General features: G+C 67.3%; 48 protein-coding genes (1 of these 48 running past the window's edge). 20 read left to right on the forward strand and 28 right to left on the reverse strand.

What is annotated here, in order from left to right:
• From AB4Y67_RS06775 to AB4Y67_RS06840, 14 genes are all read right to left on the reverse strand, one after another.
• Positions 1-854: D-galactonate dehydratase family protein (locus tag AB4Y67_RS06775; protein WP_441405021.1), on the reverse strand; the 854-nt coding region annotated here is incomplete at its 3' end.
• Between the two features lie 35 nt (positions 855-889).
• Entirely contained in the window at positions 890-2,335 is a 1,446-nt protein-coding gene (gene uidB, locus AB4Y67_RS06780; RefSeq protein ID WP_441405022.1) for a glucuronide transporter, read from the reverse strand.
• A 56-nt stretch (positions 2,336-2,391) separates the two neighbouring features.
• Positions 2,392-4,212 carry a beta-glucuronidase gene (uidA, locus tag AB4Y67_RS06785; protein ID WP_441405023.1) on the reverse strand — a complete coding sequence of 607 codons (1,821 nt, stop codon included), beginning with the start codon at positions 4,210-4,212 and terminating at the stop codon, positions 2,392-2,394.
• Between the two features lie 210 nt (positions 4,213-4,422).
• Positions 4,423-5,841, reverse strand: a complete 1,419-nt coding sequence (locus AB4Y67_RS06790; RefSeq protein WP_441405024.1) for a mannitol dehydrogenase family protein — start codon at positions 5,839-5,841, stop codon at positions 4,423-4,425.
• On the reverse strand, positions 5,838-7,244 hold the full coding sequence (gene uxaC / locus AB4Y67_RS06795) for a glucuronate isomerase (protein ID WP_441405025.1): 1,407 nt from the start codon (positions 7,242-7,244) through the stop codon (positions 5,838-5,840). The genes AB4Y67_RS06790 and uxaC overlap by 4 nt, the downstream gene beginning before the upstream one ends.
• A gap of 195 nt (positions 7,245-7,439) precedes the next feature.
• The gene (locus AB4Y67_RS06800; protein WP_441405026.1) at positions 7,440-8,534 is read right to left on the reverse strand and encodes a LacI family DNA-binding transcriptional regulator; all 1,095 of its coding nucleotides are present in this window, start codon (positions 8,532-8,534) and stop codon (positions 7,440-7,442) included.
• Positions 8,535-8,687: 153 nt separating this feature from the next.
• A complete protein-coding gene (locus tag AB4Y67_RS06805; protein ID WP_441405027.1) occupies positions 8,688-9,854 on the reverse strand; it encodes a Gfo/Idh/MocA family protein in 1,167 nt (388 codons plus the stop codon).
• Between the two features lie 30 nt (positions 9,855-9,884).
• Positions 9,885-10,745, reverse strand: coding sequence for a sugar phosphate isomerase/epimerase family protein (locus AB4Y67_RS06810; RefSeq protein ID WP_441405028.1), 861 nt, complete (start codon positions 10,743-10,745; stop codon positions 9,885-9,887).
• Positions 10,746-10,823: 78 nt separating this feature from the next.
• On the reverse strand, positions 10,824-11,699 hold the full coding sequence (locus tag AB4Y67_RS06815) for an ATP-binding cassette domain-containing protein (protein ID WP_441405029.1): 876 nt from the start codon (positions 11,697-11,699) through the stop codon (positions 10,824-10,826).
• Positions 11,696-13,564, reverse strand: a complete 1,869-nt coding sequence (locus AB4Y67_RS06820) for a dipeptide/oligopeptide/nickel ABC transporter permease/ATP-binding protein (RefSeq protein ID WP_441405030.1) — start codon at positions 13,562-13,564, stop codon at positions 11,696-11,698. Before AB4Y67_RS06820 ends, AB4Y67_RS06815 begins: the two co-directional genes overlap by 4 nt.
• Positions 13,561-14,502: an ABC transporter permease gene (locus tag AB4Y67_RS06825; protein ID WP_441405031.1), complete on the reverse strand. Its 942-nt coding sequence runs from the start codon at positions 14,500-14,502 to the stop codon at positions 13,561-13,563. The genes AB4Y67_RS06820 and AB4Y67_RS06825 overlap by 4 nt, the downstream gene beginning before the upstream one ends.
• A gap of 109 nt (positions 14,503-14,611) precedes the next feature.
• Complete coding sequence (locus tag AB4Y67_RS06830) at positions 14,612-16,150, reverse strand: ABC transporter substrate-binding protein (RefSeq protein WP_441405032.1); 1,539 nt, start codon at positions 16,148-16,150, stop codon at positions 14,612-14,614.
• Between the two features lie 305 nt (positions 16,151-16,455).
• Complete coding sequence (locus tag AB4Y67_RS06835; protein ID WP_441405033.1) at positions 16,456-17,469, reverse strand: Gfo/Idh/MocA family protein; 1,014 nt, start codon at positions 17,467-17,469, stop codon at positions 16,456-16,458.
• Positions 17,466-18,314 (reverse strand): sugar phosphate isomerase/epimerase family protein, encoded by an 849-nt coding sequence (locus AB4Y67_RS06840; RefSeq protein ID WP_441405034.1) that lies wholly within the window; start codon positions 18,312-18,314, stop codon positions 17,466-17,468. The genes AB4Y67_RS06835 and AB4Y67_RS06840 overlap by 4 nt, the downstream gene beginning before the upstream one ends.
• Positions 18,315-18,522: 208 nt before the next feature.
• On the opposite strand from AB4Y67_RS06840, the gene AB4Y67_RS06845 reads away from it, so the two are divergent.
• Positions 18,523-19,581, forward strand: coding sequence for a LacI family DNA-binding transcriptional regulator (locus tag AB4Y67_RS06845; RefSeq protein WP_441405035.1), 1,059 nt, complete (start codon positions 18,523-18,525; stop codon positions 19,579-19,581).
• A gap of 241 nt (positions 19,582-19,822) precedes the next feature.
• Positions 19,823-20,644 (forward strand): ammonia-dependent NAD(+) synthetase, encoded by an 822-nt coding sequence (nadE, locus tag AB4Y67_RS06850; protein WP_441405036.1) that lies wholly within the window; start codon positions 19,823-19,825, stop codon positions 20,642-20,644.
• 169 nt (positions 20,645-20,813) lie between these two features.
• Here the strand turns inward: nadE and AB4Y67_RS06855 are convergent, their stop codons facing one another.
• Complete coding sequence (locus AB4Y67_RS06855) at positions 20,814-21,587, reverse strand: IclR family transcriptional regulator (protein WP_441405037.1); 774 nt, start codon at positions 21,585-21,587, stop codon at positions 20,814-20,816.
• Positions 21,588-21,788: 201 nt separating this feature from the next.
• Here AB4Y67_RS06855 and AB4Y67_RS06860 point away from each other — a divergent pair, with 201 nt between their 5' ends.
• Genes AB4Y67_RS06860 through AB4Y67_RS06870 form a run of 3 tightly spaced genes read left to right on the forward strand, consistent with a single transcriptional unit; the run spans position 21,789 to position 24,433 of the window.
• Positions 21,789-22,523: a CoA transferase subunit A gene (locus tag AB4Y67_RS06860; protein WP_441405038.1), complete on the forward strand. Its 735-nt coding sequence runs from the start codon at positions 21,789-21,791 to the stop codon at positions 22,521-22,523.
• A gap of 42 nt (positions 22,524-22,565) precedes the next feature.
• Positions 22,566-23,252 carry a CoA transferase subunit B gene (locus AB4Y67_RS06865; RefSeq protein WP_441405039.1) on the forward strand — a complete coding sequence of 229 codons (687 nt, stop codon included), beginning with the start codon at positions 22,566-22,568 and terminating at the stop codon, positions 23,250-23,252.
• The gene (locus AB4Y67_RS06870; protein ID WP_441405040.1) at positions 23,249-24,433 is read left to right on the forward strand and encodes an acetyl-CoA acetyltransferase; all 1,185 of its coding nucleotides are present in this window, start codon (positions 23,249-23,251) and stop codon (positions 24,431-24,433) included. The genes AB4Y67_RS06865 and AB4Y67_RS06870 overlap by 4 nt, the downstream gene beginning before the upstream one ends.
• A gap of 115 nt (positions 24,434-24,548) precedes the next feature.
• On the opposite strand, the gene AB4Y67_RS06875 is transcribed toward AB4Y67_RS06870, so the two are convergent.
• Positions 24,549-25,085 carry an ankyrin repeat domain-containing protein gene (locus AB4Y67_RS06875; RefSeq protein ID WP_441405041.1) on the reverse strand — a complete coding sequence of 179 codons (537 nt, stop codon included), beginning with the start codon at positions 25,083-25,085 and terminating at the stop codon, positions 24,549-24,551.
• 415 nt (positions 25,086-25,500) lie between these two features.
• Between AB4Y67_RS06875 and AB4Y67_RS06880 the strand changes: the two genes are divergently transcribed.
• From AB4Y67_RS06880 to AB4Y67_RS06910, 7 genes are all read left to right on the forward strand, one after another.
• A complete protein-coding gene (locus AB4Y67_RS06880; RefSeq protein ID WP_441405042.1) occupies positions 25,501-25,842 on the forward strand; it encodes an iron chaperone in 342 nt (113 codons plus the stop codon).
• A gap of 39 nt (positions 25,843-25,881) precedes the next feature.
• On the forward strand, positions 25,882-26,937 hold the full coding sequence (locus AB4Y67_RS06885) for a zinc-dependent alcohol dehydrogenase family protein (RefSeq protein WP_441405043.1): 1,056 nt from the start codon (positions 25,882-25,884) through the stop codon (positions 26,935-26,937).
• A gap of 155 nt (positions 26,938-27,092) precedes the next feature.
• Positions 27,093-27,410 carry a hypothetical protein gene (locus AB4Y67_RS06890; protein ID WP_441405044.1) on the forward strand — a complete coding sequence of 106 codons (318 nt, stop codon included), beginning with the start codon at positions 27,093-27,095 and terminating at the stop codon, positions 27,408-27,410.
• Between the two features lie 8 nt (positions 27,411-27,418).
• Positions 27,419-30,118: a PEP/pyruvate-binding domain-containing protein gene (locus AB4Y67_RS06895; RefSeq protein ID WP_441405045.1), complete on the forward strand. Its 2,700-nt coding sequence runs from the start codon at positions 27,419-27,421 to the stop codon at positions 30,116-30,118.
• Between the two features lie 97 nt (positions 30,119-30,215).
• Positions 30,216-31,394, forward strand: a complete 1,179-nt coding sequence (locus AB4Y67_RS06900; protein ID WP_441405046.1) for an alpha/beta hydrolase — start codon at positions 30,216-30,218, stop codon at positions 31,392-31,394.
• Between the two features lie 50 nt (positions 31,395-31,444).
• On the forward strand, positions 31,445-32,383 hold the full coding sequence (locus tag AB4Y67_RS06905) for an alpha/beta fold hydrolase (protein WP_441405047.1): 939 nt from the start codon (positions 31,445-31,447) through the stop codon (positions 32,381-32,383).
• Between the two features lie 220 nt (positions 32,384-32,603).
• A complete protein-coding gene (locus tag AB4Y67_RS06910) occupies positions 32,604-32,807 on the forward strand; it encodes a cold-shock protein (protein ID WP_013599688.1) in 204 nt (67 codons plus the stop codon).
• A 103-nt stretch (positions 32,808-32,910) separates the two neighbouring features.
• Here the strand turns inward: AB4Y67_RS06910 and AB4Y67_RS06915 are convergent, their stop codons facing one another.
• On the reverse strand, positions 32,911-34,887 hold the full coding sequence (locus tag AB4Y67_RS06915; RefSeq protein WP_441405048.1) for an amino acid transporter: 1,977 nt from the start codon (positions 34,885-34,887) through the stop codon (positions 32,911-32,913).
• A 168-nt stretch (positions 34,888-35,055) separates the two neighbouring features.
• Here AB4Y67_RS06915 and AB4Y67_RS06920 point away from each other — a divergent pair, with 168 nt between their 5' ends.
• Together AB4Y67_RS06920 and AB4Y67_RS06925 are read left to right on the forward strand one after the other, a co-directional pair.
• Complete coding sequence (locus tag AB4Y67_RS06920; protein WP_441405049.1) at positions 35,056-37,767, forward strand: DUF4118 domain-containing protein; 2,712 nt, start codon at positions 35,056-35,058, stop codon at positions 37,765-37,767.
• Positions 37,764-38,438, forward strand: a complete 675-nt coding sequence (locus tag AB4Y67_RS06925) for a response regulator (protein ID WP_441405050.1) — start codon at positions 37,764-37,766, stop codon at positions 38,436-38,438. The genes AB4Y67_RS06920 and AB4Y67_RS06925 overlap by 4 nt, the downstream gene beginning before the upstream one ends.
• 25 nt (positions 38,439-38,463) lie before the next feature.
• On the opposite strand, the gene AB4Y67_RS06930 is transcribed toward AB4Y67_RS06925, so the two are convergent.
• The gene (locus AB4Y67_RS06930; RefSeq protein ID WP_441405147.1) at positions 38,464-39,597 is read right to left on the reverse strand and encodes an acyl-CoA dehydrogenase family protein; all 1,134 of its coding nucleotides are present in this window, start codon (positions 39,595-39,597) and stop codon (positions 38,464-38,466) included.
• Positions 39,598-39,883: 286 nt separating this feature from the next.
• Here AB4Y67_RS06930 and AB4Y67_RS06935 point away from each other — a divergent pair, with 286 nt between their 5' ends.
• The 4 genes from AB4Y67_RS06935 to AB4Y67_RS06950 all read left to right on the forward strand — a co-directional run bounded on the left by AB4Y67_RS06935 (position 39,884) and on the right by AB4Y67_RS06950 (position 46,244).
• Positions 39,884-41,626 carry an AMP-binding protein gene (locus tag AB4Y67_RS06935; RefSeq protein WP_441405051.1) on the forward strand — a complete coding sequence of 581 codons (1,743 nt, stop codon included), beginning with the start codon at positions 39,884-39,886 and terminating at the stop codon, positions 41,624-41,626.
• 36 nt (positions 41,627-41,662) lie between these two features.
• Entirely contained in the window at positions 41,663-42,169 is a 507-nt protein-coding gene (locus AB4Y67_RS06940) for a MarR family winged helix-turn-helix transcriptional regulator (protein WP_441405052.1), read from the forward strand.
• Between the two features lie 235 nt (positions 42,170-42,404).
• Complete coding sequence (locus AB4Y67_RS06945) at positions 42,405-42,833, forward strand: DUF1761 domain-containing protein (RefSeq protein WP_441405148.1); 429 nt, start codon at positions 42,405-42,407, stop codon at positions 42,831-42,833.
• A 234-nt stretch (positions 42,834-43,067) separates the two neighbouring features.
• Positions 43,068-46,244 (forward strand): bifunctional cytochrome P450/NADPH--P450 reductase, encoded by a 3,177-nt coding sequence (locus tag AB4Y67_RS06950; protein WP_441405053.1) that lies wholly within the window; start codon positions 43,068-43,070, stop codon positions 46,242-46,244.
• Positions 46,245-46,258: 14 nt separating this feature from the next.
• Here the strand turns inward: AB4Y67_RS06950 and AB4Y67_RS06955 are convergent, their stop codons facing one another.
• From AB4Y67_RS06955 to AB4Y67_RS06970, 4 genes are read right to left on the reverse strand one after another with little or no spacing between them, the layout of a single operon-like run.
• The gene (locus tag AB4Y67_RS06955) at positions 46,259-47,038 is read right to left on the reverse strand and encodes an enoyl-CoA hydratase (RefSeq protein WP_441405054.1); all 780 of its coding nucleotides are present in this window, start codon (positions 47,036-47,038) and stop codon (positions 46,259-46,261) included.
• A 37-nt stretch (positions 47,039-47,075) separates the two neighbouring features.
• Positions 47,076-48,062 (reverse strand): 3-hydroxyisobutyrate dehydrogenase, encoded by a 987-nt coding sequence (mmsB, locus tag AB4Y67_RS06960; RefSeq protein ID WP_441405055.1) that lies wholly within the window; start codon positions 48,060-48,062, stop codon positions 47,076-47,078.
• Positions 48,055-49,140, reverse strand: coding sequence for an enoyl-CoA hydratase/isomerase family protein (locus tag AB4Y67_RS06965; protein WP_441405056.1), 1,086 nt, complete (start codon positions 49,138-49,140; stop codon positions 48,055-48,057). Before AB4Y67_RS06965 ends, mmsB begins: the two co-directional genes overlap by 8 nt.
• Positions 49,140-50,639, reverse strand: a complete 1,500-nt coding sequence (locus tag AB4Y67_RS06970; RefSeq protein WP_441405057.1) for a CoA-acylating methylmalonate-semialdehyde dehydrogenase — start codon at positions 50,637-50,639, stop codon at positions 49,140-49,142. Before AB4Y67_RS06970 ends, AB4Y67_RS06965 begins: the two co-directional genes overlap by 1 nt.
• Before the next feature lie 167 nt (positions 50,640-50,806).
• On the opposite strand from AB4Y67_RS06970, the gene AB4Y67_RS06975 reads away from it, so the two are divergent.
• Entirely contained in the window at positions 50,807-51,613 is an 807-nt protein-coding gene (locus tag AB4Y67_RS06975; RefSeq protein WP_441405058.1) for an exodeoxyribonuclease III, read from the forward strand.
• A gap of 28 nt (positions 51,614-51,641) precedes the next feature.
• A complete protein-coding gene (locus AB4Y67_RS06980) occupies positions 51,642-52,565 on the forward strand; it encodes a hypothetical protein (protein WP_441405059.1) in 924 nt (307 codons plus the stop codon).
• A 19-nt stretch (positions 52,566-52,584) separates the two neighbouring features.
• On the opposite strand, the gene AB4Y67_RS06985 is transcribed toward AB4Y67_RS06980, so the two are convergent.
• The 6 genes from AB4Y67_RS06985 to AB4Y67_RS07010 all read right to left on the reverse strand — a co-directional run.
• Positions 52,585-53,706 (reverse strand): LacI family DNA-binding transcriptional regulator, encoded by a 1,122-nt coding sequence (locus AB4Y67_RS06985; RefSeq protein WP_441405060.1) that lies wholly within the window; start codon positions 53,704-53,706, stop codon positions 52,585-52,587.
• Positions 53,707-53,798: 92 nt separating this feature from the next.
• Positions 53,799-54,053, reverse strand: a complete 255-nt coding sequence (locus tag AB4Y67_RS06990; RefSeq protein ID WP_441405061.1) for a hypothetical protein — start codon at positions 54,051-54,053, stop codon at positions 53,799-53,801.
• A gap of 10 nt (positions 54,054-54,063) precedes the next feature.
• Complete coding sequence (locus AB4Y67_RS06995) at positions 54,064-54,951, reverse strand: carbohydrate ABC transporter permease (protein WP_441405062.1); 888 nt, start codon at positions 54,949-54,951, stop codon at positions 54,064-54,066.
• Positions 54,948-55,985: a carbohydrate ABC transporter permease gene (locus AB4Y67_RS07000; protein ID WP_441405063.1), complete on the reverse strand. Its 1,038-nt coding sequence runs from the start codon at positions 55,983-55,985 to the stop codon at positions 54,948-54,950. The genes AB4Y67_RS06995 and AB4Y67_RS07000 overlap by 4 nt, the downstream gene beginning before the upstream one ends.
• Positions 55,986-55,992: 7 nt before the next feature.
• Positions 55,993-57,270 (reverse strand): ABC transporter substrate-binding protein, encoded by a 1,278-nt coding sequence (locus AB4Y67_RS07005; protein ID WP_441405064.1) that lies wholly within the window; start codon positions 57,268-57,270, stop codon positions 55,993-55,995.
• A 246-nt stretch (positions 57,271-57,516) separates the two neighbouring features.
• On the reverse strand, positions 57,517-57,671 hold the end of the coding sequence (locus tag AB4Y67_RS07010; protein WP_441405065.1) for a hypothetical protein. The gene runs 457 nt beyond the window's last position; only the last 155 of its 612 coding nucleotides appear in the window; its start codon lies beyond the right edge, outside the window — the gene reads right to left on this strand; the stop codon is at positions 57,517-57,519.

Below are 57,671 nucleotides of genomic sequence, written 5' to 3' on the forward strand. Positions count from 1 at the left end.
AGCTGTTCCTTGATCAGGGTCTGGTAGTCCCAGACGGTGTTGAAAATTTCACCGATCGCCAGCGGCGTGGTGGTGTGCTGCCGGACCAGCCGCAGGCCTTCCTGGTTCTCGGCCGGGGTGCAGTCCTCGAGCCAGAACAGGTCATAGGGTTCCAGCGCCTTGCCCAGCTTCGCGGCCTGGATCGGCGTCATCCGGTGGTGCCCGTCGTGCAGCAACGGGATTTCCGGGCCGAACTCGTTCCGGACCGCCTCGAACACCGAGGGCAGGTGCCGCAGGTAGGCCCGGGTGTCCCAGTCCTCCTCCTGCGGGAACGCCCCGCGCCCGGCGGGCTCGTAGTCGTAGCGTTCCCCGGAGGCCTGCGCCTGCGCCGCGACCCCGTACACGGCCTTGATCCCGGGCACCGCGGTCTGGATCCGGATCGACTTGTACCCGAGTTCCAGGTGCTCCCGGACCGAATCGAAGAGCGAGGGCAGGTCCGCGCCCGAGGCGTGCCCGTACGCGCGCAGCCCGTTCCGCGACGCCCCGCCGAGCAGCTGGTACACCGGCATCCCGGCGACCTTGCCCTTGATGTCCCACAACGCCATGTCCACCGCCGCGATCGCGGCCATCGTCACCGGACCCCGGCGCCAGTACGAGGACCGGTACAGGAACTGCCACGTGTCCTCGATCCGGTGCGGATCCTTCCCGATCAGCAACTGCGCAACATGTTCCTTCAGGTACGCCGCGACCGCGAGCTCACGCCCGTTCAGCGTCGCATCCCCGATCCCCGTCACACCATCCTCCGTGGTGATCCGCAAGGTCACGAAGTTCCGGGAAGGGCTGGTCACAAAGACTTCAGCAGCAATGATTTTCATGGTCTGAATGGCTCTTTCAGTCGTAGCTGGTGGGGTTAGTTGGTGGTGGACGTCAGCGGTTTGGCGGCCGGTTCGACGTCGGATGTTCCGCCGGCAGCGCCGTCTGACACGCCGTCGGACGCGCCGTCGACGGTCTCGGTGCCGCTTTCGCGGCGGGACCGGATGTCCGCGATGATCTCCGCGTGCCTGTCATCCGTGAGCCTGTACTTGGACATCAAGGCCACGGCCACGATGGTCAGCACGGCCGGAATGGCGCCGGCGGCGACCTGGATTCCGAACACGGCTTCCGCGGTCTGCACGGCGCCGGACTTGTAGCCGCCCAGGGCCAGTGCGTACGCGGCGAGTGCTCCGCCCACGGCCTGGCCGGTTTTGCGGGTGAAGGAGAAGAGCGCGTACGTGATCCCCTCGGTGCGCACACCGGTTTTCCATTCGCCGTATTCCACGGTGTCGGCTTCCAGCGCCCACACCACGATGTTCACGGCCAGGACACCGACGAGGCTCACGACGAGGCCGGTGAATCCGATCCAGACCTGGCTGGCCGGGGCGAGGAAGACGATGATTCCGCCGACCACCGTCACCAGGGAGGAGTAGATGTACACGCGCTTCTTGCCGAGGTTCCGGACCAGCCGGGGCATGAACCCGGCCAGCACGAAGGTGAGGACCAGCTGCGTGATGGACAGGACCGGGTAAAGGTCCAGGCGGCCCAGGACGTCGCGCAGGTAGAACAGCTGGACCGAGGTCAGGGCGAGGTAACCCGAGAGGAAGAAGAAGGAGCTCAGGCAGAGCATCAATAGGGGTTTGTTGCCTTTGAGCGTGTCCATGCTTTGTTTGAACGTGACGTTCGGGACAGCCCGGTGCACCCGCTCCTTGGCAGTCAGGACGGTGAAGAAGTAGAGGGCAGCACCGATCACCACGAAGGCCAGGGTGATGGTGGTGAAGGTTGCCTGGAGGTCGGCGCCGGGCTTAATGAGCGGTGCCACGAAGATGCCGAGGGCGGAACCCACCAGCAGCGCGCCGATCATGCGGGCGGAGCCCAGCTTTGCCCGCTCGCCCGGATCCTGGGTCATGGCGCCGGCCAGGGATCCGTAGGGGATGTTGACGAGGCTGTAGGCCAGGCCAAGGGCGGCGTACGTGACGTATGCGTAGAGGAGGGTGCCGGACTCGCCGAGCTCCGGGATGGAGAAGGTTGCCACGCTGAGCAGGAGCAGCGGGATGGACCCGAACATGATGAACGGCCGGAACTTGCCAAAGCGTTTGCTGAACGTCCGGTCCACCACCCGGCCGGCGAAGACGTCGGCGAAGGCGTCGAAGATCCTGACCGTGAGCAGCAGGGTGCCGGCGGCGGCGGCGGAGATCCCGGCCACGTCCGTGTAGTACACCAGCAGGAACATGGTGGCGGTGGTGAAGGCGAGGTTGTTGGCGGCGTCGCCGGCGCCATAGCCGACAATGCTTAACTTGCTGAGCTTTTCGGGCTTCTTCATGTGTGGGCTCCTTTACCCGGGGCCGCCCCTGGGGCCGGCAAAAATGGTGAAAACGCTTAGGGGGTGACGCTCTTCGTGCTGCCGTACTTGGTCCCGGCAAGCGCGGTCCAGCGCTGGCGCAGGGCGAACGCGGCGGGCTTGGGCCGACGGTCGCGGGTGAAGACGCCCTTCTTGTTGCCGTCCACGCGCATGATGCCGTTGGACGTCTGGAAGTCGGCGAAGTTCCAGACCTGCTCGCCCACCATGGCGTCCACGCGGTCAAAGACACGGTGGTACATGGCCAGGAAGGCGGCCTGGTATTCCTCGCTCCAGGGCTGTTCGTAGATGGAGTGGAACCCGGGCATGGTGTCCGGGCCGTACTCGGTCATGATCATGGGCTTGCCGTACTTGGCTTCCCATTCCCGGAGTTCCTTCTCCAGGACGGCCTCCGCCGTTTCGAGGTCCCCGTTGTTCAGGTACCAGCCGTAGTAGCGGTTGAGCATGATGACGTCGAAGAGGTCGCCCAGCAGTTCCTTGTCCGGGGTGTCGAACATGACATTGACGTAGCCCACGGGGCGGGTGGGGTCCAGCTCGCGGGTGAGTTCCACCAGCGGCTGGAAGTACTCGCGGGCACCTTCCTCGGAACCGTTGGGTTCGTTGGCGATGGACCAGATCACCACGGACGGGTGGTTCTTGTCCCGGGCCACGAGCTCGGAGATGGCCTGGCGGTGGTTGGCGGCGGTGTTCGCGTCCACTCCGCCCTCTTCATAGGTCTTCTTGGCGATGCCGCCGAAGACGGCGCCGAAGCCCAGGTGAAGCCCCACCGCCGCGGTTTCGTCGATTACCACGATCCCGTGACGGTCCGCGAACTCCATGACCTCCTCGGCGTACGGGTAGTGCGAGGTCCGGAAGGAGTTTGCGCCCACCCAGTCCAGGAGTTGGAAATCGTTGACCATCTGGGCGTTGCTGTGGCCCTTGCCGACCGTGACGTGGTCCTCGTGCATACCGAAGCCGGTGAAGTAGAAAGGCTCCCCGTTGATGAGGAATTCCTTGCCGCTGATTTCTACGGTACGGACGCCGACGGGCAGCGTGTACGTGTCCAGCAGCGTGCCGCCGTCGTGGATTTCGGCGGTCAGGCTGTACAGGTAGGCGGCGCCGGGCTTCCAGAGCACGACGTCGTCGATCACCAGCGTGCCGTTGGCGCCGTCCGCGCGGGCGACTTCGACGCCGTCGGCATTGTTGAGCGAGACGGTCACCGTTTCGCCGCCCGTGCCGCCCGCGGTGGCGATGGTGTAGCCGACGCTGCCGGTGGTCCCGTCGAAGCCGGTCACAACGGTGACGTCATCCACGGTCACCGCGGGCGTGCTGAAGAGCCAGAGGCTGCGGTGCAGGCCGGCGTAGTTGTAGAAATCGTGCAGGTAGCTCTGCTGACGGCGGCCGTCCTCGGTGACGGTGATGCTGCCCGGGGGGATGGTGGCCTGGGTGAGTTCGTTGTTGACGGCGACGGTGAGGCGGAACGCCTGGCCGGGGGCGACGTGGTCGGTGATGTCGGCGCTGAACGGCATGTAGCCGCCGGTGTGCTGGGCGACGAGGACATCGTCCACCCACACCATTCCCTCGTGCGTGGCGGAGTCGAGGCGGACGTGGATCCGCTCCCCTGCCCAGCCGCGGGGAACGCGCACGTCGCGCTGGTACCAGACGTAGCCGACGTGGTCACGGATGGCCTTGTCCGGGAAGACATCGTTGTAGCTGGCGGGAACTCCCATTTCCAGTGTTGATTCGAGCGGCGCATTGAACCATTCATCCCGGTGGCCAGCCCGCTCGAAGTCCACCTTGAACCGGTACAGGCCATCGAGGTTGATAATTTCGCGGGTTTCGTTGGCCTGTGGCTTGAGCATTTGGGAGGTCCTATCGCGTCTTTGCGGGCAGTGCCGGGGAGGTTTTTGGGGGCCGGCGGTGTGGCCGGGTTTTTTGCTCCTGTTGTAATCCTAATCACTTGGCAATCACATGGCAAGCGGTTGCCATAATTTTGTTGAAAAGTTCCGCCAAACGCTGCTGCCCGGCTCCCCGGGATCGGGAGCCGGGCAGCGGCGCTTGCACGGAGGGCGTTACGGGGAGACAGCCCGCTCCCCGAACGTTCCGCACAGGTCTTCAACCAGTTCCACGACCGGTCCGTCCGCGGCAAGGGACGGATCCACCAGGGCCAGCAAGGCGCGGATCCGCTCGGTGCCGGTGAGCCGGTTGGCTGCGGCCACCTCGCCGGCCAGCGGGTCGGAGAGTTCGTCCGCGGTGGTGGTGTGGTCCATCCAGGCGGCGATCATGCGGGCCGCGGCGGCCCCGGTCCTGCCCTGGGCGCGTTCGGCCCGCAGCACCGGCACGGCGCGCATGCGGAGTTTGGTGCTGCCATCCATGGCGATCTGGGCCAGGTGGTGGGCGATCCGGGCGTTGGAGAAGCGGTCCAGCAGGGCGGCGCGGTAGGCGGGGATTCCGAGTTCGCCGGCCGGGAGGTTGGCTTCAGCCTCGTCCCAGAAGCGTTCGACGGCGTCCCGGCACAGCGGATCCGCCAGGGCCTCGGCCACGGTGGTGTGGCCGCGGAGCTGCCCGGCGTAGGCCAGGAGGGAGTGGGCGCCGTTGAGGAGCCAGAGCTTGCGGTTTTCGTACGGTTCGATGTCCGCGACGAAGACGGCCCCGGCGTCTTCCCAACGGGGCCGTCCGGCGGGGAAATCGCCGCTGAGGACCCAGTTGGAGAACGGTTCGGCCACTACCGGGGAGCTGTCGCGGTAGCCGCAGGCAGCCTGGACGGCTTCGACGTCCGCCCCGGTGGTGCGCGGGGTGATCCGGTCCACGGAGGTGCTGACGAAGCTGGCGTTCGCCTCGATCCAGGACGCGAGCCCGGCGTCCCAGGCCCCGGCCATGCCCACGACGGCGTTGTGGGCGACGGTGCCGTTGTTGGACAGGTTGTCGCAGCAGACGACGGCGAGTGGCCCCGCCCCGGCGGCCCGGCGGGCGGCGAGGGCCAGCACCAGCCGGCCCAGCGGCGTCGTCGGGTACCCGCCCCCGGACGCCAGCAGCGCAAGGTCGGCGGCGACGTCGGCGGCACCCGTGTCCAGGCTGCCGTCGGCGCGGAGGCGGTAGGCCGCCTCCGTGATGGTCAGGGTGATCACGGCGGTAGCCGGGGCGGCGACCAGCGCGGTGAGCCGTCCGACGTCGGCCCCGTCCACTGCCTCCACGATGCTGCTGACGGTCGCGAACGAGTCCCCCGCGTCGCCCCGCTCCACCACGGTGTACAGGCCGTCCTGCTCGGCGAGGGCCAGGGCGGCGTCCGGGCGGCGTCCGGTGAAGGCGGCGATGCCCCAGTCCGCGGCGTCGCCCGCCTGGTGGGTGTACCAGGCCTGGTGCGAGCGGTGGAAGGCGCCCAGGCCCAGGTGGACGATCCGCACCGGGGCCTTCGCGGAGGGGCGGAGGGCGCGGTTGAGCCGGGGAAATTCCACGGCGGATTCCGCTTTTGCCTGCAGTTCGATGCTCACAGTTTGAAGACCCTTCGGGGGGAGCCGTCGACGAGGTCGACGATGATTTCGTGGGCGCGGTCCTCGCTGACCCGGTGTTCGGCGACGAGGCGGGCCAGGAAGGAGGCCTCGATCCGGCGGGACGCATCGTGCCGGGCCGGAATGGAGCAGAACGCGCGGGTGTCGTCGATGAAGCCCGAGGAGCGCGAGAAGCCGGCGGTCTCGGTGACGGCGGAGCGGAAGCGCAGCATGGCGTCGGGGGCGTCGAGGAACCACCACGGCGCACCGAGGTAGACCGACGGGTAGAACCCGGCCAGCGGTGCGAGTTCACGGGAGAACACGGTCTCGTCCAGGGTGAACAGCACCAGGTGGAAGTCCTTCGCGGTGCCGAAGTCCTGCAGCACCGGGCGGATGGCCTCGGTGTAGTTGATCGCGAACGGGATGTCGTGGCCCGTGTCCGCGCCGAAGTTGGCGAACGTGGGCTCATGGTGGTTGCGGTAGGACCCCGGGTGGATGGTCATGACCAGGCCGTCCTCCACGGACATCCGGGCCATCTGGTACATCATGTGGGCTTCGAAGTCGTCGCGGTCCTTCGCGGTGGCGCGGCCCGCGCGGGCGCGGTCAAACAGTTTCGCCGCGTCTCCGGCGTCGAGCTTGAGGGTTGCCGGGGTGCGGACGCCGTGGTCGGCGGAGACCGCTCCGTGGTCCACGAAATAACGACGCCGGTTCTCCAGTGCGGTGAGGTAGCCGGCATAGCCGGTGGTGCCGTCGGCCGCTGCCGCGATCAGCCGGTCGACATTCGCGGACCAGTCGGGGTGCGCGATGTTCAGGTACGCGTCCGGGCGGAAGGTCGGCAGGACGCGGCCATGGAAGGTGGGGTCCTGGGCGATCGCCTTGTGGCTGGCCAGGCTGTCCAGGGGGTCGTCCGTGGTGGCGAGGACTTCGATGTTGAAGTCCTTGAAGAGCTGGCGGGGACGGAACCCGGGCTCGAGCAGGCGGGCAGAAATCGCGTCGTAGCTGGCATCGGCCGTCTCGGCGCTGATCTCTTCCCGGAGCCCGAAGACGCTCTCAAACTGGGTGCGGAGCCAGTAGCCGGAGGCGGTGCCGTCCAGCAACGGCCAGGCCTTGCAGAACTCCTGCCAGACGGTGCGGGAGTCCGGTTCGGCTGTCTTGGAGCCACGCAGCCGGTCCAGCGGAACGCCGCTGGCGTGGATCAGCCGGGTGACGTAGTGGTCCGGGCTGACCAGCAGCGCTGCCGGGTCCGGGAAGGGGGTGTTGTGCTCGATGACGGCGGCGTCAACGTGCCCGTGCGGGGAAATGATGGGGAGGTCCTCGACCCGGCCCAGGAGCTCGCGCGCAATGCTGCGCGTTCCGGGATCCGCGGGCAGGAGCCGGTCTGGGTTGGCGGCAATCGACTGTGACATAGCTCAATGGTCCGGCCTGCAACAGCACCTTGTCAACCGGTTGCCATAAATTRCCAACACATTTGTCGGTGCGTTTTTCGCGCCCCGGACGGATTTTCGCGCCGGAACCGGACATCCGCTACCAGGATCCCGGTAGCGGATGTCCCAGGATGCAGCAGAAAGCGGAACGGGCCGCGGATCTCGACGCGGCAGCGCTTACTGGCCGGCAGGCAGGAGCCGTCCGCTCGAGCCCCGCAGCACCAGTTCCGTTTCGACGCGCAGGGTGGCGGCGGGCTCCCCCGCGCCGTGCAGGAGATCGCCCTGCAGAGGATCTCTGTGCAGGAGATCGAGCAGCAGCGTGGTGGCGCCCGAGCCGCACTCCCCGAGCGGGGAGCGCACCGTGGTCAGCGGGGGTGTGGTGAAGTCGGCCCCGAAGATGTCGTCGAAGYCCACAATGCTGATCTGGTCCGGGACCACCATGCCGGCGGCCTGGAGTTCCTGCATGAGCCCGATGGCCAGGAGGTCGTTGTAGGTCAGCACCGCCGTGGCCCCGCTGGCCCGGACGTCGCGCGCCACCTGCCGGCCGCCGTCGACCGTGGGTTTGCTGGATTCCAGCCGCACGGCGTCCAGCCGGGACCAGTCGCAGGCGGCCTGCACGCCCTCCCAGCGGCGGGCGGACATCCAGGACTGCAGCGGCCCGGCCACGAAGGCAACCTTCTGGTGCCCGTTCGCGGCCAGGCTGCGGACCGCCTCGCTGATGCCTTTGTTCACGTCGGGGACCACGCACGGCACGCCGTCGACCTCGCGGTTGATGACCACCACGGGTTTGTCGCGGGCGAGGGCCCGGATGTTGTCGTCGTCCATGCGCGGGCTGGCCAAGATGAGGCCGTCCACGGTGGCCATCATCCGCCGGGCGGCGGTCAGTTCGGTGGCCGCGGATTCCGCGGATTCGGCGAGCACCAGGGTGTAGTCCCGGGCCGTGGCCGTGGTTTCCGCCCCGCGGATGATGTCGAAGAACGTGGGGTTGGTGATGTCCGCGACGATCAGGCCGAAGGTGTTGGTCCGGCCGGTGGGCAGTGCCCGGGCGAACGGGTTGACCTGGTAGTTCAGCTCGGCCGCCGCATCCTCGATGAGTTTCTGCGTCTTGGCGCTGACCCGGCCCGGCTTGCTGAGCGCCCGGGACACCGTGGACGGATTGACGCCGGCGACCTTGGCGATGTCGTAGATGGTGGCGTTGGACTTACCGTCGCGGCCGTGCTTCTTGGCCGGAGCCTTGGTGGCGTCGGCGTCCGGCGTCTTGGGTTCAGTCACGGCTCCATCGTAGTGCTGCACGGCAACAAACAGCGGGACGGTTGCCAAACCATCTCTCACATTCCGCCCCTTTTACGCCAACGGTCCCTCACTCTCCTCAGGAAAGTGAGAGACCGTTCGCCTCACGCCGCCGAAATGTGCGGGAGCGCTGGGCTACGAGCGTTCGGGGAACTTGCCCTCGTCGGCGATCCGCTTGTTCAGCTCGGCCAGGAACACGTCCTCGTCGAAGTCCAGGCCCATTTCCTTGCCGGTCCAGCTGGAGAGGTGGATGGCGTTGGCGAGGCGGACACCGTTGATTCCGTCCGATCCCGGTGCGAGCAGCGGGGTGCCGTCCAGGATGTTGGCGGCGAAGTTCTCCAGGACGCCGGCGTGCTGGCCGCCCCAGACGGATTCGAACTCGATGACCTCGGTGCTGTAGTACTCCTCCGGGTTCAGTTCGCCCATAAAGAGCTTCCGGACATCGTCCATGCCCATGCCGTCGCTGAGTTCCCGCTCGGGCTTCTGCAGGCGGGTCACGGTGGCGGTCTTGGAATTTTCGACGACGATCTTGCCCTGGTCGCCCAGGATCTCGAAGCGGTCCGTGCCCGTCAGATCGTGCGTGGCCGTGACGAACACGCCCGTGGCGCCGTCGCCGTAGTCCACCACCGCCGTGACCTCGTCTTCGACGGCGATGTCCCGGCGGAAGCCGTAGGCCACCTTCGCGTACACCGACTTGGGAACACCGCAGATCCACTGCCACAGGTCCAGCTGGTGCGGGGCCTGGTTGACCAGGACACCGCCGCCTTCGCCGCCCCATGTGGCGCGCCATTCGCTGGAGTTGTAGTACCCCTGCGGCCGCCACCAGGTGGTGATGATCCAGTTGGTGCGGCGGATGCTGCCGATCTCCCCCGCATCCACGATCTCCTTCAGCCGCTGGTACAGCGGGTTGTTGCGCTGGTTGAACATAATGGCGAAGGAGAGCTCCGGCTTGGAGGCGGCAAACTCGTTGAGTTCCTTGACCTGCTTGGTGTACACGCCGGCCGGCTTCTCGACGAGGGCGTGGATGTTGCGCTTGAGGGTTTCGATGCCCATTTCGGGGTGCAGGAAGTGCGGCACGCACGTGACGACCGCGTCGACGTCGCAGCTTTCGAGCATGGTGATGTAGTCGTCGTAGAAGGGCGCGTCGGGGTACTGGGACGCCGCCAGTTCCTTCTTGGCGGGATCGACGTCGCAGACGGCCCCGATCTCCATGTTGGGGACCATTCCGTCCTGGATAAACTTGGCGTAGGCGCCGCCCTGCTGGCCCAGACCGATGATGCCGAGGCGTACTTTCTTGCTCATGTGGTGATTCTCCGTGGTTATTGGGGTGGTCTAGAAAAGGTTCGAGTGGCCCATGGCCACGAGGTTGTCGTACGAGGTCTGCAGGGCGTCCCAGACGGTCCGGCCGTAGAGCTCGTCCTGCTCCACGAGCAGGTACTGGGCGCCGGCCGCCTGGGCGGCCGGGATGATGGCGGGGAAGTCCAGGTTGCCCTCGCCTACTTCGGCGAACTGGACCACGTTCTTGAACTCGGCCATGAAGCCCATGAAGTCCCCGGTTTCCAGGAGGCTCAGGGCGGACTCCGGCAATTCGCCGATCCGGTAGTCCTTCAGGTGGACCATGGCGGTCCGGCCGGCATACTTTTCCAGGGTGCGGACCGGGTCCAGGCCGCCGCGCTGGACCCAGTGGACGTCGATTTCCATGCCCATGGCCGGGGAGTTCGCCGCGATGATGTCCAGCATGTAGGTGCCGTCAAACTTCGCGAACTCAATGTGGTGGTTGTGGTAATACAGGCCGAGGCCCTGCTCCTGCAGGCGCTCGGCATAATCGTTGGCCTGCTTGGCGAAATCGACCACCGCGTTGATCGACTTCATGGCCGGGAAGGGCAGCATGCCGATCCGCAGGAGCTTCGCGTCCAGGCGCTTCGCGTCGTCGACGATCTTGTCGAAGTGGTCCTTGAGCGAGTCGCCGGGCATGCCCTTGGGGGTCTCCATCGCGACGGACAACGCCGCGATGTCCATGCCCAGCTCACTGCGGGAACGGTCCAGCTCCGCCACATTCGCCGCGGTCATGGGGATCTGGGAAACCTCGACGGCGTTGTAGCCGATCGCGTTGACCTTCCGGAGCGTCTCAAACGCMCCGAGGTCCTTGAAGCTGTCCCGCAGCATCATGGCTTGCACACCAATTTTGGCCATTCCGGTTCCTCCGTTCGGCCGGCTCCGCAAGGGAGCCGGCGTGTCGCATCTGTTGGTTGCTGGTTGCTGGCGGGACCCTCAGACGAGGGCTCCCGCCTGCTCGTGCTGCTGCCGCTGGAGTTCCAGCAGCCGGTGCCTGTCGGCCCGGCGCTGTTCCTGGCGGTCCGGATCCGGGACCGGCGAGGCCAGCAGCAGCCGCTGAGTGTAAGGGTGTTCGGGGTCCCGGGTGACGACGCCGGCCGGGCCCTGTTCGACGATCTCGCCGTGGTACATCACGGCCACGCGGTGGCTGATGTGCCGGACGACGTCGAGGTCGTGGGAGACAAATAGGTAGGACACCCCGGTGTCCTTCTGGATCTGCAGGAACAGGTCCAGCACCCGGGCCTGGGTGGACAGGTCCAGTGCGCTCACGGGCTCGTCGCAGACGATCAGTTTCGGTGCCAGCGCCAGCGCACGGGCGATCGCCACCCGCTGGCGTTGCCCGCCGCTGAATTCGCGCGGCAGCCGGTGGATCGCGTCGGACGGAAGGCCCACCTGGTCCAGCAGTTCCTTCACCCTCTTTTTGGCCGCCGCGGGATCCAGGCCCTGCACACCGAGGGGTTCGGCGAGGATGTCGCCGATTTCCAGTGCCGGGTTCAGCGAGGTGTACGGGTCCTGGAAGACGACCTGCAGGTCCCGGCTCAGGGTCCGGCGGTCCTTGCGGCTGGCGTGGCTGATGTCCTTGCCGTTGAACGTGATCCGGCCCGCGGTGACCGGCGCGAGGCCCAGCACGGCACGGCCCAGGGTGGTTTTGCCGGACCCGGACTCCCCCACCAGGCCGAGGGTTTCGCCGCGGCCGATGGTGATGTTGATGTCCGTCAGCGCGCGGAAGGGTTTGGCCCGGAAGCCTTTGCCGGGGTATTCGACCACCAGCTGGTCCACGGTGAGCAGTGGCGCGTTTTCGGTGGCGCTCATGCGACGTGCTCCTTCTGCGGGGTGGAAACGAGCGTGGTCATGGGTTCCTTGCCTTCCAGCATCGACGCCAGCAGGGTCTGTGTGTAGGGTTCGCGCGGGTTGCGGAGGATCTCGCGGACGGGCCCTTCCTCCACGAGCCGGCCGTTCTGCATGACAGCCACCCGGTCGCAGAGGTCCGCCACCACGCCGAAGTTGTGGGTCACCAGGATGACGCCGATGTTCAGGCGCTGCTGGAGTTCGCGGAGCAGGTCCAGCACGTCGGCCTGCACCGTGACGTCCAGGGCGGTGGTGGGCTCGTCGGCGATCACCAGGTCCGGTTCGCAGCTGATGGCACCGGCGATCAGCACGCGCTGGGCCATGCCGCCGGAAACTTCGTGCGGGTAGGCGTTGAAGGTCCGTTCCGGGTTGACGATGCCGACGTCGGTGAGCAGCTTCAGCGCCCGCTTCCGGGCCTCGGCTTTGGAGATTCGAAGGACGCGCACCATGGGCGTCACCAGCTGGTAGCCGATGGTGAAGGCGGGATCCAGGTTGCTCATGGGCTCCTGCGGAATGTAGGAAATCCGCTTGCCGCGCAGTTTGGTCAGGCGCTCCTGGCTGACGCGGTCCTCGCCCGGGGCAACCGTGTAGCCGCCGTCGAACTGGATGGAGCCGGCCACAATCCGGGCGTTGTCCGGGAGCAGGCCCAGGATGGAGAACGCGGTCTGGGACTTGCCCGAGCCGGATTCACCCACGATGCCCAGGATCTCGCCACGGTCCACGTGGAAGGACACGTCGTCCACCACCTTCTTGATCGACCCGTCCGCCTGCGGGTAGCCGACGCCGAGATTAGTCACCTTGACCAGATGGTGTTCGGTGCCGGCGTCGACGGCGGCCACGGTCTTGCGCGACGGGCGCGCGGCGGCGGGGGCCGGCGTCGTGCCCGTTGTGCCTTTATTGGCGGCAGCGGCCGCGCGCTTCTTGCGGTGCTTGATCTTTTCGCCGTCTTCCAGGGCATCGCGGATGGCGTTGCCCAGCAGGACGAGGGCGCCGATGGTGAGGGCCATGGCAAAGGCGGGCCAGAAGAGCAGCGTCGGCGTGAGGTAGACGTTCTTGAATCCTTCGCTGAGCATCACCCCCCAGGTTGCCTTCGCGGGGTCGCCCAGGCCCAGGAATTCGAGCCCGGACTGTATCGCGATGGCCACGCCGGCGATCGCAGCGGTCTGGATGATGATGGGGGCGCGGACCACGGAGAAGATGTGGCGCGTGATAATTCTCAGGTCGGAGAGGCCGGACACTCGGGCGGCATCCACGTAGAGCTCGTTGCGGACCGATTGCACCGCCGAGCGCGTGAGGCGGAAGTAGGAGGGGCTGATCAGGACGCCGAAGGCGATCATGGCGATCCACACCGACGGTCCGAAGGCCGCGCGGATGGTCAGCAGCACGATCAGGCCCGGGAGGCTCATCAGGATGCTGACGACCCAGTTGGACACCGCCTCGAACTTGCCGGCGTAATAACCGGCCACCAGGCCCGCGGGCAGGCCGATCGCGATCGCGACGGCGGCGCACAGCAGTGCGGACAGGAGTGTCAGCTGTGCCCCGTACAGCAGCCGGCTCCAGACGTCGCGCCCGGAACTGTCCGTGCCCAGGATGTTCACCGAATCCGGGCCGGCGAGGGTCTTGGAGATGTTGGCGAAGTTCTCGTCGAACGGGGCCAGCACATCGGCGAACACGGCCATGAGTGCCAGCACCAGCAGGATCGCCATGGCAACGATCCCGAGCGGGTTCTTGAAAAGCCTTTTGAGGACCGTGGAGCGGACCACGGTTCCGGTCTGGCCCGTCGTTCCGGGCAGTGGCGTCAGGGCTGAGGTTTCGACGGACTCGGTCACGAGGCACGCACCTTCGGGTTGAGCCAGCCGTTGAGCAGGTCAACAATCAGGTTGACCAAAATGACAACGGCGACGGTGTACATAACAACGCCCATGACCACCGGCTGGTCGCTCTGGCTGGTGGCGGCGACAGCCAGCGGCCCCATGCCGGGCAGGGCAAAGATTTGCTCGATGATGACCACGCCGCCGAGCATGCCGATGAGCTGCAGGCTGAGCACGGTGAGCCCCGCCGGAGCGGCGCTGCGCAGGACATGCCGGAACAGGACTTCGCGCTCCTTGATGCCGCGGCTGCGCAGGGTGCGGACGTAGTCGCGTTCGAGCTGCTTGATGACGGCACTGCGGATCTGCTGCGCGCCGCCGGTGACTCCGTTGATGAGCAGGGCGATCACCGGAAGCGTCAGGGAAAGGACCCAGGCAGAGGCGGGTTCGCCCGGGGAAATGGTGCTGGTGGCGGGGAAGAGCCCCAGCTGGATGGCCAGGACGGTGACCAGGATGATGCCGATCACGAATCCGGGGACGGAGTCGCCGATGATGGCGCCGATCTGGACCACCCTGTCGACCCAGCCGCGCTTCACTGCTGCGGCGACGCCCAGGAGTGTCGCGATGATGGCGATCAGGATCATGGCGGCGGCCACCATGGTCATGGTGACGGGAATGCGCGTGGCGAGCGCGCCGGCCACGGGTTCGGACGTGAACCAGGATGCTCCCAGGTCACCCTGCAGGGCGCCCGTGAGCCAGCTCAGGTAGCGCGTGATGATGGGCTGGTCGAGGCCCAGCTCTGCTTCCTTCACGGCCAGCTGCTCCGGCGTGGCCTGGTCGCCCAGGATGTTCCGTGCAATGCTGCCGCTCGATACGTAAAGCAGGGAAAAGACGAGGATCGAGACGGCGAACAGGACGACGAGTCCGCTGCCGAGGCGTTTGAGGATGAATGTGATCATTGCTGACTCCATTGAACTGGCATGGATTGACTGCCTGGTCCGGCAGCCCGCCAGTGGTGACGGGCTGCCGGACCGGCGCCGGTTTGTTGTGTGGCGACGTGCGCCGGTGTTACTTGGCGGGCGCGTAGTTGTAGAGGGACGGAACGGCCTGCTGGACCTGCGGCGTCACGGTGATCTTCGAGTTGTAGTAGTACATCTGGTTCACACGGAACAGCGGGGCAAACCATGCCTGCTCCACCACGTACTTGTTGACTTCCTGCGCCAGCTTGCCGGCATCCTTGCCGCCGTTCTGCACGGCGTCGATCTTGGCCTGGAGTTCGGGCGTGGTGTTCTTGAACGGGTTGTACAGGGCCTTGGTGGAGACGATCTGGTTGATGGCCACCCACGGTTCGCCCTGGAAGAGGCTGAAGTACATGGTGGTGAACTTCTGGGCGGCCACTTCGCTGGTGAAGGTGTTCGTGATCGCGGCGCCGACCTCGAGGGTGATCCCGATGTCAGCGAGCTGCTGCTTGACCACCGCGAGCTGGGTTTCGAAGCCGGGGACGGCCGGGACGGCCAGGGTGACGCCGCTCTCGTAGCCGGCTTCCTTCAGCAACTGCTTGGCCTTGGCCGGATCGTACGTGTAGTGGTTCTCCAGCTCTTCGGTCCAGGCCCCGCTGGCCTTGCCGAACGGCTGCGACGTCGGCGTGCCCTGGCCCAGCATGACCTGGTCCAGGATGGTCTTGCGGTCAAAGGCGTAGTTGATGGCCTGGCGGACCTTGACGTTCCCCAGCGGGGTGTTCTTGGCGCCGTCGCGGTCCAGCAGCAGCAGCCCCTGCCAGTCCACCTCATTGGTGACGAGCTTCATCTTGGCGCCCTCGGCCTGCTTGCCGGTCTTCGGGTCCAGCAGCGTGGCGTCCACCTGTCCCGAGACCAGGGCATTGGTCCTGGCGGTCGCGTCAACGAGGATCTTGAAGGTGACTTTCTCGAACTTCTGGTTGTCTTTGTTCCAGTAGTCCTTGCGGGCCGTGAAAACGGACTGTGAGTCTTTGACCGTGGCGGCTTTGTCCATGACGTACGGGCCGCTGCCCACGGGCTCGGTCTTGATGCCTTCGGTGCCCAGGGCCTTCGGGCTGCCCATGAGGCCGGCGGCCTGGCTGAGGTAGAACTCCAATGAGGGATCCGGTGCCGTCAGGTTGAGCTCAATGGTGTCGGCATCCACCACCTTAACGTCGGAAACCGCGGTGAGCTGGGCCATCTGCGGGCCGTTGGCCTTCTTGAAGTGATCCAGGTTCGCTTTGGCCGCTTCGGCGTCGAACGTGGCGCCGTCGCTGAAGGTCACGCCCTTGCGGAGATCAACGGTGAGCACGGTGTTCGTCGCGTTGTACTTCCACGCGGTGGCCAGCATGGGGCTGAGCTTGCCGTCCGGTTCCCGCAGGAGCAGGGAATCGTAGGCCGCCTGGTACGGCTGCAGGAAGTGGCCGACGTGCGCCTGGGCAGGGTCCCACGAGCGGATTTCCTGAACAGCACCCAGGGTCAGCGTGGTTGTCTTCGGACCGGCCGGGTTGTTCCCGGAGGCGGCGCCTGACGCGCCACCGCCGCAGGCAGTCAGCGCCAGGGATGCGCTGAGGATGAGGGCAGCTGCTGCTGCTTTGGGACCTAACTTCATTGTTGGCTCCTATGAGTCGTGAAACTGTGGGCGGGTTTCCCCGTTCAAGCGGTGTGGCGTGGGCCACACCGCTCTCGTGAGAATCACAGTACGCAGAGTTGCCTTTCTTGGCAACCGATTGTCATAAATTCTCGAAAATGTCTTTACGCCCGAAAAGTACAGCTGGAAAGCAGGGAGAGATTCGGCCCCAGATCGCGGCAATCGCTTGTTTGAACGCACACAATGGGGCCTGCCCGAAGCGGACGCCGGAGGGCGCCCCGGAATGCCTATCCGGAAGACGCCCCGCGGGGACGACCCGACGGGCCTCAGCTGACGGCGTCGAGAGACCCGGGGTAGCTCTGCCGGTAGATTTCCTTGACGATGCGCAGCGACTTTTCGGCCTCCGCCGGGCTGATCCAGAACGGCTCCGCATCGTGCAGCCGGCCGTAGAAGTCAGCGATCAGCAGTTCATGCGAGACACCCCAGTAGGACCGGCCGCCGGAGCCGCTACTGCGCTCTGGAATGACATCCACGCGCCCGTCTTGATGGGCGATGGTCAGGTCGCCGCGCAGGCTCAGCACGGCCTTTTCGGTGACAACCTCGAGTGTTACCGGCGCGTTGGTGGCGTTGGCCAGGGTGGCATAGAACGCGCTCCTGGCGCCGTTGGCATGTTCGGCGACGAATTCGGTGGTGTCTTCCACCTCGATGGTGYTGCCCAGGAAACGCGTGGAGGCGTTGCCACTGACCGCGACGACGTCGCCCACCAGCCATTGGAGCAGGTCCACGGTGTGGATGGCCTGGTTCATCATCAGCCCGCCCCCGCCGCCGGCCCAGGTCCCCCGCCACGGCCGGTCCTGGTAGTACTCGGCGGAGCGCTGCCACATGACCGTTGCCGACGCCCCCGCCACGGCCCCCAGTTCGCCGGAGGACAGCAGTGCGGCCAGGGCCTGGGAGGTCGCGTTGTACCGGTTCTGGAAGCACACGGCGATTTTCGCAGTGCCCGCCGAGGCGGCTTCAACGAGCCGGCGGCCCTCCGCCAGGGTGTGGGCGAGCGGCTTCTCCACGATGACGTTAATGCCCCGTTCCAGGCAGTCGGCGGCCACGGAGGCGTGCTGGTCGTGCGGGGTGCAGATATGCACCACGTCCGGCCGGACCGCCTCGATGAGGCTCAGGTGGTCGGAAAAGCCGGGGACGCCGTGGGCGGCTGCCGCGGCAGCCAGCCGCTGCGGATCCGAATCGCAGACCGCCACCAGGGTGGCGCCGTCGAGCTTTGCCACCGCCTCGAAGTGCACGGCGGAAACATCGCCGCAGCCGATGACCGCCGCCGTCGTCGTGCTCACGAGAGTTCAACTCCGTTTTTCGCGGCGAGCGCGGCGAAGGCGCGGGCCGCGCTGCCGAAAGCGACGGGACCCGAGAACCCGCCGAGTTCGTGGGCGCTGGCCAGGTGCGGCTCCAGGGAGGCGAAGCCGGTGAAGCCGTCTGCCGTGAGGGCGGCGATGGTGGCGTCGAGTTCGCCGTCACCCTCGCCGGCGGGAACCACCTCGCCCGTGGCGGCCACGGCGTCCTTGACCTGGAAGTACTCAAGGTAGGGGCGCAGCATGGCATAGCCGTCGGTGTAGGGCTTGACGCCCACCTGGACGAAGTTGGCGTTGTCCCAGGCGATGCGCAGGGCCGGGGAATCCACGGTCTCCATGATGTCCAGGACGCGCTCGGGGGTGTCGCCGAAGATGCCCTTTTCGTTTTCGTGCAGGAGCACGACGCCGGCTTCGGCGGCGAGCGCCGCCAGTGCGCCCATCCGGGCCATGACGTCCCCGCGGATGTCGTCGGCGCCCTGGTTGTCCGCCCGGTAGAACGAGAAGATGCGGATGTATCTTGTCTCCAGCCCCTTTGCCACGGAGATGATTTGGCGGAGGCGTTCCAGCTCGTGTTCCACCGGCAGGCTCACGTCCACCTTGCCGATGGGACTGGCCACGGCCGAAACTTTGAGGCCCTTCTCATCGAGGATTTCCTTGAGTCGGGCAACCTGCACCGGTTCGAGTTCGGAGACATTCGTGCCCCAGGCGCTGCGGACCTCGATGTGGCTGGCGCCCAGGGCCAGCAGGACCGCGGCCTGCACCGCGGGATCCGGGTCTATCTCGTCGCCGAAGCCTGAGAGTGGCCAGACTGCGGTTGGTGTTTTGCTCACGCGGATCTCCTGGGTTTCGCGGCCGCCGGGCCGGGCAGCCCGGTTTTGGGTGCGGCGCGGTGACGCAGTTCACAAACGGTGTCGCCGCCAGTTTAGCGACAGTCGCATCACCATGACAACCGATTGCCAAACTTTGACAAGGTGTGGCATTCTTGGCGGAGCGGGCCTGTGGCGGCAGTCACAGACCGGCCCATCCGACCCGGCCATCATGGCCCCGCCACCACGTTCAGAGAGGAGCGCCGTGGCTACGACGCAACCACCGGCAGTTGACCGACCGGCCACCATCCATGACATCGCAGCACTGTGCGGCGTGGCGGCCTCCACTGTTTCCCGGGCGCTCTCGACGCCGGACCGCGTCAATATCCGCACGCGCCAGCGGATCGAGGCGGCCGCCGCCCAGCTGCACTACATCCCCAACAGCCAGGCCAAGGCGCTGAGTTCCGGCCGCACAGGCGCAGTGGGGGTCCTGGTGCCGGACATCACCAACCCGTTCTACTTCGACCTGATCCGGGGAACCCAGCTCCAGCTCAAGGCAGCCGGCTACACGCAGTTGCTGGTGGACACCGAGGAATCCGACGAGGTGGAAGCCAGCACCCTGGACCAGCTGCGAAAGAGTGCCGACGGCATCATCGTGGCCGCGTCCCGGCTCAGCGACGAGGCCCTGCTGGCCGCGGCGGCCAAAATGCCGCTGGTCACCATCAACCGCGACGTTCCCGGCGTCCCCGCCGTGATCATCGACACCCCCTCCGCCACCAGCCAGGCCCTGGACCACCTCGTCTCGCTGGGCCATACCCGGATCGCCTACATGGCCGGGCCCCTGACGTCCCAGTCCAGCGAACGGCGGTGGACTGCATTGTCCGCGGCAGCCGAGGAGCGCGGCGTGGAAGTGCGCAGGCTGGGGCCGTTCGCGCCAAAAACCCAGTCCGGCGCCGCAGCCGCGGACGCCGCCGTGCACAGCGGGGTGACAGCCTGCATCGCATTCAACGACCTCATCGCCATCGGCATGCTTCAGCGCCTGCGGGAACGAGGCATCCGGGTTCCCGAGGACATGAGCATTGTGGGCTGCGACGACATCTTCGGCGCCGACTTCTGCAATCCGCCGCTGTCCACGATGGCCTCCCCGATCGAGCAGGCCGGCCGCGTGGCGGTCTCCATGCTGCTGGCCCAGCTGAACCCCCTCGCCGGCGGCGGCACCCGCAGCCGGTCCGTGATGCCCACCCATCTCACCGTCCGGGGCTCCACCGGCCCGGCGCGGCAGGAGCGCTAGGCCGCACGCCCACCCGGCCGGATTGGGCCGGGGCGGTTCCTGGCGCGCCGGGTTTTCGCGGCGTTTCCCGGCGTGGGCTACGCATCCGGCCCGGCGCGACGGATATCCGCGTAGCGAGGGTCCGAAAGCGTAGCGACGGTCCTCAGCCGTAGCGCCATTCCCGCGCCCGGGCCGCACGTCCGCCAGGCGGCCCGGCCGCAACAGTTGAGCGTGGTTGACAGCGCTGACTAGGCTGGATCACATGCGCGAACTCCAGGCCAGGATCATTGAAGAAATGGGCGTCCAGCCCCGGATCGACCCCGCCGGGGAGGTGCGCAAGCGCGTCACCTTCCTGAAGGAATACCTGAAGGCCACGCACACCAAGGGCTTCGTCCTGGGCATCTCCGGCGGCCTGGATTCCTCGCTCGCGGGCCGGCTTGCCCAGCTGGCCGTCGAGGAGCTCACGGTCGAAGGTGTGGAGGCAAACTTCGTCGCCGTCCGCTTGCCCTACGGCGTACAGCATGATGAGGACGATGCCCAGGCAGCCCTGGACTTCATCCAGGCCAAGACCGAGTGGACGTTCAACATCTCCGCCGCAGTGGATGGCTTCGAGGACGAATTCGAGAAGACCGTGGGCAACGGGATCTCCGACTTCCACAAGGGCAACACCAAGGCCCGCACCCGCATGATCGCGCAGTACGCCCTCGCCGGCGAGCACAACTACCTCGTCATCGGAACGGACCACGGGGCGGAGTCGGTCACCGGCTTCTTCACCAAGTACGGCGACGGCGGCGCGGATATCCTGCCGCTGTTCGGGCTCAACAAGCGCCAGAACCGGGCCCTGCTCGCGGAGCTCGGCGCCCCGGCCCGTATCTGGGAGAAGGTTCCGACGGCGGACCTGCTCGACGGCCAGCCCGGCCGCACGGACGAGGACGAGCTGGGCCTGACATACGACCAGATCGACGACTACCTCGAGGGCCGCGAGGTCCCGGGCTCCGTGGCCGAATCCATCGAGCAAAAATATCTCCGAACCCGCCACAAGCGCACGGTCCCGGTCACCATCTTTGATACCTGGTGGAAGTAGGCAGCAACCTACGCTCCGGGGGCACTTCGAGCCCCCGCGGGACTGTTTAGCGGCCATCGCCCGGCGCTTCCGTGTCAATGTCCCCCGGACGGCCCACGGTGAAGCCCGACGCCGGGCCTCACCTCGCCGGCAGCTCCCGCCCCGACACGGGTACCCGCCCGGGACCCGTCTAGCGGCCCTGCAGCAGCGTGGAGATCCGGTGTGCTTCATCCATCAGCAGGCGGCCCAGCATCTCCTGCCGTTCGCCCTTGAAGCGCGGCTCGATCCCGGTCAGGGACAACGCCCAGGCGGGGCGGCCGCGCTGGTCGAAGACTGCTGCGCCCATCCCCCAGCTGCCCTCCAGCACAAGACCGGGATTCACCGAATAGCCGGCCTGCCGCGTCGCTTCGAGATTCGCACGGACCAGGTCCTCCGTGTGCGCCGCCGCGAAGTCGCCGGCGTGCGCGGCCCAGCCGGCCAGCAGCTCCTCCTGCTCCGCATCGGGCAGGAACGCCATGATGGCGGTGCCGGCGGACGCCACCCCGAGCGGGAAGCGGACTCCCTCGTGCAGCACGAAGGACCGCACCGGGAAGCTCCCCTCCTCCCGAAGCAGGCACACGGTCTCGGCGCCGCGCCGGATGGAGAAGAACGCGCTTTCGCCGGTCTCCTCGGCGAGCCGGCGGAGGCTCGGCCGGGCGATATCCTCCAACGGGAAACGCGCCGAGGCCACGGAACCCATCAGGAGGATCTCCGGCCCCAGCACCCAGTTGCCGTTCTGGGGATCCTGGTCCAGCAGCCCCTCGGCTGCCAGCGAGGTGAGCAGCCGGTGCACGGTGGGGCGCGTGAGTCCGGATTCCCGGACGAGTTCCACCAGCGGGGAGCCTTCCGGTTTCCGTCCAACAATGCGCAGCAGGGACGCGACGCGGCTGACGACCTGAGCGCCCTGGACAGGTGAAGGATTCATCTTGTTACCTCGGGAGTTGGCCTTGAACTGCTCAAAGTATCCATATTGTGGACAGTCGGAAGTCTACCGTCCACACTGTAAAAACCGCACTCCAAAAGCTAAAACCAGCCGTTGACAGCCTGCTTTTCGGCCCCGTAGGCTCCAACAGCAGAACAACAGTCCACAAAGTGGAATGCTTCAAGAGCTCAATGAGGAGATGCGATGTCAAAGGTGAAATCCGGAGCGGCCGCCGCGCTGCAGGACGTACTGCGGGACGGCATGACGCTCGCCGTCGGAGGCTTTGGCCTGAGCGGCATCCCCGCTGACCTGATCGAGGCCGTGCGGGATTCCGGCGTCAAGGACCTCACCGTGGTGTCCAACAACATGGGCGTGGACGGAAAGGGCCTCGGCGTGCTGATTGAAGCCGGCCAGGTCCGCAAGGTCATCGCCTCCTACGTGGGCGAGAACAAGCTCTTCGCCGAGCAGTATCTCGCCGGCAATCTGGAGGTCGAGTTCACGCCGCAGGGCACCCTGGCCGAGCGCCTCCGCGCCGGCGGCGCCGGCATCCCGGCGTTCTACACCAAGACGGGCGTCGGCACCCTCGTCGCCGAAGGCAAGCCCCTCGCGGAGTTCGACGGCGAAACGTATGTCCAGGAACGCGCCATCAAGGCAGACGTCGCCCTGGTGCACGCCCACACCGCCGACACCGACGGCAACCTGATTTACCGCTACACCGCGCAGAACTTCAACCCCGTCGTCGCCACGGCGGGCGCCGTCACCGTCGCGGAGGCCGAGGTGATCGTGGAACCGGGCCAGCTCGACCCGAACCACATCGTCACCCCCGGCGTCTTCGTCCAGCGCCTCGTCCAGGCCAGCGGCCGGGTCAAGGACATCGAACAGCGGACCGTCCGGCCCCGCAGCGAAGCCGCCGACGCCGCGGCCGCCGTCGGCGTCTAATCAGGCCTAAGCGCCGCCCCTACTTTCTTTAGGAGAATCACCATGGCTTGGACCCGGAATGAAATGGCTGCCATCGCGGCCGAAGAACTCAACGACGGCGACTACGTAAACCTCGGCATCGGCATCCCCACGCTGGTCGCCAACAACCTGCGCGACGGCGTCCGCGTCGTTCTGCAGAGCGAGAACGGCCTGCTCGGCATGGGCCCGTTCCCCTACGAGGGCGACGAGGACGCGGACCTGATCAACGCGGGCAAGCAGACCGTCACGGTCCTGCCCGGCGGCAGCATCTTCGACTCCGCCACGTCCTTCGGCATGATCCGCGGCGGCCACGTCAAGGTCGCGATCCTCGGCGCCATGCAGGTCTCCGGCGCCGGCGACCTCGCCAACTGGACCATCCCCGGCAAGATGGTCAAGGGCATGGGCGGCGCCATGGACCTCGTCGCCGGCACTCCGCGCGTCGTGGTCCTCACCGAACACAACGCCAAGGACGGCACCGCCAAGATCGTCAAGGAATGCACCCTGCCGCTCACCGGCCTGAGCTGCGTCGACCGGATTATCAGCGACCTGGCGGTCTTCGACCTGGACAAGGTCGACGGCGTCCGGCGGCTCACGCTGACCAGGCTCGCCCCGGGCGTCACCGTGGAGGAGATCCGCGAAAAGACCGAGGCGGCGTTCGACGTCGCTCCCTCCCTCGATGAAAGCGCCACCTTCGAGGGAGCCACGGCATGAGCCTGCGCGACCAGTTCGGCAAGGATGTCCTGCTGACCGGCTGGGGCCACAGCCGCTTCGGCAAACTCACGGACGAGACTCTCGAATCCCTCATCGTCCACGTCGCTACCGAGGCGATCGGCAACGCCGGGATCGAGCCGGGCCAGATTGACGAAATCTACCTCGGCCAGTTCAACTCCGGCATGATGCCGCTGGCCTTCCCCTCCTCGCTGGCCCTGCAGGTCTCCGAGCAGCTGGCCAACGTCCCGGCCACCCGGGTCGAGAATGCCTGCGCGTCCGGGTCGGCCGCTTTCCAGCAGGGCACCAAGTCGCTGCTGGCCGGCACCGCGAAGACAGTCCTCGTGATCGGCGCCGAAAAGATGACGCACGCCGGCGCCGACGTCGTGGGCGCGGCCCTGCTCGGCGCGGACTACGACATGGCCGGCAAGGCCTCCAGCACCGGGTTCACCGGACTCTTTGCCGAGGTGGCCAAGCACTACGAGAAGCGCTATGGGCCGGTTTCGGACGTCCTGGGCACCATCGCGGCCAAAAACCACCGCAACGGCGTCGACAACCCCTACGCCCAGCTCCGCAAGGACCTCGGCGAGGAGTTCTGCCGGACTGTCTCGGACAAGAACCCGATGGTCGCCGACCCGCTGCGCCGCACCGACTGCTCGCCCGTGTCCGACGGCGCCGCCGCCGTCGTGCTGTCCCTGGCCCCCACCGGCGGGGCCACCGCCCCGGTGCGGCTCGCCGGATTCGGCCAGGCGAACGACTTCTTCCCGACCGACCGCAGGGATCCCACCGCGTTCAACGCCACCCGGGCCTCCTGGCAGCGCGCACTGGGGATGGCCGGCGTCGGCCTCGAGGAGCTGGACTTCGCCGAGGTGCACGACTGCTTCACCATCGCCGAGCTGCTGATGTACGAGGCGATGGGCCTGACCGAACCGGGCCAGGGATCGCGTGCCATTGAGGAAGGTTGGGTCTTCAAGGACGGCAAGCTTCCCATCAACGTCTCGGGCGGGCTCAAGGCCAAGGGCCACCCCGTGGGCGCCACCGGCGTCTCGCAGCACGTCATCGCCGCGATGCAGCTCACCGGCACCGCCGGCGACATGCAGCTGCCCGCCGCCCGGCGCGCCGCGGTACAGAACATGGGCGGCGTCGGCATCGCCAATTACGTCAGCGTGCTCGAAGCCGTTTAGGGGCACAGAGCCGCGGTTCCTCCCCACCTTTGGCGCACTCCACCGGCGCTTTCCGGCCTGCAGCGCGCCCCGGGGCGCAAAGGTGGGGAGGTTCCGCACCGTCACCGCGGCGGTACTAGCGTTCGCGGATCAGCTTCGCGATGGCGCCGAAGCCCAGCCGTTCGGCATTTTCCAGTGCGGTTCTCCCCTGCGGGTCCCGAATATCGGGGTCGGCACCGGCGTCGAGCAACTGCCGGACTACCTCCTGCTGCCTTGGACCCCCATCGTTGAGCAGGATGGCTTCCTGCAGGGCTGTCCAGCCCAGGTTATTGACGTTGTTGACGGGAACGCCGGCCGCAAGGAGGATCCGCACGGTGTCCACGTGCCCGTGTTCACTCGCGGGGATCAGGGCCGTGCCGCCGAAGCGGTTGGTGCTGGCGACGTCGGCCCCGTTCGCGAGGGTCAGTTGCAGGACCTCGTTGAATCCCTCGGCTCCCGCGTAGAGGAAGGCCGAGTCCTGGATGGCATCCTTCGCGTCGACGTTGCCACCGGCCTGGATCAGCCGCGTCACCGCGGCAACATCGTTCGCCTTGGCCGCCCGGACCAGCTGCTGGTCAAGCTCGGCCTGCGCCGCCGGAGCCAGCGCCGGCCGGGTCACAGCTGGAGGGGTCACAGCCGGCGAGGCAGCGGCTGTCCCTGTTGCAGCCGGGGGCGATGCAGCCGAATCCGATGCCTGGGCCGGCGGCGGCGTCTCCCGCCGCGATTCCTCAGTCGCCACGGCGCAGCCGGCGAGCGCTACTGCCAGCACACCGGCCACGCACACGCCGGCGGCCCTTGCCAGCCTCCGCCGCGCACCGCCCGATGCCCCAAGTCCGTGTTGCGTCCTGAGCCTCCCCATAGACCAGAGCCTACTTTGCGGTTCCTACCCTGCGGCGCCGGGGCTGACCTTGCACCGGAGGGATCCACTGAAACAGCCCGGTTTTCCGCCCGGGCCACGGGTGCGGCTTTGCCGGCAGGAGGCTGCACCCGCCAAAACGGGCCCGTCCCGCACAGCCCGAGGYCCGTGGTCCCGGGAGTAGACTCCGGGCATGGGATCCGTCGATGACGCACTGGCCGCCATGTCTGCACCGGCCCGCGATGCCCTGCAGCGGGTCATCGACCTCGCGCGCGCAGAAGCCCCAGACGCCGTCGATGGTGTCAGCTACGGCATGCCCGCGCTGAAGGTCCACGGCAAGCCCCTCATTGGCGTGACGGCGAGCGCCAAGCATCTGTCCGTCTTCCCGTTCTCCTCCGAGGTGGTGGCGGCCGTCGCGTCCCGGCTTGATGGCTTCTCCGTATCCAAGGGAACCATCCGCTTCGGACCGGACCACCCCCTCCCTGACGAGGTCCTCACGGAAATTCTCCGGCTCCGGCTCGCGGAGATCACCTAGACTCGAGTGAATCCCCCGCCCGCAATCTGAGGAGCCTCCATGCGCGCCACGATCATCCACGCACCCGGTGACATCCGGGTCGAAGACCGCGACTACCCCACCGTCCAGTTGCCCACCGACGCCGTCGTAAAAGTCACCGCGTCCTGCGTCTGCGGCTCGGACCTCTGGCCCTACCGGGGCGTGAAGCCCACCCGCCGGCCCACCGCGATCGGCCACGAGTTCATCGGCACGGTGGAGAGCGTCGGCTCCGGGATCACCACCCTGGCCGTCGGCGATCTGGTAATCGCACCGTTTGTGGTCAGCTGCGGGGCCTGCCCCCAGTGCCTCAACGGTGTCACCGTGGCCTGCGACCACCTGGCCGGCTGGGGCGGCAAGGACGACGCCGGGCACGCGATCGACGGCGGCCAGGGCCAGGCGGTTCGCGTCCCGCTGGCCGATTCCACCCTCGTCAAGGTTCCCGGCATCACGGAGCCGGATGACGCCCTCCGGAAGAGCCTGCTCACGCTGTCCGATGTGATGGCGACCGGCCACCACGCAGCCCTCGCCGCGAAGGCCGGACCGGGCCGGACCGTCGTGGTGGTGGGCGACGGCGCCGTCGGGCTGTGCGGGGTGCTGGCCGCCAAGCGGCTCGGGGCGGAACGGATCATCGCGATGTCCCGCCACGACGACCGCCAGGCGATCGCCCGCGAGTTCGGTGCCACCGACATCGTGGAGGAGCGCGGGGAAGAGGGTGTCGCCAAGGTCCGCGAACTCCTCGGCGGAGTGCTGGCCGATTCCGTCCTCGAATGCGTCGGGACCAAAGAATCCATGGAACAGGCACTGCACAGCACCCGCCCGGGCGGCGCGCTGGGCTTTGTTGGCGTCCCCACCGGCGGCAGCGAGGTGCCGCTGCGCTACCTCTTCGACACGAACATCTCCATCGGCGGCGGCATGGCCCCGGCCCGGACCTATATCCCGGAACTGCTGGCGGACGTCCTCGACGGCACCATCAATCCGGGCCGCGTCTTCGATGTTGTGATGCCGCTGGAGGAAGCACCGGAGGCCTACCGCGCCATGGACGAACGCCGCGCCATCAAGGTCCTGCTGACCCCCTGACCATTTCCGACGGCGGCGGCGCAGCATTGTTGCGCGGGCTCCGGGTCGGTCCCGTGCGCTGCCTCGTGCACGGGCCCTTGTGCTGGCTCTTGTTCTGCTAAAGCGGGAGGGCTACCGTGAAGCGCATCAGCATCCGCCGCCGTCGAGGAGCCGTCATGGCCAGGTTCGTGCAGATCATCGAATTCCAGACCGCCCGCATTGAGGAAATTGAAGCCCTGGGCCGGCCGTCCAGGACCGACGGAAGCACTGCTCCCACTTTCCGCCGGATCCTGGCCACCGCGGACCGCGACAACCCCGGAACGTATCTCACCATCGTCGAATTCGACTCCTACGGATCGGCCATGGAGAACTCCGGCCGGCCGGAGACCTCCGAATTCGCCGCCAGGATGGCCGCCCTTTGCGACGGGCCGCCGGTGTTCCGCAACCTGGACGTGATGTGGGAAGACGACGGCTCCGCCGACGATAACCCGTAGGCGCAAGCATGGACACTGAGCACAGTGCCGCAGAGCCCCTTGTGCTGGACCTCCGCGGGGCCAGCGCTGCGCCCCTGCGGCTGGTGGGCGGCAAAGCCCTGAACCTCGGGAAGCTTGTGGCGGCCGGGCTGCCCGTGCCGAGCGGGTTTTGCCTGACAACGCTTGCGTATGATCTGGCGGCACCGCCCGGGCTCGGCGCCCTCGCGGCCGAACTCGACGCGATCGGGTCCGGAGCGGCCCGGGCGTCGGGCCCTACACGGCCGGTCCCGGGTGAACTCAGCCCGGTTGCCGCGCGGGCCAGGAGGCTGATCGAGGAGTCCCCGATCCCGCCCGAGGTGGATGCCGCGGTCCGGAAAACCTACGAGGGAATGGGCGGAGGCGTGCCCGTGGCGGTCCGGTCCTCGGCCACGGCAGAGGACCTGCCCTTCGCCAGTTTCGCCGGGCAACAGGACTCCTTCCTCGATGTCACCGGCGCCGACGCGGTGGTCGAGGCAGTCCGCCGCTGCTGGGCGTCGCTCTGGAGCGAGCGGGCCGTGGCGTACCGCTCCGCCAACGGGATCAGCAACCGCGACGTCGGGCTCGCCGTCGTCGTCCAAGTCATGGTCGACGCCGCGACGGCGGGGGTCCTGTTCACCGCAAATCCGGTCACCGGGACCCGGACGGAAACGGTAATCAACGCGAGCCCGGGCTCAGGCCAGGCCGTGGTCTCGGGGTCGGTCAACCCGGACCAGTTCGTGCTGGAGACGGCGTCCGCCTCCGTCATACGGAGCACCCCGGGAGGACCGTATGACGGGCGGGGTCCGAGCCTGAGCGGCCCCCGGCTCCAGGAGCTCACCGCGCTAGGCGACGGCGTCCAGCGCCTCTTTGGCGCGCCGCAGGACATCGAGTGGGCCATCGAAAAGGGCGGCAAGATCTGGCTCACCCAGTCACGCCCGATCACCACGCTGTATCCGCTGCCCGAACCCGCACCCGAAGACGCCGCAGCCGGGGCTTCCGCCCCCATCCGGGTGTACCTGTGCGGCACCCTGTTCCAGGGGCTGACCCGGCCGATCACCCCGCTCGGGCTGTCCGCCCTCGAGATGATGCGCAACAGCAAGGGCCCCTGGCGGTACGCCAACCCCGGGCTGCGGATGTACGTGGACCTCACGGCGGTGGCCCGCAGCAAATCGGGGCGGGCTTATCTGCTCCGGATCCTCCCGCTGGCGGACGGCCGATCCGGGGCCGTGCTTCCCGCGCTGCTCGAGGATCCACGGTTCGGCGTCATCGAGCGCTCGTTCGGACAATCCCTCCGCGGGGCCGGGCGACGGCGCAACTGCCCGCAACGGCCCCAACGCCCGGGCAGCAGCGAGCAGACGGCCAGCCTCGCCCTCATGGCAGGCCTCGTTCCGGCCATGGTCCGGCCCGCCTTCCGACCCGCAGCTGAGCTGCGCCGGGCGATGAGCTACGGGAAGAAGATCGAATCCGAGCTGGTCCTGGCCGAACCCGCCAGTTCCGCCCAGCGGCTGGACTACACCGAGCAGATCCTTGGCCGGACGATTAACGGGCTGATTCAGGCCACGCTGCCGGGCCCGTCCGTTGGCTACCTCATGCTGGCCGTGGCCCGCCGGCTGCTGCGCGGCATCGCGGCGCCCCGTGAGCTGGAGGCCGTGCTGCGCGGGCTCCCCCACAACATCACCACCGAAATGGACCTGGAACTGTGGCAGCTTGCCGCCTTCATCGGCGACGACCCGGTGTCTCGCGGGGAGTTCCTGGCGAAACGGCCCGAGGAGTTGGCCGCCGACTACCTGGCCGGCCGGCTGCCGCCCCGGGCCCAGTCAGGAGTGCGCGGCTTCCTCGCCCGCTACGGCCACCGCGCTGTGGCGGAAATAGACCTCGGCATGCCGCGCTGGTCCGCGAAGCCCGACCACATCCTCGGCATGATCTCAAACTACCTCCGCGTCGAGGACCCGGAGCAGGCCCCGGACCGGCAGTTCGCCCGGGCCGCCGAGCATGCGGAGGACCGGATCCGCGGCCTCGTGGAACAGGCGCGTGCCCGGAGTCCGTGGCGCGCACGGGCCCTGGAGCTGAGCCTGCGCCGTGTGCGGCAGCTAGCCGGGTTACGCGAACTGCCCAAGTTCTACATCGTGCTGATACTCGGCGAGATGCACCGGCAGCTCCTCCGCGTCGGCGCCGACCTGGCCTCCGCCGGCACGGTCGCGGCCGCGGACGACGTCTTCTTCCTGGACTTCGACGAGATCCGCGTCGGCCTGCGCGGCGCGGACCTGCACGGCATCGTCACGGGCCGCCGCCGGCTGTACGACACGGAACTTCGACGCCGCCGCATCCCCCGGCTGCTGCTCTCCGACGGCACCGACGTCGAGGCCGCCATGATGGCGGAGTCGCCCGCATCCGGTGCCGTGACCGGAACACCGGCCTCTGCCGGCACCGCCACCGGCCGGGTCAGGGTGATCCTGGACCCGGTGGGCGCCCACCTGGAACCCGGCGAAATCCTGGTGGCCCCCTCCACTGACCCGGGCTGGACACCGCTGTTCATGACGGCCGGTGCACTTGTCATGGAGATGGGCGGGATCATTTCCCACGGGGCCGTTGTGGCCCGCGAGTACGGCATCCCGGCGGTCGTGGGCGTACCGGACGCCACCACGCGGCTGCACACCGGCCAGACGGTCACCGTTGACGGGGCCGCCGGCACCATCAATGAAGAGCCTTGATCCGGCAGAAGCGGGCAACGATCCCGTCGCGATCCCTGCGGTGAGCCGAGATCAGACCCCACAGCTGTAGCACAACCGTGCCAGATAGAATCGAATCATGACCACACCGGCCCATCGGCCAACGCACCACGAGCGGTCGATTCCCCGCTGGCCGCACCGGTCAGCGCAACAACCCGGCGGCACTTTCGCGCCGGCCCGCAAGGCGAGGAGCCTCCTGCAACGGGTTCCGGTGTGGACCTGGCGGGTGCTGATGCACTCGGTCAAGGCCAGCGAGAACTCCCGCTTCAACGTCGACCCGATTACCGGCGTCGAATACTTCCATGACATCGATTTCGTCGGCGACCGCATCCGGGCCCACCGCCTCGACGTCATCGTCCCCTCCCCCGTCACCCCCTCCCAAGCCACCCCCTCCCCCAACGGCGGCGCCGGGACTCCCGACGTCGGTTCCGACAGTTCACCAGGAGCGCTGCCCGTCTACGTGTACTTCCACGGCGGCGGCTGGACGTCCGGAGACAAGGCCTCGCTGACCAAGTACTGCGCGAGCCAGGCCGAGGGCGGGATGGTGGTGGTCAACGTCAATTACCGGAAGGCTCCGCGCTTCCAGATGTCCCACGTCCTGGCGGATGCCAATGCGGCGCTGACCTGGGTCCGGCAGAACATCGCCGGCTACGGCGGCGACGCATCGCGGATCGTGCTGGGCGGTGACTCCGCAGGCGGGCAGATTGCGGCACTGCTGACAGCAGCCAGCTTCCAGCCGGAACTGGCGCGGCACCACGGCCTGACACCGGCCGTCCCCGCCGCCGATTTCAAAGGCCTGGTCCAGCACTGCAGCGTGGTGGACTTCTCCGTGTTCTTCGAAAAAGGCTTCGTGCTGAGCCTGAACTTCGTCCGCATGCTGTTGCCCGGCCTCCATCCCGGCGGCCGCACCGGCGGCATCCGCGGCGGCCTGCGCCGCGCCTTCGGCGGGTTCGGCCGCACGGGCACCGACTCCGGGCACCTGGAGGCCCTCCGCGAGGGCGCGGATTTCCTCTCGCCGATCGAATGGCTGGATTCCCGCTTCCCGCCCGTCTTTGTGACCACCTCGGAGCGGGACTTCTTCTTCGCCGCCAACATGAACTTCATTGCCCGGCTTCGCGAACATGGCGTCCACGTGGACAGCCTCATCTACGGCTGGGACAGCTCCAACACCGAACACACCTGGCAGCAGGACTTCCGCTACCCGGAATCGCAGGAAGTGTACCGCCGGCTTCACACCTTCGTGCATAAAGTGGCCTGAGCGGCGTCCTAGCCGTCCCGCCCGCTGCCGCACCGGGCTATGTTAAGACCATGGTGTCTGCCGACAGCAACGCACTGAACGATCCGGAACCCGAGGGGTTCGGATCCGCGCTGGTCGATGAAGCGGCCCGGCGGGACGCCGCCCTGGGCGATGTTGACTGGACCGTCCTGCCCGACGGCGCCGTGCGCGGCACCTTCGAAGCCCCCAGCGGAAAACTTGCCACGCTTGCCATAGGCACCCCGGGAAACACGCGGGTGCTCTTGATCCCCGGGGCCACCGGGTCCAAGGAAGACTTTGTGCTGATGCTGCCGGAGCTGGCCGCCGCCGGGTATTACGTCCTGACGTGCGACATTGCCGGGCAGTACGAATCGGCAGAGGCGGGCCCCGAGAACCTCACACCTCCCCGCGCCCACTACGACTACGAGCTGTTCACCGATGACCTGATCGCCATGCTCGACGCCGAGGACGGCCCCGCGCACGTGGTCGGGTATTCCTTCGCCGCGATCTTCGCCCAGCTGGCCTTCTCCCGGCGGCCGGAAAAATTCCGCAGCCTCACCCTGCTCAGCTGCCCGCCCGAACCGGGCCAGAGCTTCCGTGGTGTCCAGCGCGTCGGACGTTGCAGCGGCTGGATCAGGCCCCGGGTCGGCGCCGCGCTGATGATCCTGGGCATCCGCGTTAACGTCGTGCACGTCCCGCCCAACCGGATACGGTTCGTGAATTACCGGTTTCGGTTCACCCGCCGGAGCTCCGTGCGCGACATCATCGGGCTGATGCAGCACGCGCCGGATCTGAGGGATGAACTGGCCGCGGCGTCGCTGCCGAAGTTCGTCGCCGTCGGGGAACACGACCTCTGGCCGCTGGCGCTGCACCGCCGCTTCGCGCAATCCGTCGGCGCGCGCATCGCGGTCTACCGGGGCGGACACAGTCCAAGCGAGACCTCGCCGCACCAAATGAGCCGCGATCTGATCGCGCTCTACGGATCCGCCTAGCGGGGGTGCGCGGGCATGTCGGCGTCGTTCCGGGCCGCGATAACCACCGGGATTGTTGCCATGGTGCCCCGGCTACGGCCCCGGGACAAGACGAAATGCGCCCGTTGGCCTCTTGCACCATGGCCCCCGGACCCGTAGGTTGGGCAACAGCGGACGAATGTCTCCGCAGCCGTTGGCCTCCGGGCCGCCGGAGATCAGCAGCATTTCAGAAGGATATGGCATGGCTACAGGCACAGTTAAATGGTTCAACGCCGAAAAGGGTTTTGGCTTCATTGCCCCGGATGACGGGTCAGCCGACGTTTTCGCCCACTATTCGGCAATCGCCAGCAGCGGCTACCGCTCCCTGGACGAGAACCAGAAGGTCGAGTTCGACGTCACCCAGGGCCCGAAGGGCCCGCAGGCCGAGAACATCCGCCCGCTCTAAGTACTCCGGATCGCAGCACCGGCCAGCCGGCCGCCATGCTTTCCCCAACACCACAAACGCCCCCCTCGAGGATTCCTCGGGAGGGGCGTTTGTCGTTAGGGGGTCAGCCGACGTGGACCCACGGCCGCCTGGTCACGTCCGGTTCCGCTTCCCGCAGCACTTCACGGGTTACGGGCGCGATTTCCCCTTCGCCGAACGCCAGGAAGCGGAGCAGGTTGGTGACCGGGTTGCCTTCGGTCCAGCGGAAGTAGACGTGCGGCATCAGACCCGTCACATCGCGGATGTGAAGGAGGACGGAGGCGATCGTGTTCGGGACCACGGGCCCGTGGACTTCCAGGACCTGGTAGCCGTGCCGCGTAACGCCCCGGACCATAAGCTCCGTCTCGAAGTCGGAGGAGTCGTCCACCACCACCTCGAGGAACAGTGCGCGGTAGTCCAGCGGCAAGTGGCTGACCTCCGTGGCTGACTCCAGTTTCTGCCGGTAGGCCTCCGCGCTCATCCGGAGCGGTTCATGGGCGATGATCCGCAACGGCCCGTCCAGCTCGTCGGACATGAATTCGAGGGCCTCACGGTCCAGGTGGACGTGGGTGGCGTGCAACTCGAACGAGCGTCGGACCCGCGACAGCAGCGAAATGACGATAATTCCCAGGATGAACACCGAAGCGATCCGGATGCCTTCCGGCCGTTCGATGATGTTGGCGACCGTGGTGTAGATGAACACGACGGCGACGACGCCGAACCCGACAGTGCGTTTGCGCTGTTGCTTACGCCGGGCCGAAAGCGTCACGGCCACCGCGGCCGAGGTCATGAGAACCAGGACGCCGGTCGCGTAGGCGCCGCCCTGCGCATCGACGTCCGCGTCGAACAGCCAGGTGACCAGGAACGCGACCAGGGTAAACACGAGCACCAGCGGCCGGACGGCCCGGGCCCACCCGGGGGCCATCCCGTAGCGGGGCAGGTACCGGGGCACCAGGTTCAGCAGCCCGGCCAGCGCGGAGGCCCCGGCGAACCAGAGAATCGCGATGGTGCTGATGTCATAGACGGTACCGAACCCCACCCCCAGGTGTTCGTGGGCCAGGAACGCCAAGGCGCGCCCGTTCGCCTGCCCGCCGGGCTGGAATTCCTGCGCCGGGATGAGCACCACGGTGATGAAACTGCTGACGATCAGGAAGCTGCTCATGATGACCGCCGCCGTCGTCAGCAGTTTGCGGGTGCCCGCGATGCGGCCGGCTGGATTGTCCTCGGTATCGTTCGCGTGTCCCCGGATCTGCGGCATGACGGCCACGCCCGTCTCGAACCCGGAAAGACCAAGCGCGAGTTTGGGGAAGACGAGCAAGGCAAAGCCGACAGCCAGCAGGGGGTTTCCGTGCGACGTCGAGATCGCCTGCCACCAGTTGTCCACGGCCACGGGGTGCGTGAACACCTCAACGACCGAAACTGCCAGCACGACGACGTTCAGGCTCAGGTACACGGCGACGATCACGACGGCGACACCGATGGCCTCCCTGAATCCGCGCAGGAAGACCGCCCCCAGCAGCGCCAGCAGGAACAGCGTGACCGGCACATTCTGTCCCTGCAGCCAGGCGGGGGCTATCGGGTTCTGGATCAGGTGCGCCGTGGCGTCTGCCGCCGACAGCGTCATGGTGATCATGAAGTCCGTTGCGGCGAAACCGAGCAGCACCAGGACGAACAGCTTTCCGCCCCACCGCGGCATAAGCCGCTCGAGCATCGCGATGGAGCCCTCGCCCCGGTGGCTCTCGCCCGCGACGCGCCGGTAGACGGGCAAGGCGCCCAGCAACGTGATGGCGACGAGGACGAGGGTCGCGAGCGGCGAAATCACGCCCGCGGCGAGCGCGGCGATCGCCGGCTGGTAGCCCAGGGTGGAGAAATAGTCGACGCCGGTCAGGCACATCACTTGCCACCACGAGTGCTTTTTCTCATGGGCAGTGGGCACTCCGCCCGGGCCCTGGTGGGAGCCCTTGCTGTCCTGCAGCCCGAACAGCAGCCAGTTCTTCAGCCCGGAAATGGTTCGCGGCCGCGGCGCCGACGGGTCTGCCGGCGGCCTGCTCAGCGTGGTCATTTTTTTCCTTCCCTCACGGCGCGGACCCAGATGGCAGTGCGCCGCACAGCTCTCAATTGCGAAGCTAGCAGCGGCCGCCCGCGGCGCCCGTGTCGAGACGGGGATCTTGACGAATCCTTGACGCCGGGCCGCCCCGCCCGAGGCCGGCTGAAATGGAAGAATGGCTCCATGGCACGTGGAACGCTGCGCATCTTTCTGGGGTCAGCACCTGGCGTCGGCAAGACCTACGCGATGCTCCGGGAAGGGCACCGGCTGCGCGAGGGCGGCGAGGACGTCGTCGTCGCGTTCGCCCGGGACCGGGGACGCAGCGACACCCGCGCCCTACTGGCAGGACTCGAGCTGATCCCGGCCAAACGGGTTCCCTATCAACGACTCCACCTCGAAGAGCTGGACCTGGACGCGGTGATCCGCCGTGGGCCCGCCACGGCAATCGTCGACGACTACGCCCATGCCAATCCCCCGGACAGCCCGAACGCCCACCGCTGGGAGGATGTCGACGAACTGCTCGACGCCGGCATCAACGTCCTGACCACCCTGGACATCCAGCATCTCGCGTCCCTCAGCGACGTCGTCAGCGCCATCACCGACGTCCGGCCCGTGGAGAGTGTGCCTGATGAGATCGCCCGGCGGGCCGGGCAGATCCAGCTCGTGGACATCTCCCCCGAACTCCTGCGGCAGCGCCTCGCGGACGGCAGGATCGTCGCGGCTGACAGGGTGGACGCTGCGCTCGCCAACTACTATCGCCCGGGCAACCTGGCGGCCCTGCGTGAGCTGGCTTTGCTGTGGCTGGCGGACCGGGTGGACGAGGGGCTCGCAAGGTATCGGACGGGAAACGGAATCGAAGCCAGCTGGCCGGCCCGGGAACGGATCGTCGTCGGGCTGCCCGGCGGCCCCGAGGGTGAGATCCTGATCCGCCGCGGTGCCCGCATCCTCAACCGGGTCAACGGCGGTGACCTGCTGGCGGTGCACGTGCGCGCAGCGGACACCGCGGCCGCGGAATCGCCGCAGGAGCTGGAGTCCCAGCGCCGGCTGGTCCATGACCTTGGCGGCAGCTACCACCTCGTGGCAGGGGAAGACCCGGCCGCCGCATTGCTGGACTTCGCCCGCAGCGTCAACGCCACCCAGATCGTCGTCGGAATCCCGCGCAGCGGCGGGCTGGCCGGACTGCTGGCAGGCCTTCGTGGCGGCCACACCGGTGCCAGAGTGGTCCGCGGCGCCGGCGCCATCGACGTTCACATCGTGTCCCAGCAGTCTGAGGGCGGCAGCCCGGGGGTGCCGCGGCGGCGGGACCTGGGCCGTGCCCGCGTCACGCTGGGTTTTCTCATGGCCGTCCTGCTTCCGGTCCTGCTGCAGTTCCTGCTGGCCGTCAGCCCGGACAAGAACGTGGCGACCGCTGTCCTGATCCAGCTAACCGGCTCCGTCGCCGTGGCGCTGGTCGGCGGCCTGTGGCCCGCGATCCTCGCGGCGCTCTGGAGCAGCCTGCTGGTGAACTACTTCTCCACCCCGCCGTTAGGCACCCTGCACATCAGCGACTCGCGGAATGTCTTGACCCTCCTGGTTTTTGTCGGCGTGTCCGCCGCAGTGGCCACCGTGGTTGACGTCTCCGCCCGGCGTTCCAAGGAAGCGGCCCTCGCGAGGGCGGAGGCCGCCACGCTCGCGGACCTCTCGCGCGGGGCGGCCGGTTCGGAGGACACGATTGCGGGACTACTGCAGCAGGCACTGGACGTCTTCCAGGTCCGGGGCGCGGCCCTGCTCAGCCGCCCGGACGACGGCGCCTCCCGGGCCGGCGCCGGGGCCAAAACCGGCGCCGCCGCGGGCCAGGGTGAGGGCTGGCGGCTGGTCGCCAGTGCCGGCGAAGTTCCCGGCTCCGGTCCCGGGTCCGGGGAGATTCCGGGCAATGGAATCCTCCACGGAGACAACGTGGAGCAAATTGACGCCACCACGTGCCTCGTCCTGTCCGGCCGGGTGCTGGCCGCCAGTGACAGGCGACTCCTGGGCGCTTTTGGTGTCCATCTGCTGGCCCAGCTGGAACGGCGGCAACTGCTGGCCAGCCGGTCCGAAGTCCTGAAGCTCGCTGAAAGCAACACCATGCGAACGTCGATCCTTCGCGCCGTCTCGCACGATCTCCGCACTCCGCTGGCCGGCATCAAGCTCGCGGTGGGGGGCCTCCGGCAGGAAGGCGTCCGCTATACCCCGGAAGAGGAGCGCGAGTTACTGGCAACCATCGAGGATTGTTCGGACCGGCTGGAAGTGCTGGTGGGAAACCTGCTGGACATGTCCCGGCTCACGTCCGACTCGATCAAGCCGCTGTTGCGGCCGGTGCGGTGGTACGAGGTCATTCCCGGCGGGCTGCACGGGATCACCCCGGACCGGGTGCGCGTCGAGCTGCCGGCCAACATGCCCGAGGTCGAGGCGGACGAGGGCATGCTCGAGCGTGTCATTGCCAACATCGTGGAGAACGCCGTCAAGTACGCCCCCGGGTCCGACATCGTCCTGGCCGGTTCCGCGGGAGGGTTGGGGCCGGCGACCGTGAGTGGCCGCCCGGCCGGTGAACTGCGCGTCATCGACCACGGAACGGGCATCCCGGCCGACCGCGTCGTGGATATGTTCCGTCCCTTCCAGCGCCTCGACGATGCCACGCAGGCCACCGGAGTGGGGCTCGGCCTCGCGGTAGCGAAGGGATTCACCGAGGCGATGGGCGGCAGGCTGACCGCCGAAGCGACGCCGGGCGGCGGCCTGACCATGGTGATCAGCCTTCCGCTGTCCTCCGGCATTCCGTTCCGCGCCGAGCCGGGCCAGGCGCCGCTGCAGCCCCAATCGGAGGTCATCGGCCGCCTCCACGCACCGCCGCTCCTCGCGTCCGGGACGGACCCGGTATGACCTCCGTGCTGGTAGTCGACGACGACGCGTACTTGCTCCGGGCCCTGCGGATCACGCTGCAGGCCCACGGCTATAACGTGGTGACGGCCGCCGACGGGCGCTCGGCGTTGCTCGCTGCGCAGCAGCAGCCGCCGGCCCTCGTGATCCTGGACCTGGGGCTCCCGGACATGGACGGTTCCGCCGTGATCCGGAAGCTTCGCGGCTGGAGCGCGGTGCCGGTCCTGATCCTGTCCGCCCGGCACGGGTCCGAGGACAAGGTGGAAGCGCTCGACGCCGGCGCCGACGATTACATCACCAAGCCTTTCGGGCTGGACGAGCTCCTGGCGCGCCTGCGTGCGCTGCTGCGCCGCAGCGCAGAGCCGGAACAGCCTGCGGTCATCGCCACCGAAGCGTTCACCGTGGATCTGGGCAAACGCCGCGTCCTCCGCGACGGCCAGGACATCCGGCTTACTCCAACCGAATGGAAGATGCTGGAGGTGCTGGTCCGGAGCCCGGAGAAACTGGTCACCCAGCAGCAGCTCCTGTCCGAGGTCTGGGGCCCGGCGTATGCCAAGGAGACCAACTATCTCCGTGTGTACATGGCCCAGCTCCGGCGCAAGCTGGAACCGGAGTCCGCCAGTCCGCGGCACCTGATCACGGAGGCGGGAATCGGTTACCGCTTCCTGCCCTGACGGATCCGCTGCCCCCGCGGCACGCCTAAACGAACGCGGACTTCCCGGTCACGGCCCGGGCCACAATCAGCGAGTTGATCTCGTAGCTGCCCTCGTAGGTGTAGAGGATTTCGGCGTCGCCAAAGAGCTTGCCCATCTCGTAGTCGCTGCTGATCCCGTTGCCGCCCATCAGCGAGCGCCCCATGGCCACCGAGGCCCTGGCCAGCCGGGTGGTGGTGGACTTGGCCATCGCGGACTGGACCATCTCGAGCTTGCCGTCCTCCTGGACCCTGGCCAGTTGCGCCATCAGCGACAGCGACGCGGACGCGTTGCCCAGGATCTCGGCCAGCTGCTGCTGGATCAGCTGGAAGCGGGCCAGCTCCTTGCCGAACTGTTTCCGCTCCAGCGAGTAGGAACGCGCGACGTCGAACGCGGCCAGCTGGATGCCGGCGGCCTGCCAGCCCACCCAGGCGCGCGAATCGCGGAGCAGCTCGTTGGCCTTGGCGAAGTCCGTGGCCCCGGGCAGGAGGTTGGACTCCGGGATGCGGACCTCGTCGAGCACGATATCCGCGTTCTGCATGATCCGCAGCCCGATCTTGTTCGCGATCTTGGTGGCGGTGTAGCCGGGGCGGTCCGTCTCCACGATGAAGCCCTTGATCTGCTGATCCGCGACGTCCCGCGCCCAGACCAGGGCGAAGTCCGCGATCGTACCGGCGCCGATCCAGCGCTTGGCACCGCTGATGACCCACTCGCCGCCCTCGAGCCGGGCCGTCGTGGCCAGCCCTCCGGCGATGTCCGAGCCGTGGTCCGGCTCGGTCAGGGCGAAGGCGCCGATCTGGGTGAAGGCCGTGAGCCCCGGCAGCCACCGGGCCTTCTGCGCCTCGGAGCCGAGCTGGTCGATCATCCCGACAATCAGCTCGTTATGGATTCCCACGAGGGCCGAAAGGGACACGTCGGCGCGGGCCACCTCGACGTACATGAGGCCCTTGAACAGTTTGGAGGTGCCGTCCGTCTGCAGGCCGCCGAGGCCGTACTTGCCGAGTTCGGCCAGCAGCCCGAAGGGGAATTCCTCGCGGTTCCAGTAGTCGATCGAGGCCGCCCGGATCCGGGACTGCAGGAAATCACGGATCTCCTGGTAGCGGGACTGTTCCGCCGGGGGCAGCAGGTCGACGATGTACATCAGGTCGGCGTCCGGGAACGGCGGCGCCACCACGCCGGCTGCACCCTCCCCTGCCCTGTTGCCCTGAGTCTTAACCTCTTCGAGGCCCTGTCCGCTGGCACGTCCTCGTGGCTGCACGGGCATGTATCCCTTCGTAGTGATCCGGTCATGAACCGGGCCGGCTCTTCCAAACCCTTGGATGTCCTAGTATATTGCACAGTGATGGGGATCACTAGGCAACGGGTGGTCGCCGGGCAACGGCGCCGGGCCTGAAACGGCTGCGCCACCAGACTTCGAAAGGTGCACCATGACAGTCACTGAGGATTTCCGCGCAGCACGCGACCGCATGCTTGACCTCCGCATGGACTATGACGCGGCGCGCAGCGAATTCCAGTGGCCCCGCTTTGAGCACTTCAACTTCGCCCTGGACTGGTTCGACCAGATCGCGGCGGACCCGGCCAAGGCGGACAACCCGGCCCTGGTCCTCGTCGAGCAGGACGGCTCCGCCACCCGGCGCAGCTTCGCGGACCTGTCCCGGCGCTCCGGCCAGGTTGCCAACTGGCTGCGCAGCCAGGGCGTGCGGCGCGGCGACCGCATGATCATCATGCTCGGCAACCAGGTGGAACTCTGGGAACTGATGCTCGCCGGGATCAAACTGGGCATCGTAATGATCCCCACCACCACCCTGATGGGGCCGGCGGACCTGAAGGACCGCGTAGAGCGCGGCGGCGCGAACTGGGCCGCCGTCGGGAGCGCCAATATCGAGAAGTTCGACGAGGTCCCGGGCGACTACACGCTGATCGAGATCGGCGGCGGCAACGCAGAGACAGGCAAGTCCGCCCTGCAATATTCGGAGTCCGCCGGCGCGGGCGAGGACTTCACGCCGGACGCGCCGACGCTGGCCGACGAGACCTTGCTGCTCTACTTCACTTCGGGCACTACCTCCAAGGCCAAGCTGGTGGAGCACACGCACACCTCCTACCCGGTGGGCCATCTGTCCACCATGTTCTGGATCGGGATGGAACCCGGCGACGTGCACCTGAACGTGGCCTCACCCGGCTGGGCCAAGCACGCCTGGTCCAACGTCTTCACCCCGTGGATCGCCGAGGCCTGCGTCTTCATCTACAACTACGAACGCTTCGACGCCAAGGCGCTGATGGAGCAGATGGACCGCGAATCCGTCACCAGCTTCTGCGCCCCTCCCACGGTCTGGCGCATGCTCATCCAGGCCGACCTGACCCTGCTCAAGAACCCTCCCACCAAGGTGGTGTCCGCCGGCGAACCGCTCAACGCCGAGGTCATCGATCAGGTCCAGCGTGCTTGGGGGCAGACCATCCGCGACGGCTTCGGTCAGACCGAATCCACCGTGCAGATCGCCAACACCCCCGGCCAGCCGATCAAGATCGGCGCCATGGGCAAACCCCTGCCGGGCTACGACGTCGTCCTGGTGGACCCTGCCACGGGCGCGGAGGGCGACGACGGCGAGCTCTGCCTGCGCCTCGACCCGCGGCCCGTCGGGCTGATGAAGGCGTACTACGGCGACCCCGACAAGACGGCGGAAGCGTTCCGCGACGGCTATTACCACACAGGTGACATGGCCAGCCGGGACGAACGCGGCATCATCACGTATGTGGGACGCGGCGACGACGTCTTCAAATCCTCCGACTACCGGCTGTCCCCGTTCGAGCTGGAAAGCGTCCTGATCGAGCACCCGGCAGTGGCCGAGGCCGCCGTCGTCCCCTCCCCGGACGCACTCAAGCTCTCCGTGCCCAAGGCGTTTGTGGTCCTGGCGGCCGGGCACGAGGCCGGCCCGGAGCTCGCCGAGGAGATCCTGCGCTACTGCCGCGACCACCTGGCACCGTTCAAGCGGATCCGCCGGCTGGAATTCGCCGAGCTGCCCAAGACCATCTCGGGCAAGATCCGGCGCGTGGAACTGCGGCACAGCGAAGAACTGCGCCACGGCGGGGGCACGGTCCCGGCGGGTCTCGGCACGGAGTACTCCGAAGCCGACTTCCCCGGCCTGAAAAGCCCGGCCGAAAAGCTAGGCTGAACCCCATGAGACTGAGGACGAGAAGCTGGGGGTACCGTGGCAACGCCGCTGCCGCGTGATCCGATCGCCGACGCCCGGCTGAACTGGGAACGGCACGGCTGGTCCGACGTCGCCGCGCCGATGGCTGCCATCACCGCCATCATGCGGACCCAGCAGCTGCTGCTGGCCCGGATCGAGGGGGTCCTGAAGCCATTCGGGCTGACGTTCGCCCGCTACGAACTGCTCGCCCTGCTGAGCTTCGCCCGCAGCGGCGCGCTGCCCATGAACAAGGCAAGCGCGTTGCTGCAGGTCCACCCCACCTCGGTGACGAACGCTGTCGACCGGTTGCAGCAGGCGGGGCTGGTGATCCGGTCGCCGCACCCCACGGACGGGCGAACCACCCTGATTGAACTCACCCAGGAGGGGCGCACGCTGGCCAAACGGGCGACGGCGGCACTCAACTCAGAGGTGTTCGCCCAGTCCGGCTTCGCGGAGCAGGATGTCGACCAGCTGATCCGGATCCTGGGCACCTTCCGCCGCAACGCCGGCGACTTCAGCGAGTGATCCCCAGGGCTGCAATGCCCCACCAATGACCGCCCTTCACAATGCAGCGATGGGCTCCGCGGCACCAGGAGACGACTCATGCAGCCGGACGCCTATTCCCGCCGACTTGGATCACCGTACCGAAATGCGTGGATATCCAATTACCTCCTAAAAGAGGTAGTTGGCAATCCGCGGGGCAGCCCCGGAGGTCCCCTAGACTTCGGAAAAGAAACCAACCCTGAACATGAGGAGCGCAATGATTCCGGAGATCAACATCTGGGCAGTACTGCTGGCCACGCTGTCCAGCATGGTGGTCGGGTCCGTCTGGTACACACCGAAGGTGTTCGGCAACTACTGGATGCGCGTCGCCAAGGTCACCCCCAGCGGTGACGCCAAGGACGCCGTCAAGCCCATCCTGATCACCCTGGTGGTCAGCTTCGTCAGCGCCCTGGTCCTGGCCGGCTCCGCCGCCATCTCCCAGCACTTCTACGGCGGAAATTTCCTGGTCAACACTCTGGTCACTGCGGTGATTCTGTGGGCCGGCTTCACGGCGGCCCGGTTCATCACCCATGACGCGTTCGAAGGCCGGCCCGCCGGGCTGACCGCGCTGAACTGCGCCCACGAACTGGTGACCCTGGCGGTCATGGCCCTCATCATCGGGCTGTTCGGCATCAGCGCGGCCTGACAGGTCCACGCGGCGGAAATTTGCCGCGCGACGCGCAAAGCCCTGCCGCTGCGGTTTCCCGTAGCGGCAGGGCTTTTGCGCGTCATGGAATGCTCCCGCATCGCAGAGAGCTGTGGGAGCCTATTTTGCCCCGAACCTGACCGGAGTATCGTGGTTCGAATTCGGACGGTGCCGTCCGGTCAGGCGGCAATCCGTGCGCACAGAGCGTCGATCGGCCAGCGCCCAGGAGGGGCTATGACTTCGCCCAGCGTCCCAATACCGCAGCCTCCCCCGAAGCCGGTGGTCGGCAACCTGCCCGATATCGACTCCAGCAAGGGTCTCCTGGGAGTGGCCGAGGTTGCCGAGCGGTATGGCCCTATTGTGCGAATCCAGTTCTTCAACCGCAGCGTCATCGCCATCTCCTCCCAGCAGCTCGTCAACGAAGTGTGCGATGAGTCCCGTTTCGGCAAAGTGCTGGGCGTATCGCTCCGGCAAGTTCGCGAGTTCATCGGCGACGGCTTGTTCACCGCGGAAACCCAGGAACCCAACTGGCAAAAGGCGCACCGGATCCTGATGCCGGCCTTCGGGCCAGCGGCGCTGAAGCGGATGTTCGGCGGTATGGACGACATCGCCGAGCAGCTGCTCCTCAAATGGGAGAGGCTCGGCCCCGACGCCCGGATCGACGTTCCGGACAACACCACCCGGCTGACCTTGGACACGATCGCCCTGTGCTCCTTCAGCTACCGTTTCAACAGCCTCTACCGGGAGGAGCTGCATCCCTTCGTGGGGGCGATGGTCCGCGCCCTGGTCGAATCCGGGCAGCGGGCGCGAAGGCTCCCCGTCCAGAACAAGATCATGCTGCGCCGACGCCACCAGCTCGAGGAAGACAACGCCCTGATGTTCGAGGTCGCCGACCAGATGATCAGCGACCGCCGGCGCAATCCCAGCCCGGCAGGCAGCGAGGACATCCTTGACACCATGCTCAACGCGTCGGACCCGGTGACCGGCGAGCGGCTGTCCGAGGACAACATCCGCTATCAGATGGTCACCTTCCTGGTGGCCGGGCATGAGACCACCAGCGGCCTGCTGTCCTTTGCGCTCTACGAACTGCTGCGCCACCCCGGCGTCCTGGCCAAGGCGCGCGCCCAGGTGGACGAGGTCCTCGGCGCCGAGAGCGCCCGATTCGAGCACCTGCCGCGGCTGGGGTACCTGGACCAGATCCTCAAGGAGACGCTCCGGCTGTGGCCCACCGCCCCGGGGTTCAACGTCGCCCCGTTCGAGGACACAACGCTGGGCGGCCGCTACGAGATCCCGGCGGGCCAGCCAATCCTGGTCCTGCTCCCGCTGCTGCACCGCGACAAGGCGGCGTGGGGCGAGGACGCCGGGGTCTTCGATCCGGACCGGTTCTCCCCGGAACGGGCCGCGGAAATCCCTGCCAACGCCTGGAAGCCCTTCGGCAACGGCCAGCGCTCCTGCATCGGCCGGGGATTTGCCCTGCAGGAGGCCCTGCTTTTCCTCGCCAAGCTCCTGCAGCGCTTTGAGATCACGCCGGCGGACCCGGGCTATGAACTGCAGATCCACCACACCCTGACCATGAAGCCCGAAGGTCTCTTCATCCAGGTGCGACGGCGGGACGTCACGATCGCGGCCGGTCCCCGGGCCGCCGTCGAACGTGCCCGGCAGGCGGAGGCGCCGGCAACAGCAGAGCCCAACGGCGTCCCGGTCCGGGTGCTCTACGGTTCCAATGCAGGCACGTCCCAGGACCTCGCCCAGCGCATCGCCAACGACGCCGGACGGCGCGGCTACAGCCCCACCATCGGACCGCTCGACGACGCAGCCGGCGGACTGCCCACGGCCGGGCTCGTCGCCATCGTGGCTTCTTCCTACGAGGGACGGCCGCCGGACAACGCACGAAAATTCGTGGCCTGGACCGGGGACCTCCAGCCGGGCGACCTCGCCGGAGTGCGGTACACGGTCTTCGGCAACGGCAACAAAGACTGGGCGAGAACGTACCAGGAGGTGCCCAAGGCCATCGACGCGCGGCTCGAGGCGGCCGGCGCCACACGGATCTATCACCGGGGCGAAGCCAACGCCCGCGGCGACTTCTTCGGCGATTTTGAAGAGTGGTACGCGGGATTCTGGCCCGCCGTGGACGCCGCCCTCGGGCAGAAGACCAGCACGCCGGCCGCACAGCCCCAGCTTGAACTCCAGTTCGTCGGCAACGTCCGGGATCCGCTGTTGCGCCAGAACGGGCTGGCCCTCGGTACCGTCGTTGCGAACCGCGAACTGGTCGATCTGGCCAAGCCTGGCGCCCGGTCCAAGCGGCACGTCGAGATCGCCCTGCCCGAAGGGATGAGCTACCGGACCGGGGATTACCTGGCCGTCCTGCCGCTGAACCCCAGCGCCCTCGTCCAGCGCGCCCTGGCCCACTTCAACCTCGACTACGACTCGCATGTCCAGTTGAGCATGGAGCAGGGAGACACGTTCCTGCCCACCGGCGCTCCAGTGGCTGTGGGCGAACTGCTGAGCAGCTACGTCGAGCTCGCGGTCCCCGCCACACGCACGCAACTGGAGAGCCTGGCTGAAGTCGCGACGGATCCGGCACACCGCGGGGAACTCGCGGCCCTGGCCGAGAACCGCGAGCGGCATGCGGCCGAGATCCTCGACAAGCGCGTCTCTGTCCTGGATCTGCTGGAAATGTACCCGTCAAGCCAGCTGTCGTTCACTTCGTTCCTGCAACTGCTGACCCAGCTGACCCCTCGGCGGTACTCCATTTCCTCGTCCCCGCTCTGGAGCCCCGACCATGCGACCCTGACCTTCTCCGTCATCCAGGCTCCGGCGTGGTCGGGACGCGGCGTCTTCGAGGGAGCCTCGTCCACCTTCCTCGCCCAGGCCAGGCCCGGGTCAAGGGTCGCGGTTACTGTCCGTGCCTCGAACACGGCCTTCCACCCGCCATCGTCCTTGGACGTCCCGCTCATCATGGTCTGCGCAGGAACCGGGCTGGCGCCCTTCCGCGGATTCATCCAGGACCGGGCGCTGCGGGCCGAGGCCGAGGACACGACGCCGGCCCCCGCCCTGCTGTTCTTCGGCTGCCGGGCGCCGGACACTGATTTCCTCTACCGCACGGAACTTGCCTCCTGGGCAGACCAAGCCAGCCTCGACCTCCGGCCGGCCTTTTCCGCCGCGCCCGAAGACGGCCTGAAGTATGTCCAGGACCGGCTGTGGGCGGACCGGGCCGACGTCGTCGAGCTGGTCAAACAGGGCGCCACCGTCTACGTTTGCGGCGACGGCCAACACATGGCGCCGCAGGTGCGCGAGACGTGCGCGCTGATCTACCGCGAGGCGACCGGCGCCTCCAAGGCGGAGGCCGAGGCCTGGATGGATGAGGTGGAACGCACCCACGGCAGGTACGTTGCCGACATCTTCACCTGACGACGCAGCGCCCCTCAGCGGTGCGTGAAATCCGGCTGGCGCTTCTCGGTGAACGCCGCCATGCCTTCCTTTTGGTCCTCGGTGGCGAACAGCGAGTGGAACACCCGGCGTTCAAACAGCACACCCTGGGCCAGCCCGGTCTCGAAGGCGGCGTTGACTGCTTCCTTGGCCACCATCGCCACCGGCTTGGACTTGGAGGCAATCACCTCGGCGGCCTTCACGGCCTCCTCCACCACGTCCGCGGCCGGCACCACGCGGGACACGAGGCCGGCGCGTTCGGCTTCCTCGGCGTCCATGAAGCGTCCGGTCAGGATCATGTCCATCGCCTTGGCCTTGCCGACGGCGCGGGTGAGGCGCTGCGAGCCGCCCATCCCGGGCAGCACGCCCAGGTTGATCTCCGGCTGGCCGAACTTGGCGTTGTCCCCTGCGATGATGAAATCGCACATCATCGCCAACTCGCAGCCGCCGCCGAGGGCAAACCCGGACACCGCCGCGACCACGGGGATGCGCAGCCGGGTGAAGTCCTCCCAGCCCCGGAACCAGTCCGCCGCGTACATGTCCATGTAGCCCTTGGACTGCATTTCCTTAATGTCGGCGCCCGCGGCGAAGGCCTTGGCGGAGCCGGTGACCACCACCGCGCCCACTGCAGGGTCGGCGTCCATAGCGGATACCGCGGCGACGAGTTCGTCCATGGTGGCCTTGTTGAGGGCGTTCAGCGCCTCAGGCCGGTTGAGCGTCACGAGCCCCACCCGTCCGCGCCGCTCCACCAGAATGTTTGTGTACTGCTCCGTCATGCCTGTCCCCTCAGCTGTTCGAAATGTCTATCGGCGGTCAGTGGTCGGACTTGTCCCGGATGTCGGTGATGATCCCGGAGAAGTCCCGGCCCGCCCCGCCCTCCGCGGCAAAGGTATCGTAGATTTCTGATGCGAGCGGTCCCAGCCGGGCGGCGACGCCGGTGCTTTCCAGCGCATTGAGCGCCAGTTTCAAGTCCTTGGCCATGAGGGCTCCCGCGAAACCGGGCTGGTAGTCGCGGTTGGCAGGGCTCGTGGGGACCGGCCCCGGAACGGGGCAGTTGGTGGTCAGCGCCCAGCACTGGCCCGAGGCCGCGGAGGCGACATCGAACAGCGCCTGGTGGGTCAGGCCCAGCTTCTCGCCGAGCACAAAGGCCTCACTGACCGCGATCATCGAGACGCCAAGGATCATGTTGTTGCAGATCTTCGCCGCCTGCCCGGCACCGTGTTCCCCGCAGTGCACCACCCGCTTGCCCATGACGTCGAGCATCGGCGTGACTGCCTCGAAGTCCTCGGGAAGTGCCCCCACCATAAACGTCAGGGTGCCGGCCTCGGCCCCGACGACGCCGCCGGAGACCGGGGCGTCAACGGCCCGGTGGCCGGCTGCGAGGGCCAGCTCTGCGGCCTCGCGGGCCTCGTCTACGTTGATCGTGGAGCAGTCCAGGAAGAGGGTGCCCGGCCGGGCCACGTCCAGCAGGCCCGGCTGGCTCTGCTGTCCCGGCCCGCCGGGGCTGCCGCGGTAGGCGTCCAGGAGGTGCCTGCCGCTGGGCAGCATGGTCAGCACGACGGTGGCGCCCGCCACCGCCTCGACCGCAGTCTCCGCGGTGGTTATGCCGTGCGCCCGGGCTGTTTCCAGTGCGGCCGGCACCACGTCGAAGCCGGTCACCGTGTAGCCGGCCTTGACCAGGTTGATGGCCATCGGCCCGCCCATGTGGCCAAGGCCCAGGAAGGCGATGGTGCCGGACTGGGCGGGTCCGGGCCGGCCTGATCCGGCCTGCGATGCTTCAGACGGCGTTATTTCAGACATTGTCCCGCTCCTTCGACAACTGCAGTTCACGGTCGCCCAGCGGCGCAAAATAGGATTCGACGTCGTCCCGGCTGACCTCCGCCAGGCTGGCAGGCTGCCAGTGCGGGTCGCGGTCCTTGTCCACCACCTGCGCGCGGATGCCCTCGCGGAAGTCGGGACCGGCCAGGAACCGCAGCCCCACCCGGTACTCCTGCGCCAGGGCCTCCTCGAGGCTCAGGCCCCGGACCCGGCGCAGGGACGCCAGTGCCACCTTCACGGCGGTCGGCGACTTGCTCTCGATCGTGTCCGCGGCATCGGCCGCTTCCGCTGCGTTCTCTCCACGGAAAGCGCGCAGCCTCCGCAGGATCTCTTCGGCGTCGTCGGCCGAATAGCAGGCGTCAATCCATTCCCGCCGCGCTGCGAGGACAGAGTTCGGGGCCTCCCCGGCGAAGCGCGCGACGGCGGCGTCCGCCGGCTCGCTCTCCAGCGCCACCTCGAGTTCCGCCAGGCTTGCGGACGGCACGAAATGGTCCGCGATCCCCAGGAACAGCGCATCGGCGCCGCTCAGGTGGGCTCCCGTGAGGGCGGCGTGGGTGCCGGACTCCCCCGGTGAGCGCGAGAGCAACAGGGTTCCGCCGACGTCGGGCACAAAACCGATCGTGGTCTCGGGCATGCCCATCCGGGTGCGTTCGGTGACGATCCGGACCGAGCCATGCGCGGAAATCCCCACCCCGCCGCCGAGGACCAGCCCGTCCATGAATGCCACATACGGCTTGGGGTAGCCCGAGATGAGGGAGTTCAGCCGGTATTCCTCGGCCCAAAAGTCGGCGGTCGCGTCGCCGCCGTCGAGCATGTCCCGGTAGATGGCAACGATGTCGCCGCCGGCGCACAGTCCCCGGTCACCGGCGCCGCGGACCAGGACGGCCGCGACGGCGTCGTCGTCCGCCCAGAGGGTGAGCTGCTCCAGCATGGCCGAGGCCATGCCCGCGGTGAGCGCGTTGACCGCACGGGGGCGGTTCAGCGTGACCACACCAAGCCGGCCGCGCCGCTCGAACAGCACTTCCGCCGCCGCGGCGTCCTCGGCGTGCTTGCCCGCCATCAGCTGCCTTCCGGCATCACAAAGCTGGCACCGGTGCGGATGCCGGAGGGCCAGCGGGTGGTGACCGTCTTGGTCTTGGTGTAGAAGCGGAAGGCGTCCGCGCCATGCTGGTTGAGGTCACCGAAGCCGGAGGCCTTCCAGCCGCCGAAGGTGTAGTAGGCGATCGGCACGGGGATGGGCACGTTGATGCCCACCATGCCCACCTGGACCCGGCTGGCGAAGTCACGGGCGGAGTCGCCGTCGCGGGTGAAGATGGCCACGCCGTTGCCGAACTCGTGCTCGCTGCACAGGCGCAGGGCCTCGTCGTAGTCCTCGGCGCGGAGGACGCTCAAGACCGGGCCGAAGATCTCTTCTTTGTAGATCGTCATGTCCTTGGTGACGTTGTCGAAGAGCGTGGGGCCGACCCAGAAGCCGCCGTCGTAGCCCTCCACCTTGAGTCCGCGGCCGTCGGCCAGCAGGGTGGCGCCCTCGTCGACGCCGGCCTGGATGTAGCCTTCGATCCGTTCCTTGGCGGACGCCGCGACGACCGGGCCGAAGTCGGAATCCTTCGCCAGGCTGTGGCCGACCTTGAGGTCCGCGATCCGCTCTTCGAGTTTGGCGACGAGCGCGTCGCCGGTGGCCTTACCGACCGGCACGGCCACGGAGATGGCCATGCAGCGTTCGCCGGCGGAGCCGAAGCCTGCCCCCATCAGGGCGTCCGCGGCCATGTCCAGGTCTGCGTCCGGCATGATCACCATGTGGTTCTTGGCGCCGCCGAAGCACTGGGCGCGCTTGCCGTTGGCGGCGGCCGTGGCGTAGATGTACTGCGCGATCGGTGTGGAGCCGACGAAGCCGATGGCCTGGACGCGGGGGTCCTCCAGCAGTGCGTCCACCGCTTCCTTGTCGCCGTTGACGACGTTGAAGACGCCGGCCGGCAGGCCGGCCTCGGTGAAGAGCTCGGCGAGGCGCAGCGGCACGGAGGGGTCACGCTCGGAGGGCTTGAGGATGAAGGAGTTGCCCGCGGCGAGGGCCGGGCCGGACTTCCAGAGCGGGATCATGGCCGGGAAGTTGAAGGGGGTGATGCCGGCGACGACGCCGAGGGGCTGGCGCAGCGAGTGGACATCGATGCCGGTTCCGGCGCTGTCCGAGAATTCGCCCTTGAGCAGGTGCGGGGCGCCGGCGGCGAATTCGACGACCTCGATGCCGCGCTGGATGTCGCCTTTCGCGTCGAGGAAGGTCTTGCCGTGTTCCGAGGACAGCAGGGTGGCGAGCTCGTCCATGTTCTGGTTGACCAGGTCAACGAACTTGAGCAGGATCCGGCCGCGGCGCTGCGGGTTCATGGCCGCCCACTCGAGCTGGCCCTTTTCCGCGTTGGAGACCACGTTGCGGACCTCTTCGGTGCTGGCCAGCGGCACCCGGGCCTGGACCTCGCCGGTGCACGGATCGTAGACATCGCTGAAGCGCCCCGAGGTGCCTTCAACATGCTGCCCGTCAATGTAATGGGATAGCTCGCGAACCATGATGGAATGCTCCTTTGCACCGTGTGGTTGACGTAGGGACGGCCGGGCCGCCTGTGACCCGCGTCATCTGCTGCTCCTGAATATACTCGGACTTCCTACTAAATTCCAGAGGGGCCGTGGCCGGCCGGCAGCTTCGCCCGGCAGCCAAGTTCGGTAAGTTAGGGACTGTGAAGATAGCTACCTGGAATGTGAACTCGCTCCGTGCCCGTGCTGACCGCGTTGAAGCCTGGCTTCAGCGCACCGACTGTGATGTCCTGGCCATCCAGGAAACCAAGTGCAAGGACGACAACTTCCCCTGGGAGCTGTTCGAGAGCATGGGCTACGAGGTGGCGCACTTCGGCCTGAGCCAGTGGAACGGCGTGGCGATCGCCTCCCGGGTAGGGCTCGACGACGTCGAACGCACCTTCCTTGACCAGCCGGTCTTCGGCAAGAACGGCAAGGACGCCGTGCAGGAGGCCCGAGCGATCGGCGCAACCTGCGGCGGCGTCAGGGTCTGGAGCCTCTATGTCCCGAACGGCCGGGCCCTCGACGATGAGCACATGCCGTACAAGCTCAGCTGGCTGGACTCGCTGCGGACCCATGCCGAGGGCTGGGTCCGGGAGGACCCCGAGGCGCAGATCGCCCTGATGGGCGACTGGAACATTGCCCCGCAGGACGATGACGTCTGGGACATCGACTACTTCCGGGCCAACGCCCTCACCCACGTCAGCGAACCGGAGCGGGCAGCCTTCCACGCCTTCGAGAACGCCGGCTTCCAGGACGTCGTCCGCCCGCATACCCCCGGACCCGGCGTCTACACGTACTGGGACTACACACAGCTGCGCTTCCCGAAAAAGGAAGGGATGCGGATCGACTTTGTCCTCGCCTCCCCCGCACTGGCCGCCCGCGTCACCGGCGCCGCGATCGACCGCGAGGAACGCAAAGGCAAAGGCGCCTCGGACCACGCCCCCGTAATCGTGGAGCTGAGTGACTGATGAGGCCACAGGGAAGCGACGGAATCCAATGACGGGAAACCTCTACCACGGACAGGCGGGGCTGCCGTTCTCCTCGGCGCTGCGGATCTACGAACCCCTGGCGGCGTTCCCGGAGGGCCAGCAGCAGACCCTCCGCGAGGCGGGATCCCGGAGCGTCTCCCGCGCGGCCGTCGAAAACGCCGAGCTGCTCGCTTCCCTTGGCCGCATCACCCGCCCGGGCGGAGACCCGTTCCCCACCGGGGCGACGGACCTGGTCCGCATCCTTGCGGCACCCCGCACGGACAGCCCTCCCGGAGCATCGCCAACGGCAGGCGGAGGACTTCCCGACGCCGGCACGCCCGGCACAGGGCATCCGGACGGCCTGCTGTACTGCCCGAGCCAGCTGGTGCTCCGGGCCGGGCTGGCCGCTAACGCTTTGATGGAGGGCATCCATGGGCCTTTGGCGCAGCTGCTGATTCCGGAGGAGCAGCGCGACAAGCACCAGGAACGCATCGATGATGTGCGGGCGCACGCTGGGCTGGGCCGTGTGCACACCCGTGCATCCACGTGGGGCATCCCGTTCAGCTGGTTCTGCCTCTTCCAGGAATCGGATCCGACGGACGTGGTGGAATCCGAGGGGCACATTGTCACCGTGCGGATCCGCGCGACCATCGGCGAAGCCCTCGAGCGGGTCCGCTATGCGGTGGCCCATCTGGCCCTCGCTGCGCCGGACCTGGACATGCTCGAGGACCTGACCCAGCTCACCGAATGGCTGGAGCTCTTCCACGCGGAGTCGACGGTGGAACTGGACTACGGCGCCGTGGCGGACAAGGTCTACCCGGATGAGTCGCCCATGGATGTCAGGCTGGGCATCGAGTGCCTGGCTGAAGGGGACATGACCGGGGCGGCCGCTGCCTACCGCCGGCTGGCGTCCCGCTGGATCCCGATCCGGCAACTCGCCCGCGCTTCCTGAGGAACTGGTTCCGCACTGACTAGGCGGGCTGCCGGCCGCCCTGCTCCCGGGTCCCTGCACCCCGCGCGGCCCTGCCGGCTTCGGCGCCGGCGTTGCGGGGCGGCGCCGTTGTGCTTCGGACGATCAGCTGGTGCGGGGCCACCGTGGAGCGCACTGCCCCCTCATTTCCATCGAGTTCGTCCAGCAGCATTTTGGTGCCCAGTTCGGCTTGCTCGTCGGGGCGCTGCCTGACGGTGGTGAGGCCCATGGCCTCGGAAAAGTCGTGGTCGTCGATCCCGATTACGGAGAGTTCCTCGGGGATGCGGACTCCGGCCCGGGTGGCCTCGAAGATGATCCCCATGGCCATCTCATCGGAGGCGCAGAAGATGGCGGTGGGCTTCGGCCCGGGCCTGTCCCAAAGCCGGCGGAAGGCGTTCTGGCCGCTGGGGACGGTGAAATCGCCCCATTCGTCCCATTCCTCCCGGACGTTCAGGCCGGCTTCCGCCATCACCTCCTGGAAGGCTTTGATCCGGACCCTGGGGACGTCAAAGTTGAGGTCGGTTTCGTCGTCGCCGTGCAGCAGTGCGATCTCCGTGTGCCCCAGTCCGATCAGGTGCCGCACCGCCGTGGCGGCGGCGGCGTAGTCGTCGATGCCGATGTAGGGGCATTCTTCGACGTGGCCGCCGACGACGACCAGCGGGATGTCGATCTTCTGGAGGTGTTCGATCTCTTCATGCGTCAGCGCCATACACAGGACCAGCAGCGCATCGATCTGCTTGTAGACCATCGTTTTGCTGAAGAGCCGCTCGCGGTTGCTGCCGTGGCCGCCGAGATTGAACAGCGAGAGGTTGTACTGCCGGGCATGCAGTTCCCGGTCCGCACCTTCGATGGCCTTGGAGAAAAACCAGCGGCTGACGAACGGGGCCAGCACTCCGATGGTTTTGGTGCGGCCGGTTGCCAGCCCGGAAGCCGAGGAGGAGGCGACGTAGCCCAGGTCCTCGGCGATACCCAGGATCTTCTCCCGGGTGGCCGGCGAGACCCTGGGCAGGCCGCGGACGGCGCGGGACACGGTGGCGGTGGAAACTCCTGCAGCCAGGGCCACGTCCTCGATGCTGACGCCCGCGTGTCCTCCGCGTTGCGCCCTGTCCGTTGTCTTTGCCACCGTGTCCCCTTGTCGACTGTCTGCTGCCGCCTGATGCCCGGACGCAGGAGTTCCTTGCCCGCCCCCGCGACCCAGAGCCGCAGCTCCGGCCCTCAGTTGCGCCTGGTTGCCGTCCTTTCCGGCAGACGGCGACGCAGCCGGATCAGTCCGTACACGGCCAGCACCATGGCCAGCAGGCCCAGGGCCCAGCCCAGCGCCGGCTGGCCCGTCACCTCCATCCAGACGGTGACCACGAACAGCACCAGCGCCCAGAAACCGAGGAGCCCGATGATGATGTCGAAGTCCTCGCCGGAGCGGACACGACGGTGTTCGCTCCGCACCAGACCACGGCTCGGCTTGGCGTTCATTGCCGGGCCGTCACTTCACGGCGCCGGCGGTGAGGCCAGCGACGATCTTACGCTGGAAGACCAGCACCAGGATGACCAGCGGAATTGTGACGATCGTTCCGGCGGCCATGATCGCGGTGTACGGAATCTGCTGCGGCTGGGCACCGGCGAAGTTGGCAATGGCCACTGTTACCGGCTGGGTTTTGTCGTTCGAGAGCTGACTGGCGATCAGGAACTCATTCCATGAGGAGATGAACGCCAGGATCGCCGTCGTGAAGATGGCCGGTGCAGCGAGCGGCATGATGACCCTCCGGAACGCCTGCCCCTGGGTGCACCCGTCCACGCGGGCCGCTTCCTCAAGCTCCCACGGCATTTCCCGGAAGAACGACGTCATGGTGTAGACCGTCAGCGGGAGGACGAAGGAGATATTGGGGATGATCAGCGCCTGGTAGGTGCCGATCCAGCCGATATTCGTGAACAGCTGGAACAGCGGGGTGATGAGGGCGACGCCGGGGAACATGGACGCCCCCAGGATGAAGCCCAGCACCAGGTACTTGAACCGGAAGTTCAGCCGGGCCAGGGCATAGGCCGCGAACACGCCCAGCACCAGCGAGATCAGGGTCACTGTCACACCGATGAACACACTGTTCAGCAGCGCCTGGGCGAAGTGGTTGCCGAAGGACGTGTCGAACGCCGTCCTGAAGTTGTCGAGTGTCACGTGGGTGGGCAGGAGCGAGGTGTCGTAGGTGTAGCCCACGTCGCGGAACGCCGTCACCACCATCCAGTACGCCGGTGCAAGGCACCAGAACAGGATCACGGCGGCGCTGACGTACGTGCGGACACTCGCCCATTTCTCGCGGTTCTGGGCCGCCTTGCGGCCTCGGTCCTGCTCGGCCCGGAGTTCGGTCGCGGCGGTCATTTCTTCCCCTTACCTGCGCCGGTTTGCTGCTCCACGACGTTCGCTCCGAGGAAGCGGACAAAGATGAAGGCCACAATGAAGATGATGATGAATGTGATGGTGGACAAGGCGGCGGCGGAGTTGAAGCCTTGCCTGATCTGGTTGACCACCAAAATGGACAGCGTAGTGGTGTTGTTGGAGCCTTCCGTCAGGATGTACGGGAGGTCGAACATGCGCAGGGCATCCAGCGTCCGGAAGAGGATGGCGACCATCAGCGCCGGCTTCACCAGCGGCAGGGTGATCATCCGGAACCGCTGCCAGGCGGAGGCGCCGTCGACCTTGGCCGCTTCGTAGACCTCGGCCGGGATCATCTGCAGGCCGGCCAGGATCAGCAGCGCCATGAACGGCGTCGTCTTCCAGGTGTCGGCGATGATGACCGCCCACCGGGCCGGGATTTCGCTGCCCGTCCACAGGATGGTCGTGTTGAACAGTTTGTTGCCGATGCCTTCGAAGGCGAAGATGAACAGCCACAGCTGCGCGGTGACGGCGGTGGGGATGGCCCACGGCACCAGCACGGCCGCGCGGACCAGGCTGCGGCCGCGGAAGGTCCGCGCCATGATGATCGCCATCCAGAAGCCGAGGATCGTCTCAAGGGTGACGGTGACAATCGTGAAGTAGAAGGTGGTCCCGGTCGCGGACCAGAACTGCGCGCCCAAAGTTCCCGGCGGGCAGGCCACGGTGCCGCCGCCCGGGGCGGCACACTGCTGGAAGAGCCAGTTGGTGTAGTTGGAGAAACCAGCCGGGCCGCCGGCGGTAAAGAGACCCGTGACGGGGTCCAGGCCGGCATCTTTCTGGAACGACATCACGATGGCACTGATGATCGGGTAAACGATCACAATCGCCAGCGCAACGATGGTCGGCGCCAGCAGCCACGACGCCCACTTGCCCTKGCTCGCTATTGCGTTGTCCTCGCCCACGCCCTTGGGGCCGTGGTGGATCGGAGCACCGCCCGACGCCGGTTCCTTGACCGGCGTCGGGCCTAGTTCGGTAGCCATGACTGGACTACTGTCCCGCGCTAGCGGACTCGATGGACTTCTGCATGTCGGACAAGGCCGCGTCTACGGTCTTTTCGCCCTTGATGGCAGCGTACGCATTTTCCTGGATGGCCTTGGTGACGGCCGGGTAGAACGGGGTGACAGGGCGCGGCACGGCGTTCTCGATCGAGGTCTTCAGCACGGGCAGGTACGGGAGCTTGGTGACAAGTTCCTGGTCGTCATAGAGCGCGCCGAGGACCGGAGCAAGTGAGCCTTGCGTGGCGTAGAACTTCTGGGTCTCCTCAGAGGTAAGGAACTTCAGGAAGTCCAAAGCCGTGGCCTTGTTCTTCGAGTAGACGCTCATGCCGGCGCTGTGCCCGCCGAGCGTCGATGCCCCGGGGCCGCTCGCGCCGACCAGCGCGGTCATGCCGAGGACGTCTTTGACCTTGGAGGAACCTTCCGTCATGGCCAGGTTGTAGACGTAGGGCCAGTTGCGGTGGAACAGGAGTTTGCCGTCCTGGAACGCCTGCCGGCCCTGCTCCTCCTGGAAGGTGATGGCTTCCTTCGGGATGTTTCCATCGGCATATGCCTTGGTCAGAGATTCGAGGCCGGCCTTGGCCTCAGGGGTGTTCAGGTTCGGCTTGCCGTCCGAATTCAGTACGGAACCGCCAGCGGAGTTGATGGCCTCAGACGTGTTCACCGTGAGGCCCTCGTACTTGGCGTACTGGCCCGCGAAGCAACCGATGTTGTTCTCCTTGGCGATGGAGCACATGCTCATCATCTCGTCCCAGGTCTTGGGCGCCGTGGGGACGAGGTCCTTGCGGTAGTACAGGATGCCGCCGTCGGAGTTCTGCGGGGCCGCGTAGAGCGTGCCCTTGTAGGAGGCGCTCTCGACCGTCGGCTTCAGCATCGCGGAGGTGTCCAGCGCCATCTTGTCCTTGAGCGGCTGGAGCCAGCCCTTGGCGGCAAACTCGGCGGTCCACACCACGTCGACRCTGACGACGTCGTAGTTGGCGTTCTTGGCCTGGAAGTTCTGGACCAGGTCATCGTGCTGCTGGTCGGCCTGGTCGGTCTGCTCCTTGAACGTGACCTTCTCGTTCGGGTGGGCAGCGTTCCACTTCTCGATCAGCGGGCGGACAACGTTGCTGTTGTCCTTGCCCTGGACGTAGGTAATGGGTCCGCGGCTGTCCAGGCCCTGCTCGGCGTCGGCGCCGGCGGTGGTGCCGCCCCCGCCGCCACAGGCCGAGAGGGTAAGGGCTAGAACGCCTGCTGCGGCGACGGGAAGTAGAAACTTCGGTGTTTTCATGCTGGGGGCTCCTCGCTGAGTACCGGATAAAAACGGCGGTGCGTTGCTGTGGTGCCCATCACACTAATCAACATCCGGTGAGGAATGCAAGCGTTTACATGGAAGCTTTACGGAAAGGAGACCCTATTCCGATCCGTTGCTGGGTGGGACAATCCGCGCCATTTCACGGATGTCGGCCCCATCGGCTCGCCCGGCTGCCCTCGCAGCGGCAGCGCCAAAGTTGTTGCCGAAACCTCACAGCCGGGATCAGCGGACCCGTTCAGCCCGACCGAACCTCGACCGCGCACCGGACGCGATGTGGATGAGCACCGGGGTGCGCTTGCCGAGCACAACATCAAGCGCCTCCACGAGGGCGGAAACGTCGGCCGTGAGCCTGTGCGGGGCCACACCCTGGCGGGGCT

Source organism: Arthrobacter sp. YAF17 (genome assembly GCF_052113365.1).
In the GTDB taxonomy this organism is placed as follows: Bacteria; Actinomycetota; Actinomycetes; order Actinomycetales; family Micrococcaceae; genus Arthrobacter.

Coding starts and splice junctions, on each gene's coding strand:
- uidB (WP_441405022.1), bottom strand. CDS start 2,335: ATGAAGAAGCCCGAAAAGCTCAGCAAGTTAAGCATTGTCGGCTATGGC.
- uidA (WP_441405023.1), bottom strand. CDS start 4,212: ATGCTCAAGCCACAGGCCAACGAAACCCGCGAAATTATCAACCTCGAT.
- uxaC (WP_441405025.1), bottom strand. CDS start 7,244: ATGTCACAGTCGATTGCCGCCAACCCAGACCGGCTCCTGCCCGCGGAT.
- AB4Y67_RS06805 (WP_441405027.1), bottom strand. CDS start 9,854: ATGAGCAAGAAAGTACGCCTCGGCATCATCGGTCTGGGCCAGCAGGGC.
- AB4Y67_RS06815 (WP_441405029.1), bottom strand. CDS start 11,699: ATGAGCGCCACCGAAAACGCGCCACTGCTCACCGTGGACCAGCTGGTG.
- AB4Y67_RS06825 (WP_441405031.1), bottom strand. CDS start 14,502: ATGATCACATTCATCCTCAAACGCCTCGGCAGCGGACTCGTCGTCCTG.
- AB4Y67_RS06830 (WP_441405032.1), bottom strand. CDS start 16,150: ATGAAGTTAGGTCCCAAAGCAGCAGCAGCTGCCCTCATCCTCAGCGCA.
- AB4Y67_RS06845 (WP_441405035.1), top strand. CDS start 18,523: ATGGCCCCGCCACCACGTTCAGAGAGGAGCGCCGTGGCTACGACGCAA.
- nadE (WP_441405036.1), top strand. CDS start 19,823: ATGCGCGAACTCCAGGCCAGGATCATTGAAGAAATGGGCGTCCAGCCC.
- AB4Y67_RS06855 (WP_441405037.1), bottom strand. CDS start 21,587: ATGAATCCTTCACCTGTCCAGGGCGCTCAGGTCGTCAGCCGCGTCGCG.
- AB4Y67_RS06860 (WP_441405038.1), top strand. CDS start 21,789: ATGTCAAAGGTGAAATCCGGAGCGGCCGCCGCGCTGCAGGACGTACTG.
- AB4Y67_RS06865 (WP_441405039.1), top strand. CDS start 22,566: ATGGCTTGGACCCGGAATGAAATGGCTGCCATCGCGGCCGAAGAACTC.
- AB4Y67_RS06870 (WP_441405040.1), top strand. CDS start 23,249: ATGAGCCTGCGCGACCAGTTCGGCAAGGATGTCCTGCTGACCGGCTGG.
- AB4Y67_RS06880 (WP_441405042.1), top strand. CDS start 25,501: ATGGGATCCGTCGATGACGCACTGGCCGCCATGTCTGCACCGGCCCGC.
- AB4Y67_RS06885 (WP_441405043.1), top strand. CDS start 25,882: ATGCGCGCCACGATCATCCACGCACCCGGTGACATCCGGGTCGAAGAC.
- AB4Y67_RS06890 (WP_441405044.1), top strand. CDS start 27,093: ATGGCCAGGTTCGTGCAGATCATCGAATTCCAGACCGCCCGCATTGAG.
- AB4Y67_RS06895 (WP_441405045.1), top strand. CDS start 27,419: ATGGACACTGAGCACAGTGCCGCAGAGCCCCTTGTGCTGGACCTCCGC.
- AB4Y67_RS06900 (WP_441405046.1), top strand. CDS start 30,216: ATGACCACACCGGCCCATCGGCCAACGCACCACGAGCGGTCGATTCCC.
- AB4Y67_RS06905 (WP_441405047.1), top strand. CDS start 31,445: ATGGTGTCTGCCGACAGCAACGCACTGAACGATCCGGAACCCGAGGGG.
- AB4Y67_RS06910 (WP_013599688.1), top strand. CDS start 32,604: ATGGCTACAGGCACAGTTAAATGGTTCAACGCCGAAAAGGGTTTTGGC.
- AB4Y67_RS06915 (WP_441405048.1), bottom strand. CDS start 34,887: ATGACCACGCTGAGCAGGCCGCCGGCAGACCCGTCGGCGCCGCGGCCG.
- AB4Y67_RS06920 (WP_441405049.1), top strand. CDS start 35,056: ATGGCACGTGGAACGCTGCGCATCTTTCTGGGGTCAGCACCTGGCGTC.
- AB4Y67_RS06925 (WP_441405050.1), top strand. CDS start 37,764: ATGACCTCCGTGCTGGTAGTCGACGACGACGCGTACTTGCTCCGGGCC.
- AB4Y67_RS06930 (WP_441405147.1), bottom strand. CDS start 39,597: ATGTACATCGTCGACCTGCTGCCCCCGGCGGAACAGTCCCGCTACCAG.
- AB4Y67_RS06935 (WP_441405051.1), top strand. CDS start 39,884: ATGACAGTCACTGAGGATTTCCGCGCAGCACGCGACCGCATGCTTGAC.
- AB4Y67_RS06945 (WP_441405148.1), top strand. CDS start 42,405: ATGATTCCGGAGATCAACATCTGGGCAGTACTGCTGGCCACGCTGTCC.
- AB4Y67_RS06950 (WP_441405053.1), top strand. CDS start 43,068: ATGACTTCGCCCAGCGTCCCAATACCGCAGCCTCCCCCGAAGCCGGTG.
- AB4Y67_RS06955 (WP_441405054.1), bottom strand. CDS start 47,038: ATGACGGAGCAGTACACAAACATTCTGGTGGAGCGGCGCGGACGGGTG.
- mmsB (WP_441405055.1), bottom strand. CDS start 48,062: ATGTCTGAAATAACGCCGTCTGAAGCATCGCAGGCCGGATCAGGCCGG.
- AB4Y67_RS06965 (WP_441405056.1), bottom strand. CDS start 49,140: ATGGCGGGCAAGCACGCCGAGGACGCCGCGGCGGCGGAAGTGCTGTTC.
- AB4Y67_RS06970 (WP_441405057.1), bottom strand. CDS start 50,639: ATGGTTCGCGAGCTATCCCATTACATTGACGGGCAGCATGTTGAAGGC.
- AB4Y67_RS06980 (WP_441405059.1), top strand. CDS start 51,642: ATGACGGGAAACCTCTACCACGGACAGGCGGGGCTGCCGTTCTCCTCG.
- AB4Y67_RS06990 (WP_441405061.1), bottom strand. CDS start 54,053: ATGAACGCCAAGCCGAGCCGTGGTCTGGTGCGGAGCGAACACCGTCGT.
- AB4Y67_RS06995 (WP_441405062.1), bottom strand. CDS start 54,951: ATGACCGCCGCGACCGAACTCCGGGCCGAGCAGGACCGAGGCCGCAAG.